Origin of the sequence: Pseudomonas sp. B19125 (genome assembly GCF_044218855.1) — a bacterium.
Classification (GTDB): domain Bacteria; phylum Pseudomonadota; class Gammaproteobacteria; order Pseudomonadales; family Pseudomonadaceae; genus Aquipseudomonas; species Aquipseudomonas edaphica.
Window position 1 is genome coordinate 5,547,888 of record NZ_CP162589.1, and the last position, 55,226, is coordinate 5,603,113.

The 55,226-nt window shown below is 58.7% G+C and carries 62 protein-coding genes (2 of these 62 cut by a window edge); 15 read left to right on the plus strand and 47 right to left on the minus strand.

The genetic code is table 11. The features are described 5' to 3' along the window. The 7 genes from AB4P96_RS25280 to AB4P96_RS25310 all read right to left on the minus strand — a co-directional run. Positions 1-929, minus strand: partial view of a chemotaxis response regulator protein-glutamate methylesterase gene (locus AB4P96_RS25280; RefSeq protein ID WP_017137098.1) — the 5' portion only. Its footprint begins 82 nt before the window's first position; the window shows 929 of its 1,011 coding nt (coding positions 1-929); the start codon lies at positions 927-929; its stop codon lies off the left edge, out of view. Further along, positions 926-3,214, minus strand: coding sequence for a hybrid sensor histidine kinase/response regulator (locus AB4P96_RS25285; protein ID WP_395600200.1), 2,289 nt, complete (start codon positions 3,212-3,214; stop codon positions 926-928). The genes AB4P96_RS25280 and AB4P96_RS25285 overlap by 4 nt, the downstream gene beginning before the upstream one ends. Further along, positions 3,211-3,912, minus strand: coding sequence for a chemotaxis protein CheW (locus AB4P96_RS25290; RefSeq protein ID WP_017137096.1), 702 nt, complete (start codon positions 3,910-3,912; stop codon positions 3,211-3,213). Before AB4P96_RS25290 ends, AB4P96_RS25285 begins: the two co-directional genes overlap by 4 nt. After that, a complete protein-coding gene (locus AB4P96_RS25295) occupies positions 3,909-5,162 on the minus strand; it encodes a protein-glutamate O-methyltransferase CheR (protein WP_017137095.1) in 1,254 nt (417 codons plus the stop codon). The genes AB4P96_RS25290 and AB4P96_RS25295 overlap by 4 nt, the downstream gene beginning before the upstream one ends. Continuing rightward, positions 5,159-5,671, minus strand: coding sequence for a chemotaxis protein CheW (locus AB4P96_RS25300; RefSeq protein ID WP_017137094.1), 513 nt, complete (start codon positions 5,669-5,671; stop codon positions 5,159-5,161). The genes AB4P96_RS25295 and AB4P96_RS25300 overlap by 4 nt, the downstream gene beginning before the upstream one ends. Next, entirely contained in the window at positions 5,671-7,293 is a 1,623-nt protein-coding gene (locus AB4P96_RS25305) for a methyl-accepting chemotaxis protein (RefSeq protein WP_099548538.1), read from the minus strand. Before AB4P96_RS25305 ends, AB4P96_RS25300 begins: the two co-directional genes overlap by 1 nt. Before the next feature lie 171 nt (positions 7,294-7,464). Next, a complete protein-coding gene (locus AB4P96_RS25310; protein WP_395600201.1) occupies positions 7,465-8,175 on the minus strand; it encodes a tellurite resistance TerB family protein in 711 nt (236 codons plus the stop codon). A gap of 304 nt (positions 8,176-8,479) precedes the next feature. Between AB4P96_RS25310 and AB4P96_RS25315 the strand changes: the two genes are divergently transcribed. Beyond that, entirely contained in the window at positions 8,480-10,105 is a 1,626-nt protein-coding gene (locus tag AB4P96_RS25315; RefSeq protein ID WP_236460197.1) for a glucan biosynthesis protein D, read from the plus strand. A gap of 152 nt (positions 10,106-10,257) precedes the next feature. Here the strand turns inward: AB4P96_RS25315 and AB4P96_RS25320 are convergent, their stop codons facing one another. The 3 genes from AB4P96_RS25320 to AB4P96_RS25330 form a co-directional block, all read right to left on the minus strand. Next, positions 10,258-10,443, minus strand: a complete 186-nt coding sequence (locus AB4P96_RS25320; RefSeq protein ID WP_017137090.1) for a hypothetical protein — start codon at positions 10,441-10,443, stop codon at positions 10,258-10,260. Positions 10,444-10,779: 336 nt separating this feature from the next. Beyond that, complete coding sequence (locus AB4P96_RS25325) at positions 10,780-11,886, minus strand: NADH:flavin oxidoreductase/NADH oxidase (RefSeq protein WP_017137089.1); 1,107 nt, start codon at positions 11,884-11,886, stop codon at positions 10,780-10,782. Positions 11,887-12,013: 127 nt separating this feature from the next. Continuing rightward, on the minus strand, positions 12,014-13,915 hold the full coding sequence (locus AB4P96_RS25330) for a potassium transporter Kup (RefSeq protein WP_099548536.1): 1,902 nt from the start codon (positions 13,913-13,915) through the stop codon (positions 12,014-12,016). A 289-nt stretch (positions 13,916-14,204) separates the two neighbouring features. Between AB4P96_RS25330 and rimO the strand changes: the two genes are divergently transcribed. The 5 genes from rimO to tsaA all read left to right on the plus strand — a co-directional run bounded on the left by rimO (position 14,205) and on the right by tsaA (position 18,333). Then, positions 14,205-15,545 (plus strand): 30S ribosomal protein S12 methylthiotransferase RimO, encoded by a 1,341-nt coding sequence (rimO, locus tag AB4P96_RS25335; RefSeq protein WP_017137087.1) that lies wholly within the window; start codon positions 14,205-14,207, stop codon positions 15,543-15,545. Between the two features lie 158 nt (positions 15,546-15,703). After that, a complete protein-coding gene (locus tag AB4P96_RS25340) occupies positions 15,704-16,171 on the plus strand; it encodes a GNAT family N-acetyltransferase (protein ID WP_177032737.1) in 468 nt (155 codons plus the stop codon). A 221-nt stretch (positions 16,172-16,392) separates the two neighbouring features. Next, positions 16,393-17,103, plus strand: a complete 711-nt coding sequence (locus AB4P96_RS25345; protein WP_058421638.1) for an rRNA pseudouridine synthase — start codon at positions 16,393-16,395, stop codon at positions 17,101-17,103. A 69-nt stretch (positions 17,104-17,172) separates the two neighbouring features. Continuing rightward, positions 17,173-17,634: a DUF1456 family protein gene (locus AB4P96_RS25350; RefSeq protein WP_003189058.1), complete on the plus strand. Its 462-nt coding sequence runs from the start codon at positions 17,173-17,175 to the stop codon at positions 17,632-17,634. Positions 17,635-17,637: 3 nt separating this feature from the next. Then, complete coding sequence (gene tsaA, locus AB4P96_RS25355) at positions 17,638-18,333, plus strand: tRNA (N6-threonylcarbamoyladenosine(37)-N6)-methyltransferase TrmO (RefSeq protein WP_099548535.1); 696 nt, start codon at positions 17,638-17,640, stop codon at positions 18,331-18,333. A gap of 65 nt (positions 18,334-18,398) precedes the next feature. Here the strand turns inward: tsaA and fpr are convergent, their stop codons facing one another. Further along, positions 18,399-19,178, minus strand: coding sequence for a ferredoxin-NADP reductase (gene fpr, locus AB4P96_RS25360; protein WP_003189055.1), 780 nt, complete (start codon positions 19,176-19,178; stop codon positions 18,399-18,401). Between the two features lie 124 nt (positions 19,179-19,302). Here fpr and AB4P96_RS25365 point away from each other — a divergent pair, with 124 nt between their 5' ends. After that, positions 19,303-20,229, plus strand: a complete 927-nt coding sequence (locus AB4P96_RS25365; RefSeq protein ID WP_026013711.1) for a LysR family transcriptional regulator — start codon at positions 19,303-19,305, stop codon at positions 20,227-20,229. Between the two features lie 3 nt (positions 20,230-20,232). Here AB4P96_RS25365 and AB4P96_RS25370 read toward each other — a convergent pair whose 3' ends face one another. The 3 genes from AB4P96_RS25370 to AB4P96_RS25380 form a co-directional block, all read right to left on the minus strand. Beyond that, positions 20,233-20,595 (minus strand): diacylglycerol kinase, encoded by a 363-nt coding sequence (locus AB4P96_RS25370; RefSeq protein WP_017137081.1) that lies wholly within the window; start codon positions 20,593-20,595, stop codon positions 20,233-20,235. A gap of 75 nt (positions 20,596-20,670) precedes the next feature. Next, positions 20,671-21,321 carry a response regulator transcription factor ErdR gene (gene erdR, locus AB4P96_RS25375; RefSeq protein ID WP_017137080.1) on the minus strand — a complete coding sequence of 217 codons (651 nt, stop codon included), beginning with the start codon at positions 21,319-21,321 and terminating at the stop codon, positions 20,671-20,673. A gap of 252 nt (positions 21,322-21,573) precedes the next feature. Continuing rightward, positions 21,574-22,293, minus strand: a complete 720-nt coding sequence (locus tag AB4P96_RS25380; protein ID WP_236460195.1) for a tRNA-uridine aminocarboxypropyltransferase — start codon at positions 22,291-22,293, stop codon at positions 21,574-21,576. A 179-nt stretch (positions 22,294-22,472) separates the two neighbouring features. Here AB4P96_RS25380 and AB4P96_RS25385 point away from each other — a divergent pair, with 179 nt between their 5' ends. Beyond that, positions 22,473-22,913 (plus strand): PA3611 family quorum-sensing-regulated virulence factor, encoded by a 441-nt coding sequence (locus AB4P96_RS25385; protein WP_017137078.1) that lies wholly within the window; start codon positions 22,473-22,475, stop codon positions 22,911-22,913. Between the two features lie 378 nt (positions 22,914-23,291). Further along, positions 23,292-24,404, plus strand: coding sequence for a TIGR00730 family Rossman fold protein (locus AB4P96_RS25390; protein ID WP_017137077.1), 1,113 nt, complete (start codon positions 23,292-23,294; stop codon positions 24,402-24,404). Between the two features lie 142 nt (positions 24,405-24,546). Here the strand turns inward: AB4P96_RS25390 and recX are convergent, their stop codons facing one another. From recX to AB4P96_RS25505, 23 genes are all read right to left on the minus strand, one after another. Then, on the minus strand, positions 24,547-25,014 hold the full coding sequence (recX, locus tag AB4P96_RS25395; RefSeq protein ID WP_017137076.1) for a recombination regulator RecX: 468 nt from the start codon (positions 25,012-25,014) through the stop codon (positions 24,547-24,549). 8 nt (positions 25,015-25,022) lie between these two features. Continuing rightward, positions 25,023-26,081, minus strand: coding sequence for a recombinase RecA (recA, locus tag AB4P96_RS25400; protein WP_017137075.1), 1,059 nt, complete (start codon positions 26,079-26,081; stop codon positions 25,023-25,025). Positions 26,082-26,164: 83 nt separating this feature from the next. Beyond that, the gene (locus AB4P96_RS25405; protein WP_017137074.1) at positions 26,165-26,665 is read right to left on the minus strand and encodes a CinA family protein; all 501 of its coding nucleotides are present in this window, start codon (positions 26,663-26,665) and stop codon (positions 26,165-26,167) included. Positions 26,666-26,773: 108 nt separating this feature from the next. Next, positions 26,774-27,331: a glycoside hydrolase family 19 protein gene (locus tag AB4P96_RS25410; protein ID WP_017137073.1), complete on the minus strand. Its 558-nt coding sequence runs from the start codon at positions 27,329-27,331 to the stop codon at positions 26,774-26,776. A gap of 22 nt (positions 27,332-27,353) precedes the next feature. Beyond that, positions 27,354-28,364 (minus strand): contractile injection system protein, VgrG/Pvc8 family, encoded by a 1,011-nt coding sequence (locus AB4P96_RS25415; RefSeq protein WP_099548532.1) that lies wholly within the window; start codon positions 28,362-28,364, stop codon positions 27,354-27,356. A 9-nt stretch (positions 28,365-28,373) separates the two neighbouring features. Continuing rightward, positions 28,374-28,586 carry a tail protein X gene (locus AB4P96_RS25420; protein ID WP_017137071.1) on the minus strand — a complete coding sequence of 71 codons (213 nt, stop codon included), beginning with the start codon at positions 28,584-28,586 and terminating at the stop codon, positions 28,374-28,376. Next, the gene (locus tag AB4P96_RS25425) at positions 28,579-28,962 is read right to left on the minus strand and encodes a phage tail protein (RefSeq protein ID WP_017137070.1); all 384 of its coding nucleotides are present in this window, start codon (positions 28,960-28,962) and stop codon (positions 28,579-28,581) included. Before AB4P96_RS25425 ends, AB4P96_RS25420 begins: the two co-directional genes overlap by 8 nt. Beyond that, positions 28,962-30,797 (minus strand): phage tail tape measure protein, encoded by a 1,836-nt coding sequence (locus tag AB4P96_RS25430; RefSeq protein WP_395600202.1) that lies wholly within the window; start codon positions 30,795-30,797, stop codon positions 28,962-28,964. The genes AB4P96_RS25425 and AB4P96_RS25430 overlap by 1 nt, the downstream gene beginning before the upstream one ends. 127 nt (positions 30,798-30,924) lie before the next feature. Beyond that, entirely contained in the window at positions 30,925-31,497 is a 573-nt protein-coding gene (locus tag AB4P96_RS25435) for a phage tail assembly protein (protein WP_017137068.1), read from the minus strand. Positions 31,498-31,650: 153 nt separating this feature from the next. Beyond that, the gene (locus AB4P96_RS25440; RefSeq protein WP_099548528.1) at positions 31,651-32,157 is read right to left on the minus strand and encodes a phage major tail tube protein; all 507 of its coding nucleotides are present in this window, start codon (positions 32,155-32,157) and stop codon (positions 31,651-31,653) included. Beyond that, positions 32,157-33,323, minus strand: a complete 1,167-nt coding sequence (locus tag AB4P96_RS25445) for a tail protein (RefSeq protein WP_017137066.1) — start codon at positions 33,321-33,323, stop codon at positions 32,157-32,159. Before AB4P96_RS25445 ends, AB4P96_RS25440 begins: the two co-directional genes overlap by 1 nt. Before the next feature lie 2 nt (positions 33,324-33,325). Further along, the gene (locus AB4P96_RS25450) at positions 33,326-33,499 is read right to left on the minus strand and encodes a hypothetical protein (RefSeq protein WP_163005422.1); all 174 of its coding nucleotides are present in this window, start codon (positions 33,497-33,499) and stop codon (positions 33,326-33,328) included. 84 nt (positions 33,500-33,583) lie between these two features. Next, positions 33,584-33,907 carry a tail fiber assembly protein gene (locus AB4P96_RS25455; RefSeq protein ID WP_244160690.1) on the minus strand — a complete coding sequence of 108 codons (324 nt, stop codon included), beginning with the start codon at positions 33,905-33,907 and terminating at the stop codon, positions 33,584-33,586. A gap of 11 nt (positions 33,908-33,918) precedes the next feature. Further along, complete coding sequence (locus tag AB4P96_RS25460; protein ID WP_177032752.1) at positions 33,919-34,761, minus strand: hypothetical protein; 843 nt, start codon at positions 34,759-34,761, stop codon at positions 33,919-33,921. A 23-nt stretch (positions 34,762-34,784) separates the two neighbouring features. Then, positions 34,785-35,315, minus strand: coding sequence for a hypothetical protein (locus AB4P96_RS25465; RefSeq protein WP_177032753.1), 531 nt, complete (start codon positions 35,313-35,315; stop codon positions 34,785-34,787). Continuing rightward, positions 35,312-35,950, minus strand: a complete 639-nt coding sequence (locus AB4P96_RS25470; protein ID WP_395600203.1) for a phage tail protein I — start codon at positions 35,948-35,950, stop codon at positions 35,312-35,314. The genes AB4P96_RS25465 and AB4P96_RS25470 overlap by 4 nt, the downstream gene beginning before the upstream one ends. Next, positions 35,947-36,942: a baseplate J/gp47 family protein gene (locus AB4P96_RS25475; protein ID WP_177032757.1), complete on the minus strand. Its 996-nt coding sequence runs from the start codon at positions 36,940-36,942 to the stop codon at positions 35,947-35,949. The genes AB4P96_RS25470 and AB4P96_RS25475 overlap by 4 nt, the downstream gene beginning before the upstream one ends. Next, on the minus strand, positions 36,939-37,271 hold the full coding sequence (locus AB4P96_RS25480; RefSeq protein ID WP_053254663.1) for a hypothetical protein: 333 nt from the start codon (positions 37,269-37,271) through the stop codon (positions 36,939-36,941). The genes AB4P96_RS25475 and AB4P96_RS25480 overlap by 4 nt, the downstream gene beginning before the upstream one ends. Positions 37,272-37,280: 9 nt before the next feature. Next, positions 37,281-37,892, minus strand: a complete 612-nt coding sequence (locus AB4P96_RS25485; RefSeq protein ID WP_177032759.1) for a phage baseplate assembly protein V — start codon at positions 37,890-37,892, stop codon at positions 37,281-37,283. Between the two features lie 3 nt (positions 37,893-37,895). Next, positions 37,896-38,411, minus strand: a complete 516-nt coding sequence (locus AB4P96_RS25490; protein WP_138451264.1) for a hypothetical protein — start codon at positions 38,409-38,411, stop codon at positions 37,896-37,898. Positions 38,412-38,434: 23 nt separating this feature from the next. Then, on the minus strand, positions 38,435-38,773 hold the full coding sequence (locus AB4P96_RS25495; protein WP_138451265.1) for a phage holin family protein: 339 nt from the start codon (positions 38,771-38,773) through the stop codon (positions 38,435-38,437). Positions 38,774-39,058: 285 nt separating this feature from the next. Beyond that, entirely contained in the window at positions 39,059-39,217 is a 159-nt protein-coding gene (locus AB4P96_RS25500; RefSeq protein WP_017137056.1) for a hypothetical protein, read from the minus strand. Between the two features lie 149 nt (positions 39,218-39,366). Then, positions 39,367-40,101, minus strand: a complete 735-nt coding sequence (locus AB4P96_RS25505) for an XRE family transcriptional regulator (RefSeq protein ID WP_017137055.1) — start codon at positions 40,099-40,101, stop codon at positions 39,367-39,369. Positions 40,102-40,397: 296 nt separating this feature from the next. On the opposite strand from AB4P96_RS25505, the gene AB4P96_RS25510 reads away from it, so the two are divergent. The 3 genes from AB4P96_RS25510 to AB4P96_RS25520 all read left to right on the plus strand — a co-directional run bounded on the left by AB4P96_RS25510 (position 40,398) and on the right by AB4P96_RS25520 (position 43,969). Continuing rightward, complete coding sequence (locus AB4P96_RS25510; protein ID WP_177032763.1) at positions 40,398-41,048, plus strand: SMI1/KNR4 family protein; 651 nt, start codon at positions 40,398-40,400, stop codon at positions 41,046-41,048. Between the two features lie 425 nt (positions 41,049-41,473). After that, positions 41,474-42,721: a hypothetical protein gene (locus tag AB4P96_RS25515; protein ID WP_395600204.1), complete on the plus strand. Its 1,248-nt coding sequence runs from the start codon at positions 41,474-41,476 to the stop codon at positions 42,719-42,721. Positions 42,722-43,687: 966 nt separating this feature from the next. After that, on the plus strand, positions 43,688-43,969 hold the full coding sequence (locus AB4P96_RS25520) for a DUF3077 domain-containing protein (protein ID WP_053254658.1): 282 nt from the start codon (positions 43,688-43,690) through the stop codon (positions 43,967-43,969). A 185-nt stretch (positions 43,970-44,154) separates the two neighbouring features. Here the strand turns inward: AB4P96_RS25520 and AB4P96_RS25525 are convergent, their stop codons facing one another. Continuing rightward, entirely contained in the window at positions 44,155-44,325 is a 171-nt protein-coding gene (locus AB4P96_RS25525) for a hypothetical protein (protein ID WP_177032534.1), read from the minus strand. A gap of 869 nt (positions 44,326-45,194) precedes the next feature. On the opposite strand from AB4P96_RS25525, the gene AB4P96_RS25530 reads away from it, so the two are divergent. Both AB4P96_RS25530 and AB4P96_RS25535 read left to right on the plus strand, forming a co-directional pair. Next, on the plus strand, positions 45,195-45,404 hold the full coding sequence (locus tag AB4P96_RS25530) for a hypothetical protein (RefSeq protein ID WP_099489483.1): 210 nt from the start codon (positions 45,195-45,197) through the stop codon (positions 45,402-45,404). Positions 45,405-45,483: 79 nt separating this feature from the next. Next, a complete protein-coding gene (locus AB4P96_RS25535) occupies positions 45,484-45,843 on the plus strand; it encodes a hypothetical protein (RefSeq protein ID WP_395600205.1) in 360 nt (119 codons plus the stop codon). Here AB4P96_RS25535 and AB4P96_RS25540 read toward each other — a convergent pair. From AB4P96_RS25540 to AB4P96_RS25565, 6 genes are all read right to left on the minus strand, one after another. Next, entirely contained in the window at positions 45,824-46,354 is a 531-nt protein-coding gene (locus tag AB4P96_RS25540; protein WP_395600206.1) for a lysis system i-spanin subunit Rz, read from the minus strand. The two genes, AB4P96_RS25535 and AB4P96_RS25540, sit on opposite strands and share 20 nt — an antisense overlap. Beyond that, positions 46,351-46,884: a glycoside hydrolase family 19 protein gene (locus AB4P96_RS25545; RefSeq protein ID WP_395600207.1), complete on the minus strand. Its 534-nt coding sequence runs from the start codon at positions 46,882-46,884 to the stop codon at positions 46,351-46,353. Before AB4P96_RS25545 ends, AB4P96_RS25540 begins: the two co-directional genes overlap by 4 nt. A gap of 378 nt (positions 46,885-47,262) precedes the next feature. Further along, on the minus strand, positions 47,263-47,517 hold the full coding sequence (locus AB4P96_RS25550; RefSeq protein WP_395600208.1) for a hypothetical protein: 255 nt from the start codon (positions 47,515-47,517) through the stop codon (positions 47,263-47,265). Continuing rightward, positions 47,514-47,804: a hypothetical protein gene (locus AB4P96_RS25555; protein ID WP_395600209.1), complete on the minus strand. Its 291-nt coding sequence runs from the start codon at positions 47,802-47,804 to the stop codon at positions 47,514-47,516. Before AB4P96_RS25555 ends, AB4P96_RS25550 begins: the two co-directional genes overlap by 4 nt. 593 nt (positions 47,805-48,397) lie before the next feature. Then, on the minus strand, positions 48,398-49,045 hold the full coding sequence (locus AB4P96_RS25560; protein WP_395600210.1) for a hypothetical protein: 648 nt from the start codon (positions 49,043-49,045) through the stop codon (positions 48,398-48,400). 325 nt (positions 49,046-49,370) lie between these two features. Beyond that, positions 49,371-53,159, minus strand: a complete 3,789-nt coding sequence (locus tag AB4P96_RS25565) for a phage tail protein (RefSeq protein ID WP_395600211.1) — start codon at positions 53,157-53,159, stop codon at positions 49,371-49,373. Between the two features lie 126 nt (positions 53,160-53,285). On the opposite strand from AB4P96_RS25565, the gene AB4P96_RS25570 reads away from it, so the two are divergent. Beyond that, positions 53,286-53,666: a hypothetical protein gene (locus AB4P96_RS25570; protein WP_395600212.1), complete on the plus strand. Its 381-nt coding sequence runs from the start codon at positions 53,286-53,288 to the stop codon at positions 53,664-53,666. A 1-nt stretch (position 53,667) separates the two neighbouring features. Here the strand turns inward: AB4P96_RS25570 and AB4P96_RS25575 are convergent, their stop codons facing one another. The 3 genes in view from AB4P96_RS25575 to AB4P96_RS25585 are tightly spaced (at most 2 nt apart) and all read right to left on the minus strand, a layout consistent with a single transcriptional unit that may run on beyond the window. Next, a complete protein-coding gene (locus AB4P96_RS25575; RefSeq protein ID WP_395600213.1) occupies positions 53,668-54,255 on the minus strand; it encodes a tail assembly protein in 588 nt (195 codons plus the stop codon). Next, positions 54,252-55,034 carry a C40 family peptidase gene (locus tag AB4P96_RS25580; protein WP_395600214.1) on the minus strand — a complete coding sequence of 261 codons (783 nt, stop codon included), beginning with the start codon at positions 55,032-55,034 and terminating at the stop codon, positions 54,252-54,254. The genes AB4P96_RS25575 and AB4P96_RS25580 overlap by 4 nt, the downstream gene beginning before the upstream one ends. 2 nt (positions 55,035-55,036) lie before the next feature. Beyond that, positions 55,037-55,226, minus strand: the final stretch of a protein-coding gene (locus AB4P96_RS25585; RefSeq protein WP_395600215.1) for a phage minor tail protein L. It continues 515 nt past the right edge of the window; only the last 190 of its 705 coding nucleotides appear in the window; the start codon falls outside the window, past its right edge — the gene reads right to left on this strand; it ends in the stop codon at positions 55,037-55,039.

Here is a 55,226-nt window from a genome sequence, read left to right on the forward strand (position 1 = left end):
GCTTTTGGCATGCCATACACCGCACAGCTCTGCTGATCCTGGGCGATGGTCAAATATCCTTGTTCACGCAGTATCTTGAGGCCCTGAGCCCCGTCGCGCCCCATGCCGGTCAGCAGTACGCCGACGGCATCACCATTCCAGTGGCTGGCGACGCTTTCGAAGAACACGTCGATGGAAGGCCGGTAAATCTCGTTCACAGGCTCCGCGGTATAGGCTAGCGTGCCATTTTTCAACAGGCGAATGTGGTGGTTGGTGCCAGCCAGCAGCACCACGCCGTTTTGAGGCGGTTCGCCCTCGCGTGCCAGGCGCACCGGCAGGCCGGAGGCGCTGCTCAGCCATTCGGCCATGCCGGCGGCAAACACCTGGTCCACATGCTGCACCAGCACAATGGCGGCGGGAAAGTCGCGGGGCAAACCCTTGAGCAGGATTTCCAGCGCGGCCGGGCCGCCCGCAGAGGAACCAATCGCCACCAGCCTCTGACGTTTGCCAGTGGTGCGCGCCGGCGCGGTTTCGGCGCGTACACGACTGCCACGCTGGCCGATCAGCCAGCCAATATTGAGGATTTTGCGCAGCAACGGCGCCGCCGCATCCTTGGGGTTGCCCACGCCCAGCGCCGGAGTGTCCACCACATCCAGGGCGCCATGGCCCATGGCTTCGAACACGCGACTCATATTCGCTTGGCGGTCGACGGTCACCAGCAGAATAGCGCACGGGGTCTCGGCCATGATCTGCCGCGTGGCCTCCACGCCGTCCATCACCGGCATGATCAAGTCCATCAGGATCAGGTCCGGGGTCAATTCGGCGCAGCGCTGCACAGCTTCCAGGCCATTGCTGGCCACCCACACAACCTCGTGGGCCGGCTCTAAACTCAACGCGCGGCGCAAGGCCTCTACCGCCAGGGGCATGTCATTGACGATCGCAATCCTCATGCCCGGGCGCCTCCAATCAGCTCCATCACGGCATCCAGCAACGCATCGTCATGGAAACTGGCCTTAGCTAGATAATAGTCGGCGCCGGCGTCCAGTCCACGGCGCCGGTCTTCTTCGCGATCCTTGTACGACACCACCATCACCGGCAACGATTGCAGGCGACTATCACGGCGCAAGAGTGTGACCAATTCGATCCCGTCCATACGAGGCATATCAATGTCAGTGATCAGCAGGTCGAAGTCTTCGGAGCGCAGCGCGTTCCAGCCATCCATGCCATCGACCGCGACCGCCACTTCATAACCACGATTAAGCAACAATTTGCGTTGCAGCTCACGCACGGTGAGCGAATCGTCCACCACCAGCACGCGTTTGCGCGGTGCTTCGGTCGCCTGCTGGCTGCGCCGTGCGATGCGTTCCAGGCGCCCGGTGTTGAGCAATTTATCCACCGAACGCAGCATGTCTTCGACGTCGACGATCAACACTACCGAGCCGTCGTCCAGCAAAGCACCGGCGGAAATATCCTGGACCTTGCCCAGGCGGTCATCCAACGGCAATACCACCAGGGTGCGCTCACCGATAAAACGCTCCACCGCAATGCCATACACCGCATCGCGCTCGCGGATGACCACCACCTTCAAGGTTTCGTCATTGCTCTGCCCCGGCGGGCGCTGCAGCAACTGGCTGGCGGCCACCAGACCGACATGCCGGCCTTCGTGCCAGAAATGCTGGCGCCCTTCCAGTTGCACAATGTCATTCGGCGCCAGGTCGCACATGCGTTCGATGTGCGCCAGCGGGAAGGCATAGGCTTCCTCGCCGACCTCCACCACCAGGCTGCGCACCACCGACAGGGTCAACGGCACTTCCAGGTGGAAGCGGCTGCCCTGCCCCGCCGTCTGCTCCAGCACCACGGCGCCACGCAGTTGGCGGACCATGTGCTGCACCGCATCCAGGCCGACGCCGCGCCCGGACACTTCGGTGACCTTGTCGCGCAGGCTGAAACCCGGCAGGAACAGGAAAGTCAGCAGCTCTTCTTCACTCAAGCGCAGCGCGGTTTCCAGCGGTGACAGGTGCCGGTCGACGATGGTGCCACGTAGACGCTCCAGGTCGACACCATTGCCGTCGTCGCTTAACTCCAGCACCAGCAAACCGGCTTGATGGGAGGCGCGCAGGCGGATCAAGCCTTCGGCGGGTTTGCCCGCCAACACCCGCTGCTCGGGCATTTCGATGCCGTGGTCGACGGCATTGCGCAATAAATGCGTGAGCGGCGCTTCGAGTTTTTCCAGTACGTCGCGGTCGACCTGGGTCTTTTCACCCTCGATCTCCAGGCGCACCTGCTTGCCGAGGCTGCGGCCAAGGTCACGCACCATGCGCACCTGGCCGGCGAGCACATCGGCAAACGGTCGCATGCGGCAGGCCAGCGCGGTGTCATAAAGCACCTGGGCACGCTGGCCGGCCTGCCAGCCGAACTCATCCAGTTCGGCGGTCTTATCCGCCAGCAACGCCTGGGCTTCACTCAACAGGCGGCGCGTGTCGGCCAGGGCTTCCTGGGCTTCCAGGCTCAGGTTAATGGCCTTGAGTTGGCCATCGAGCGTGTCCAAGGCGCGCGCGCTGTTGCTTTGAATGCGCTTGAGGCGCTGCAGGCTCACCAGGTAAGGCTTGAGCCGCTGGGTCTCCACCAAAGATTTACTCGACAGGTCGAGCAGGCTGTTCAAGCGCTCGGCGGTGACGCGCAGCACGCGCTCCCCGCCTTCGGTCAGGCGTTTGTTCGGGCGCGGCAGGTCAGTGCTGACCGGCGGCACAGGCTCAGGCTCAGGCTCAGGCTCCGGCGGCAACGCTTCAATCACCGGCGCAGGTTCGGGAGCGGCGGGGGCTGGTGTGGCGTTGACAATCGGCTGCGACGGATCCAGCAGGCGTTCCATCAGCGCAACATAGCCTTGAATGTCCGCTGGCCCGACATTATTGCCCGGCGTGGCGATGCGCATCAGCAGGTCGGTGCCCTGCAGCAAGGCGTCGATATGCTCAGGTTGCAGGTACAGGCGGTTTTCCTGGGCGCTGACCAGGCAGTCCTCCATCACATGGGCCACGCTGACCCCGGCGTCCACGCCGACAATCCGCGCCGCGCCCTTGAGCGAGTGCGCGGCGCGCATGCATGCCTCAAGCTGGTCAGCCTGGGTGGGGTTGCGTTCCAGGGCCAGCAGGCCCGCGCTCAACACCTGGGTTTGCGCATCGGCTTCCAGGCTGAACAGTTCCAGCAGCGAGGCATCGCGCATCTGGTCGGGGGTCATGTGAGGCTCCGGGTCACGGCAGACAACAATTGCGCCTCGTCCAGCCAACGCAGGCTGCGGCCTTTCCACTGCAACACGCCTTGGGTAAAGCGCGCGCTGGCCTGGGTGCCGGAAGCCGACGCGGCCTTCAAGGTGCGCTCATCGATGGCATGGATGCCGTCGACTTCATCCACCGGTACCACCACCGGGCCGTCCTGGGCAGCAATAATCAACATGCGCGGCATCACTCGCGCGCCGGTAGCGCCTGTGCTGGCCGGGTCCAGCCCCAGCAGTTCCACCAGTGACAGGCACGCCACCAGCGCACCGCGCACATTCGCAACGCCCAGTAATGCGCGGGAACGTTGGTGCGGCAGCGAGTGAATCGGCTGCAGTGGCGCCACCTCCACCAGGCATCGCGTGGCAATGCCCAGCCACTCTTCACCCAGACGAAACATCAGGATCGAACGGGTGACGATGTCTTCGTCAACTTCCGCGGCTGCATACGCCTGTCGGTCGTCCTGCTGCAACGCATAACGGTCAAGCAGGCGCGTGGCGGCGGCGGAATACACCGAGCAGTTGCGGCAGTGGATATGTTCGGCGAGCAACGGGCAGGACTTGTCGCCATGGATGCCGATGCGGTTCCAGCAGTCGTCGATGGCTTGGGTGTCGGCCAGGGTCAGGTCCAGACCTGCGGTGTCGAGCGCATCAAGGTTATTCATCGTTTGGACTCACTGTCTGCACGCTCGCTACGCGCGGCGCGCGCCTGCAAGCGACGCGCGCCCGCACTGTCACCCTGGGACTCGAGCAATGCGGCCAGGTGCATCAAGGCCTGCGGGTGCTGCGGTTCCAGGTACAAGGCTTTGCGGTAATAACCCTGGGCTTCCAGGGCGCTGCCGGCCACGTCGCTGAGCAGCCCCAGCCAGTAAAACACCTGAGCTGCCGGCGGGTGGTTACTCAAATACTGTTCGCACGCGGCACGGGCCTCAGCACTTTTGCCTTCGTTAGCCAGCGTAGCGATGCGGCTGAGCAAATCGCCCGCATCGCTGTGCGGCGCCTTGATCGGCACCACTTGGGCGCTCGCGGTGCTGAACGGGCGCGGCTTGGCAGGAATGGGTGCCGCGCTGCGCTGGGGGATGGGCAGGGGCACAAATACCGGTTCAGGCTTGACCGGCTCGGTATGCCGACTGAATGCAAAGGATTGCGGCACGCCAATCGAGCGCATGCCATGGCGCCCCAGCAGGCTGCCCTCGGCGGGGCCGATAAACAGCACGCCGTCCTCATGGGTCAGGCTCTTGAGCACATCGAACACTTGCTTCTGGGTGGGCTGGTCGAAGTAGATCAGCAGGTTGCGGCAGAACACAAAATCGTAGGTGGGCTCATTGGCCAGCAACGCCGGGTCGAGCAAATTGCCAACTTGCAGACGCACTTGTTCGCGCACCCGCTCGGCAATGTGGTAACCATCGGGCTGTTCGCTGAAGTGACGCTCGCGAAACTCGATATCGCCGCCGCGAAAGGAGTTCTTGCCATACACCCCACGCTTGGCGCGCTCCACCGACAATGGGCTGACGTCCAGCCCCAGCACTTTGAACTGGTGCGGCGCCAGCCCGGCATCGAGCAAGGCCATGGCAATCGAATAAGGCTCCTCGCCCGTGGAACACGGCAGGCTGAGAATGCGCAGGGCGCGCATCTGCTTGATCGCCGCCAGGCGCTCCCTGGCCAAACGCGCCAAGGTGGCAAAGGACTCGGGATAGCGGAAAAACCAGGTCTCGGGGACAATCACCGCCTCGATCAGCGCCTGCTGCTCATCCTGCGAACTCTGCAAATGCTGCCAGTAATCCTGCACGGTCTGCGCCTGCACGGCCTGGCTACGCTGGCGCACCGCTCGCTCGATGATCGCCTCGCCCACCGAAGCAACGTCCAGGCCAATACGGTCCTTCAAGAAGGCAAAAAAGCGTGGGTCGTTGCTCATAAGCTTAGCTCGCTGGCAAACAGCAAGGCGCGCACGTCGTCGGTGAGCAAGTCGGCCACGCCGATCCACTGCATCAAGCCCAACGCATCTTCACGCACCGGCCCCAGGTACGGCGCCTCGCGGTTATCCAGGCCATAAGGCTGGAACTCGGCCGGGTCGCAACGCAGGGTGTCGGTGGCCTGCTCCAGGACCAACCCCAGCCAGCGTGGCTCGATCCAAGGTTGCGGCTGGTAATTGACCAGCACCAGCCGTGTGCTGGTGCGGGCCTGGGCCGGTTTGCCGAAGGTCAACGCACACAGGTCGACAACCGGCACCAGCGCGCCACGATGGGCAAAGATCCCCGCCACCCACAGCGGCGCATGGGCGATGGGTTTGAGTGGCAGGCGCGGCAGCACCTCGGCCACCTCCGTGGCCTTGAGGGCATAACGTTCGCCGCCGATGTGGAACACCAGAAACAACGCCTTTTTCGCTGCCGGGACGACGCCGCGTTTAGCCGCAAGGTCGCTCATCAGACTTTGAAACGCGACACGCCGCTGCGCAGACCGACCGCAACCTGGCTCAGTTCATCAATGGCAAAACTGGCCTGGCGCAGGGATTCCACGGTCTGGCTGCTGGCATCGCCCAGTTGCACCAACGCATGGTTGATCTGTTCGGCACCGGTGGCCTGGGCCTGCATGCCTTCGTTGACCATCAATACCCGCGGCGCCAAGGCCTGTACCTGATGGATGATCTGTGAAAGCTGTTCGCCCACTTGCTGCACTTCGAACATGCCGCGACGCACTTCTTCGGAGAACTTGTCCATGCCCATCACGCCCGCTGACACTGCCGACTGGATCTCGCGCACCATCTGCTCGATGTCGTAGGTGGCCACGGCGGTCTGGTCGGCCAGACGGCGCACTTCGGTGGCCACCACGGCAAATCCGCGTCCGTACTCGCCAGCCTTCTCGGCTTCAATGGCGGCGTTGAGCGACAGCAGGTTGGTCTGGTCGGCCACCTTGACGATGGTCACCACCACTTGGTTGATGTTGCCGGCCTTCTCATTGAGGATCGCCAGCTTGGCGTTCACAAGGTCAGCGGCGCCCATCACCGAGTGCATGGTTTCTTCCATACGCGCCAGGCCTTGCTGGCCGGAGCCGGCAGCGACCGACGCCTGGTCGGCGGCGGTGGACACTTCGGTCATGGTGCGCACCAAGTCCTTGGACGTGGCGGCAATTTCCCGCGATGTCGCGCCGATCTCGGTGGTGGTGGCCGCCGTTTCGGTGGCCGTGGCCTGTTGTTGCTTGGACGTGGCGGCAATCTCGGTCACCGAGGTAGTCACCTGCACCGACGAACGCTGGGCCTGGGAAACCAGGGCGGTCAGCTCGGTCATCATGTCGTTGAAGCCGGTTTCGACAGCGCCGAATTCGTCCTTGCGCTCAAGGTTCAAGCGCTTGCTCAGGTCGCCCGTGCGCATGGTTTCGAGGATTTCGACGATGCGATTCATCGGCGCCATGATCGCGCGCATCAGCAGCAGGCCGCACAGGCCCGCTGCGAGAATGGCCACGACCAACGATACGAACATGCTGACTTTGGCGGCGGCCACCGCTTCATCGATGGCGGCGGTGGCGTTATCGGCGACCTGTTTGTTTTCATTGATAATGTCATTGAGCTTCATGCGGCCTGCGGTCCAGGCGGGCGTGAGTTGCTCGTCGAACAGCTTTTGCGCCTCAACGCCGTTGTTAGCCTGATGGGCGTCCAGTACCAGGGCAAGAATCTTGTTGTAGTTCTGGTGGAGCTTTTCGAAGGCGTCGAACTCAGTGCGATCCTGATCAATATTGATCGTGCTCGCGTAACTGGCCATGTGCTGTTCCAAACGTGCCTCAAACGACTTGTAGTCCTGTTTGTCGGCTTCCGAGATGCCCTGACTTCGGTGGGCACCGACCAATTCCTGGGTTTGCAGGTAGCTGTCGACCCAGGCGCTGCGGATCATCGAACTGAAAAACACCCCGGGTACGGCGTCATCCCGGACCGAGTTTTCGCTGACTTCAATCTTCAGCAGGCGCGAATACGAGACCACGACCATCAACAGCATGATCGCGATAATTACCGCAAAGCTCGCCAAAATCCTTTGGCGCAAGGTCCAGTTCTTCACAGTAATTCCTCGAAGGGCCGATCAAATGCCGAGGAGTATAGCTGAGCAGGTGCCCGCATTTATCAACAGGTTTTGATGTCGCGCTCACAGAACGCAAAAACACTGTGCAGTTGACGCGGAGCGTCACGGGCTGCGCTCCCACGCAGAGCGTGGGAGCGATCATTCAGGAGGTCAGGGCGTGGCTTGGCGTACCTGTTTTTCCAGCTCGGCCTTTAAGCCGGGTTCAAGTTTGAGCTGGCGCGCCAGCTCGTCCAGGTAAGCTTTTTCCATGAAGTTCTCTTCGTCCACCAGCATCACACTGGCGATGTACATCTCGGCGGCCATTTCCGGGGTGCTCGCTGCGCGCGCCACATCAGCGGGATCCAGAGGCTTGTTCAGCTCGGCGTGCAGCCAGCTTTGCAGTTCACGGTCGTTATCCAGCTTGGTGAATTCGCCTTCAATCAAAGCGCGCTCTCGCTCGTCTACATGCCCGTCGGCTTTGGCGGCGGCGACCAGCGCCTTGAGAATGCCCTGACTGTGTTGTTCGACCTGGGCCGACGGCAGGCGGTCGATGGTTTGCGGCTCGCCTTGGGGTGCGCCGGCCTGCTGCGCCTGCCAGTTGCCGTAAGCCTTGTAGGCGATCACTCCGAGTGCTGCCAGCCCGCCATAGGTGAGCGCCTTGCCACCGAACTTGCGCGCCTTCTTGTTACCCAGCAGCAGCCCCATCGCGCCCGCCGCCAGGGCACCGCCACCCGCACCGCCAAGCAAACTGCCGAGCCCACCGCCGCCGAGCAAGCCGCCGAGGGCGCTTTTGTCGTCCGATTTGCGTTGCCCGCCCGCCTTGTTTTGCAACATGTCCTGGCCGGATTTGAGCAACTGATCGAGCAATCCACGGGTATTCATGCGTAGCCTCCAGACACTTGGGTTCGTAGGACCAATAGGCTCCCAGCGTAAAACTAAGTGCCAAAAAGCCGCGATCTAGAGTGCTTCCAGATGTAACGCCGGCAGCGCGTATTTGAAACGTCTTGTTTCACATGCAACGCCATCATCCCGCCATCAATCAATTTTCCTTCTGCATCGAACCGCTTAAGCTATCCGGCGTCTGTTTATTGTCCGTTGCGTTTGGTCGAAGGCATGTCCGAACCGTTATTTATGATCCGTTACGTGCCAGGAACGGCGCGGGATTTGCTCACGACAGGTTGTCTCTATGCACCGCAGGAATTTGCTCAAAGCGTCCATGGCCATTGCGGCTTACACCGGCTTGTCGGCCAGTGGCCTGTTGGCCGCGCAGGCCTGGGCCGGGAACCGTGCCGCCGATGGCAAGGCCGTGGCGTTCGACTTCGAATCGCTCAAGGCCCAGGCCAGGCAGCTCGCCGCCAACGCGTATAAAGACACCAAACAGGTGCTGCCACCGACGCTGGCAACCATGACCCCGCAGAACTTCAATGCCATTGGCTACGACGGCAACCATTCGCTGTGGAAGGAGCTGAACGGCCAGCTCGACGTGCAGTTTTTCCACGTCGGCATGGGCTTCAAGACGCCAGTACGCATGCACAGCGTCGACCCCAAGACCCGCGAAGCCCGCGAGGTGCATTTCCGCCCGTCGCTGTTCAACTATGCCAAGACCACGGTGGACACCAAGCAGCTGACCGGCGACCTGGGTTTCTCCGGTTTCAAGCTGTTCAAGGCGCCGGAACTGGATCGCCATGACGTGCTGTCGTTTCTCGGCGCCAGCTACTTCCGTGCGGTAGACGCAACCGGCCAGTATGGCCTCTCCGCACGCGGCCTGGCGATTGATACCTACGCGAAAAAACGCGAGGAATTCCCCGACTTCACGCAATTCTGGTTCGAAACCCCGAGCAAGGACGCCACGCGTTTTGTGGTCTACGCCCTGCTCGACTCGCCAAGCGCCACCGGCGCCTATCGCTTTGACATCGACTGCCAGGCCAGCCAGGTGGTCATGGCCATCGACGCGCACATCAATGCGCGCACCGCCATCGAGCAACTGGGCATCGCGCCGATGACCAGCATGTTCAGCTGCGGTACCCATGAACGCCGGATGTGCGACACCATCCACCCGCAAATCCACGACTCGGACCGTTTGGCCATGTGGCGTGGCAACGGCGAGTGGATCTGCCGTCCACTGAACAACCCGGCCAAGCTGCAGTTCAACGCTTTTGCCGACACCGACCCGAAAGGTTTCGGCCTGGTACAGACCGACCATGAGTTCGCCAGCTACCAGGACACTGTGGACTGGTACAGCAAGCGCCCTAGCCTGTGGGTGGAACCCACCACCGCCTGGGGCGAAGGCTCGATCGACCTGCTGGAAATCCCCACCACCGGCGAAACCCTGGACAACATCGTGGCCTTCTGGACCCCAAAAAAGCCCGTGGCCGCAGGCGAATCACTCAACTATGGCTACAAGCTGTACTGGAGCGCGCTGCCGCCGGTGAGCACACCGCTGGCGCAAGTGGATGCCACCCGTTCCGGCATGGGCGGTTTTACCGAAGGCTGGGCACCGGGCGAGCATTACCCCGAAGTGTGGGCGCGCCGCTTTGCCGTGGATTTCAAGGGCGGTGGCCTGGATCGCCTGCCGGCCGGCACCGGGATCGAGCCGGTGGTGACCTGCTCCCACGGTGAAGTCAAAGACTTCAGTGTGCTGGTGCTGGACAACATCAAGGGCTATCGCATTCTGTTCGATTGGTACCCGACCAGCGACAGTGTGGAACCGGTTGAACTGCGGCTGTTTATCCGCACCCAGGACCGCACCTTGAGTGAAACCTGGCTGTATCAGTACTTCCCGCCGGCGCCGGACCAGCGTAAGTACAGCTGATAACACATAAGGGAGCGGGCTTGCTGTGGCGAGGGAGCTTGTCGAATCGTCCCGTTCGACAGCGCAGCTGGAGCCGGCTCTTTTTTGGGGGGTGCTTCGCCCCCCCAACGCAAGCAAGCTTGCTCGCCACAATTAACCCGCTACTGCATGGGTTAAAACCGCGACACGCTCTTCATTGCGCCAATCAAGTAGCGCATCGCCACCTGATCGTTTTCGGTCAGGGCGCGATACTGCGCCAGCAACTCCACCTCATCCGAACTCAACCTTCGCCCCCGCAAGGACATCCGGCGACTCCAAAAAGACGCCACCGCACCCGCTACGCCATAAGACTTGGTCATGGACCGTTACTCCTGATATCAGTCAATTACTCCTGGTGCCCATTCCCTACGCTCATGAAGCGCAATGGCTTCAAGGACAAACAGCCTGACTCCCTGGGCCAGAAATCACACTTACCCTAAGCGTAGAAACAATCTCGTCACGTGTGGGATTTTTTTAGAGTATTCACTTAAAAAATTACTTCGGTAACAAATACCTACAACCCTTTCTCACGCAGCGACCGGTAAAGGTGGATATCGGGAAGCGCTTGCGCATACAGCTGCGGATCAGGCAGGCGCTAAACGCGGGCAACAAAAAACCCACCGAGTCGGGTGGGTTTATTGCAGGCAGACGCGGGTTCAATCCCTCAGGTCAGACTCGTGAATCGGCTGATCACGGTGAGTCGCCCGCTGGTACTGCGCGGGCCAGATGGCTTTGCGCCCACCCAGGTCATCGTCGGCATGCAGCGGCCAGTAAGGGTCACGCAACAGCTCACGGGCGAGGAAGATGATGTCGGCCTGGCAGGTGCGCAGTATGTGTTCAGCCTGGGCCGGTTCGGTAATCATACCCACCGTGCCGGTGGCGATACCCGACTCTTTGCGCACGCGCTCGGCAAACCGCGTCTGGTAGCCCGGGCCGGTGGGAATCTCGGCGTTGGCGGCGGTGCCACCGGAGGACACGTCGATCAGGTCCACGCCGAGTTCTTTGAGGCGGCGCGCCAGCTCTACGGTTTCATCGGGGTTCCAGCCGTCTTCGACCCAATCGGTGGCCGACACCCGCACAAACAGCGGCAGCTCCTGTGGCCAGACGGCGCGCACGGCGGTGGTCACTTCGAGCACCAGGCGGATACGGTTTTCAAACGAGCCGCCGTAGTGGTCCTGGCGCTGGTTGCTGATCGGCGAGAGGAATTGATGCAACAGGTAACCGTGGGCAGCGTGGATCTCCACCACTTCGAAACCGGCGGTCAGCGCGCGTTTGGCGGCGGCGACAAAGTCGGCAATCACCTGCTGGATCTGCCCTTCATCCAGTGGCCTGGGTTGCGTGTGGTTCGGGTCAAAGGCAATCGGCGAAGGGCCCACCGGCACCCAGCCGCCCTCCTCCGGCTTGACGCTGCCGTGCTTGCCGATCCACGGCCGATGGGTGCTGGCCTTGCGCCCGGCATGTGCCAGCTGGATGCCCGCCACCGCGCCTTGAGCAGCAATAAAGCGGGTGATGCGCTGCAGCGGTTCGATCTGCGCGTCGTTCCACAGGCCCAGGTCCTGGGCGGTGATGCGGCCATCGGCGGTGACGGCGGTGGCTTCGGTAAAAATCAGCCCGGCACCACCGACGGCGCGGCTGCCCAGGTGCACCAGGTGCCAGTCATTGGCCAGGCCATCGTCGGACGAGTATTGGCACATCGGCGAGACGGCGATGCGGTTGAGCAAGGTCAATTGACGGAGGGTGTAGGGTTCGAGCAGCTGACTCATGGCGCACCTCTTCTGGGTTCTGTGGGCACTATTCAAACAGTGCTTAGAGCCTAGTCGACAACGGTGGATTGCACAGGGTTCAGAAAGGAAAGCGGGAGCCGAATGCCGGCTCCCGTGTTGCAAAAGATTACATCTCGACCTGGGTGCCCAGCTCGATCACCCGGTTTACCGGGAGTTTGAAGAAGCGCAGGTTGCCGTTTGCGTTTTTCAACATGAACGCAAACAAGCTCTCACGCCAACGGGCCATGCCCTTGATGCGCGAGGCGATCACCGTTTCACGGCTGAGGAAGTAGGTGGTGCGCATCGGGCTGAAATCCAGATCGTCCAGGTGGCACAGCTTCAGCGCTTCGGGCACGTCCGGCTCATCGGTAAAGCCAAAATGCAGGATCACCCGGAAGAAGCCTTCGCCGTAGGCGTCCACCTCAAAGCGCCGCGAGGCAGGCACACGCGGAATGTCTTCGTAGACCACCGTGAGCATCACCACTTGCTCATGCAACACCTGGTTATGCAGCAGGTTGTGCAACAGCGCGTGGGGCACGGCATCGGGCCGCGCGGTGAGGAACACCGCAGTGCCCTGCACGCGATGAGGCGGTTGCACGCGGATACTGCTGATAAAGATCGGCAACGGCAGCCCGCCTTCGTCGAGGCGGTCCATCAACAGTTCCTTGCCGCGCTTCCAAGTGGTCATCAGCACAAACAGCACAATCCCCGCCAACACCGGGAAGGCACCGCCCTGCACGATCTTTGGCACGTTGGCGGCGAAGAACAGGCCGTCCACCAACAGGAAGCCGATCAGCACCGGAATCGCCAGCACCGGCGGCCACTTCCAGAGCAGCAGCATCACCGCCGACACCAGGATGCTGGTAATCAACATGGTGCCGGTGACTGCCACGCCGTAGGCGGAGGCCAGGGCATTGGAGGATTCGAAGCCGAGCACCAGCAGGATCACGCCGACCATCAGCGACCAGTTCACCGCGCCGATGTAGATCTGGCCTTGCTCGGCGCTGGAGGTGTGCTGGATATGCATGCGCGGGATGTAACCCAACTGGATCGCCTGACGCGTCAGCGAGAACGCGCCGGAAATCACCGCCTGGGATGCAATCACGGTGGCCAGGGTCGACAGCGCGACCAATGGCACCAAGGCCCATTCCGGCGCGAGCAAGTAGAACGGGTTGCGCGCCGCTTCGGGGTTTTCCAGCAGCAACGCGCCCTGGCCGAAGTAGTTGAGCACCAGCGCCGGCAGCACCAGGGCGAACCAGGCACGGGCGATCGGCTTGCGGCCGAAGTGGCCCATGTCGGCGTACAGCGCTTCGGCACCGGTCAAGGCCAGCACCACGGCGCCAAGAATCGCGACGCCCATGCCCGGATGGGACACAAAGAAACGCACGCCCCACACGGGGTTCAGCGCATTGAGCACCTCGGGATGTTGCAGGATGCCGTGCACGCCAAGACCGCCCAGCACCAGGAACCACACCACCATCACCGGCCCGAACAGCTTGCCGATGCGGTCAGTGCCGTGTTTCTGGATCAGGAACAGCCCCACCAGCACCACCAGCGACAGCGGCACCACCCAACGTTCAATCCCGTCAAAGGCCAGTTCCAGGCCTTCAACCGCCGACAATACCGAGATCGCCGGGGTAATCATGCTGTCGCCGTAGAACAGCGCCGCACCGATCAAGCCGAGGATCACCAGCACCGAACGCAACTTGGGGTACGGCGACGCCGCCCGTCGCGCCAGCGCCGTCAGGGCCATGATGCCGCCTTCGCCCTGGTTGTCCGCGCGCAGGATAAACAGCACGTACTTGATCGACACGACCCACACCAGCGACCAGAAAATCAGCGCCAGAATGCCAAAGACCCCGTCGTGATTGACTTGAACCCCATAACCACCGGTAAACACTTCTTTAAGGGTATAGAGCGGGCTGGTACCGATATCGCCGTAAACCACCCCGACCGCCGCCACCAGCATGCCAATCGGCTTTGCATTGGAATGCTCGGCACCTGCTGCCTGACTATTTGCCTGACCCATCAACCACTCCTGCCCTTTGACCTGAGGTCTTTTATAAACAACGCGCCTAAGCTGACCCTAGCATGCGCTGTTTTACTTCTCGTAACAGACGTTTTATTGACCCCGGGGTTTCACCCGTGCGCAACGGCGCGAAGCATAGCGCAGCACTCGTCGCATTTCCCCGTATAAAGCTGGTCAAGCGCGCTGCCCGTCGATAGAATTGCGCACTTTTTGATCAGAGGCGCACCAAGCGCCCGTCTACCGCCATGTCGTGCCCGACTGGCGGCGTCATTCAATACCGAGGTTAGACATGTCCACCACCATCGCAAAAGCCAACCCAAAGGTCGGCTTTGTATCCCTGGGTTGCCCGAAGGCTCTCGTTGACTCCGAGCGCATCCTCACGCAACTGCGTATGGAAGGCTATGACGTCGTGTCCACTTATCAGGACGCCGACGTGGTGGTGGTCAACACCTGCGGCTTCATCGACTCGGCCAAGGCTGAATCGCTGGAAGTGATCGGCGAAGCCATCAAGGAAAACGGCAAGGTCATCGTCACCGGCTGCATGGGCGTGGAAGAAGGCAATATCCGCAACGTGCACCCAAGCGTGCTGGCGGTAACCGGCCCGCAGCAGTACGAGCAGGTGGTCAACGCCGTGCACGACGTGGTGCCGCCGCGTCAGGACCACAACCCGCTGATCGACCTGGTGCCGCCGCAAGGCATCAAGCTGACGCCGCGCCACTACGCGTACCTGAAGATTTCCGAAGGCTGCAACCACAGCTGCAGCTTCTGCATCATCCCGTCGATGCGCGGCAAGCTGGTCAGCCGCCCAGTGGGTGATGTATTGGACGAAGCCCAGCGCCTGGTCAAATCCGGTGTTAAAGAGCTGTTGGTGATCTCCCAGGACACCAGCGCCTACGGCGTCGACGTGAAGTACCGCACCGGCTTCTGGAACGGCGCGCCGGTGAAAACCCGCATGACCGAACTGTGCGAAGCCTTGAGCAGCCTGGGCGTGTGGGTGCGCCTGCACTACGTTTACCCGTACCCGCACGTGGACGAGCTGATCCCGTTGATGGCCGCCGGCAAGATCCTGCCGTACCTGGACATTCCGTTCCAGCACGCCAGCCCGAAAATCCTCAAGGCCATGAAACGCCCGGCCTTCGAAGACAAGACCCTGGCGCGCATCAAGAACTGGCGCGAGATCTGCCCGGAGCTGATCATCCGTTCGACCTTCATCGTCGGCTTCCCTGGCGAAACCGAAGAAGACTTCCAGTACCTGCTGGACTGGCTGACCGAAGCGCAGCTGGATCGCGTCGGTTGCTTCCAGTACTCGCCGGTCGAAGGTGCCCCGGCCAACCTGCTGGATGCGGCCATCGTGCCGGACGACGTCAAGCAGGACCGCTGGGAGCGCTTCATGGCGCATCAGCAGGCCATCAGCTCCGCACGCCTGCAACTGCGCATCGGCAAGGAAATCGAAGTACTGATCGACGAAGTCGACGAGCAAGGCGCAGTGGGCCGTTGCTTCTTCGATGCGCCGGAAATCGACGGTAACGTGTTTATCGACGATGCCAGCGGCTTGAAGCCGGGCGACAAGGTCTGGTGCACCGTGACGGATGCCGACGAGTACGACCTGTGGGCTGAAAAGCGCGACTAGCTCTGCGCACGCAAAGCGTCCGGCGAGGCATTCCCACGCAGAGCGTGGGAACGATCGGCGTGAAAAATTGAAAAAGCCTCGTGTCTGAGCAAGATGCGGGGCTTTTTTAGGTCTATCGTTTGCCCATCAGCGCCGATCATCGGCAAGGGGCAGCGGGCATGCGTCAGCATTCGGTTATCCACACACCTAAAACCAGCGACTACCAGCAATTGGCGCAGATCTGGGAAGACTCCGTGCGAGCGACCCATGACTTTTTGCCGAACAGCTACATCGTACTGCTCAAGGAGCTGGTGCTGACGCGCTACCTGGACGCGGTGATGCTGATCTGCACCAAGGACGCGCGCCAGCGCATCACCGGGTTTGCCGGGGTAGCGGCGGGCAAGGTCGAGATGCTGTTTATCGACCCGCAACACCGTGGCCAGGGCTTGGGCCAGCAATTGCTGAGTTATGCGATCGAGCACCTGAATGCCGATGCGCTGGACGTCAACGAGCAAAACCCGCAGGCCCTGGGGTTCTACTTCAAGCAGGGTTTCGAGGTGGTCGGACGTGCCGAGCATGATGGCCTTGGCCAGCCGTACCCGCTGCTGCATATGCGCTTGCGCCAACAGCAACGGCGCAGTGGCTGACACAACACAGCGCCAATGTGGGAGCGTGCTTGTGTGGGAGCTGGCTTGCCTGCGATGGCATCACCTCGATTCCAAATGCACGACCGAGGTGTCTGCATCGCGGGCAAGCCCGACTCCCACACAGGCCAGCGCCCACAAAAAGCCACTACGCTGAAATGGGTCCGGGATTAACCGCGCCCACACAGGTACAATAGCCGCCCCCTTTTGCTACGGCCCTTGTCATGACTGACCCCATACGCCTTTCCAAACGCCTTATCGAACTGGTCGGTTGCTCCCGTCGGGAGGCTGAGCTGTTTATCGAAGGCGGCTGGGTCTCGGTGGACGGTGAAGTGATCGACGAGCCGCAATTCAAGGTCACCACCCAGAAGGTCGAGCTGGACCCAGAGGCTAAAGCCACTGTGCCGGAACCGGTGACCATTCTGCTGCACGCCCCGGTGGGCGTGGATGTGGAAACAGCAATGGCCTCGATCAGCGCCGAGACGCTGTCCGAAGAGCACCGTTTCAGCAAGCGCCCGCTCAAGGGCCACTTCCTGCGCCTGACCGCCAGCGCCGATCTGCAGGCCAAGGCCAGCGGCCTGCTGGTGTTCACCCAGGACTGGAAGATTCTGCGCAAGTTGACCGCCGATGCCGCCAAGATCGAGCAGGAATACGTGGTTGAGGTCGAGGGTGACATGGTTGCCCATGGCCTAAACCGCCTGAACCACGGTTTGACCTACAAAGGCAAAGAGCTGCCGGCCGTCAAAGCCAGCTGGCAGAACGAAAACCGCCTGCGGTTTGCGCTGAAAAACCCGCAGCCGGGTGTAATTGCCCTGTTCTGTGAAGCGGTCGGCCTGAAAGTCATCGCCATCCGCCGCATCCGTATTGGCGGCGTGTCCATCGGCAAGGTGCCGGTCGGCCAATGGCGCTACCTGTCCGGCAAAGAGAAATTCTAAGCCGCTCCCCTTTTCCCGGCACCGGCAACTCTGCGCGGTGCCCTCAGTTGAATACCAGGATTGCCCACCATGATTCACAACGACGTATTGCGCAGCGTGCGCTACATGCTCGACATCAGCGACAACAAGATGGTCGAGATCATCAAGCTCGGCGGCATGGACGTCACCAAGGAAGACCTGCTGACCTACCTCAAGAAAGATGAGGAGGAAGGTTTTGTGTTCTGCCCGGACGACGTCATGGCGCACTTCCTTGATGGCCTGGTGATCTTCAAGCGTGGCAAGGACGAAAGCCGTCCGCCGCAGCCGATCGAAACCCCGGTGACCAACAACATCATCCTCAAGAAGCTGCGCGTGGCCTTCGAACTGAAGGAAGACGACATGCACGCCATCCTCAAGGCTGCTGAGTTCCCGGTGTCCAAGCCTGAGCTGAGCGCGCTGTTCCGCAAGTTCGGCCACACCAACTACCGCACCTGTGGCGACCAGTTGCTGCGCAATTTCCTTAAGGGCCTGACCCTGCGGGTTCGTGCGTAAGCCATGAGCTATTCGGTCTCGCCCGTCGGCTTCGTGCGCTCCTGCTTCAAGGAGAAGTTCGCCATCCCGCGCCAGCCGCAGCTGGCCCCGGCCGCACGCGGCGTGCTGGAGCTGGTGGCGCCGTTCGATCAGGGCGAGGCGGTGCAGGGCCTGGAGCAGGTCAGCCATGTGTGGCTGCTGTTTCTGTTCCACCAAGCCCTGGAAGACAAGCCGCGCCTCAAGGTGCGGCCGCCACGCCTGGGCGGCAATACCTCCATGGGCGTGTTCGCCACCCGCGCGACTCATCGCCCCAATGGCATTGGCCAGTCGGTGGTGAAGCTGGATAAGGTCGAGCCGGGCCGCTTGTGGGTTTCCGGGATCGATTTGCTCGATGGCACGCCGGTGCTGGATATCAAGCCGTACGTGCCGTACGCGGACATCATTGACACCGCCACCAATGATATTGCCAGCAGTGCGCCGCAGCTGATTCCCGTGCAGTGGCTGAAGACGGCCCTGCACCAGGCACAAGGCCATGCGCAGCGCCTTGATGAGCCGCTGGTGGCATTGATCGAGCAGTGTCTGGCCCAGGACCCACGGCCGGCGTATCAGACGCCAGGGCCTGAGCGTGAGTACGGCGCGCAGTTCTGGGATGTGGATGTGCGTTGGCACTATCCAGAGGCGGGTGTCATCTGTGTGCTGGAAGTGGTACCGGCCAAGTAAACGCCGAAACAACTGTGGGAGCCAGCTCCCACACAAGCCAGCTCCCACATTTTTTTGAGCAGTGTTTACTTCTCGACGAACGCGCGCTCGATCAGGTAATCACCCGGTTCACGCATACGTGGCGAAACTTTCAGGCCGAAGCTGTTCAGCACTTCGCTGGTCTCGTCCAACATGCTTGGGCTGCCGCACAGCATGGCGCGGTCGTCCTCGGGGTTGATCGGCGGCAGGCCGATGTCGCTGAACAGCTTGCCGCTGCGCATCAGGTCGGTCAGGCGGCCTTCGTTTTCGAACGGCTCGCGGGTCACCGTTGGGTAGTAGATCAACTTGTCACGCAGCGCCTCGCCGAAGAATTCGTTCTGCGGCAGGTGCTCGGTGATGAATTCGCGGTAGGCGACTTCATTGACGTAACGCACGCCGTGGCACAGGATCACTTTTTCGAAGCGCTCGTAGGTTTCCGGGTCCTGGATCACGCTCATGAACGGCGCCAGACCGGTACCGGTGCTGAGCAGGTACAGGTGTTTGCCCGGCTTCAAATCGTCAAGCACCAGGGTGCCAGTCGGTTTTTTGCTGATGATGATCTCGTCGCCTTCCTTCAAGTGCTGCAATTGGGAAGTCAGCGGGCCATCGGGCACCTTGATGCTGAAGAACTCCAGATGCTCTTCCCAGTTTGGGCTGGCAATGGAGTACGCGCGCATGAGTGGGCGGCCGTTGGGCTGTTGCAGGCCGATCATCACGAACTGACCATTCTCAAAGCGCAAGCCCGGATCGCGGGTGCACTTGAAGCTGAACAGCGTGTCGTTCCAGTGATGAACACTGAGGACACGTTCGTGGTTCATGTTGCTCATGTACGGGGAACTCCTGGAAATGGGTCTGCGCCAAAGATGAGATGCGCAATTGCACAGCATTCTAATGGCGGCGACAATATCTGTTAACTGGATTATTAAGATAAGGGTTATCGGTTATATCGATATGCGATTTACTCTACGTCAACTGCAAGTCTTCGTCGCCGTCGCCCAGCAGGAAAGCGTCTCACGCGCTGCTGGCCTTCTGGCCTTATCTCAATCCGCCGCCAGCACCTCAATCACCGAGCTGGAGCGTCAATCCAGCTGCCAATTATTCGACCGCGCAGGCAAGCGCTTGAGCCTCAATGCTCTCGGCCATCAGTTATTACCGCAGGCCGTTGCGCTGCTGGACCAGGCCAAGGAGATCGAAGACTTGCTCAACGGCAAGTCCGGCTTTGGTTCCCTGGCGGTCGGCGCCACCCTGACCATCGGCAATTACCTGGCGACCCTGCTGATCGGCAGCTTCATGCAGCAGCACCCCGAGAGCCAGGTGAAACTGCATGTGCAGAATACTGCCAATATCGTGCACCAAGTGGCGCATTACGAAATTGACCTGGGTCTAATCGAAGGCGACTGCAGCCACCCGGACATCGAGGTACAAACCTGGGTCGAGGATGAGTTGGTGGTGTTCTGTGCGCCGCAGCATCACTTGGCCAAGCGCGGTGTGGCGACGATGGAAGAGCTGACCCATGAAGCATGGATCCTGCGCGAACAGGGCTCGGGCACGCGCTTGACCTTTGACCAGGCCATGCGCCATCACCGTAGCGCGCTGAATATCCGCCTGGAGCTTGAACACACCGAGGCGATCAAGCGTGCAGTGGAGTCAGGGTTGGGGATTGGCTGTATTTCCCGACTGGCCCTGCGCGATGCGTTCCGCCGTGGCAGTTTGGTGCCGGTGGAAACCCCGGACCTGGACCTGGCCCGGCAGTTTTACTTCATCTGGCATAAACAGAAGTACCAGACCTCGGCGATGCGCGAGTTTCTGGAGCTGTGCCGCGCCTTCACCGCCGGGGTTCAGCGCAGCGACGAGATCGTGCTGCCAAACATTGCCTGAGGCTTAGATCAGGATCACGGCCCACACCAGGGTAATCATGGTCAGCGCTACGAATTGCGCGGCGCTGCCCATGTCCTTGGCGTTTTTCGACAGCGGGTGGCGGTCGAGGGAAATCCGGTCGATAGCCGCTTCCACTGCCGAGTTGAGCAACTCAACGATCAAGGCCAGGAGGCAGACCGCGATGAGCAAGGCGCGCTCGACCCGACTGACGTGCAGGAAGAAGCTCAGCGGGATCAGGATCACGTTCAGCAACACCAACTGACGGAATGCCGCCTCGCCGGTGAAAGCTGCGCGCAGGCCATCCAGGGAATAGCCCCCTGCGTTGAAGATACGTTTGATACCGGTTTGACCCTTGAAAGGCGACATAGATGTAGGCAACTGAACCAAAGAAGTGGGGAAACTAGATCACGCAAAGTCAAAAAAGCGTGAATCGGGTACAGCTTAATGCTGCGAAATTGACTCAAGTTGTTGCAAGAGCAGCGCCGCCTGAGTGCGGGTACGCACGCCGAGCTTGCGAAAGATCGCCGTCACGTGGGCCTTGATGGTCGCTTCCGACACACTCAACTCATACGCAATCTGCTTGTTCAACAAGCCTTCGCAAACCATGGTCAGCACCCGAAATTGCTGGGGCGTCAGGCTGGCAAGGCCATCACGGGCGGCTTTGGCTTCGTCGGACACGTTGATTTCTTCAAACGCTTGCGGCGGCCATGACACGTCGCCATCCAGCACGGTGCGCACGGCTTTCTGGATCGCTTCCATAGAGCTGGACTTGGGAATGAAACCGCTGGCACCAAACTCCTTGGAGCGCACCACCACGTCGGCTTCTTCCTGGGCTGAAACCATTACTACCGGGATCTGCGGGTATTGCCCGCGTAAGAGCACCAATCCCGAGAAGCCATAGGCACCCGGCATGTTCAGGTCGAGCAGCACCAGGTCCCAGTCGGATTTTTCGTTGAGGCGGGCTTCCAGTTCGGCAATGCTGGCCACTTCGACCAGGCTCACGTCAGGGCCAAGGCCCAAGGTAACGGCCTGATGCAGCGCACTGCGAAACAGCGGATGGTCATCGGCTATCAGGATTTCGTATGTGGCCATTGATTAAATGATCCTGTTTTTTATGGGAGCCCTGATGGGTTCAGGGTTCGCCAGTACACAAGGCAATGGCCAGGCAGCCATCGCCACAGGGCACACTCAGCATCAAAAACACCTGAAACGACACTGAAAAGTCACGGTTACGCCCCAATCGGCGCCCAGCATGCCCAGCGCAGCCTGGGGGGTCAAGCACTACGCCCGTGGGCATTTTAGCCGGTTGCGGGTTTACGGTGCCATCATGCAAACGTCGTCTGGTTATACCGTAGGGATATGGGGCGCGAGCCGCATGTGCACGCTGTCCGCCGGGTCCAGCGGCAATTGAAATTTAGCGGCCAGGTAATGCGCGCTGAACACATCGAGGTAGGCGTCCAGCACTTCGCTGGCCGCTGGGTCGTCGGCCAGCTCCAGGCACAGCGCCGCAACCTCGGCGGTACAGAAATGATCATCGCGCTTGGACCGGCGCAGCTTGTAGCGTGACAGCTGTTCGGGCGCCAGGCTCAACACCGGCAAGTGCGCAAGGTAAGGGCTTTTGCGGAACATCTTGCGCGCCTCGCTCCAGGTGCCGTCCAGCAGGATGAATAACGGGCGCTTGCCGTCTTGCACCCTCACCTCACTGCACACTCGCTCAGGCGCAACGAATTCGCCCGGAAACACGATATACGGTTGCCATTGCGGGTCGGCTAACAGGGTCAGCAACTCAGGGTCCACTTCTGTGCGCGACCAGGCGAACGCGGTGGTGTCATCGATCACATCGGCGATCAGCCAGCCGGTATTGCTGGGTTTCATCGGTTCCACGTCATGCATCAACAGGCACATGGCCGAGCGGGCCTGCACTGTTGGGCGCCAGGCGCACAGGCAGTACTCGGGAATCACCCGGCAACCGGGGCAACGTTCGGCGCGCGAACCACGGTTTAGAAACGGCCGGACGGCGCGCGCCAGGCGCTGGGTACGCAAGCGGGAGACGGCGTGGCTCATCGGGCGCACCGCGAGCAGAGGTCAATCGACACAGGCAAAACTCGAATCAGGCTTAAGTCGCCGCAGTTTACCAGCGATACGCCTGGCTGTAGTGGCAAGCGGTCCCCTATAATTGCGCGCCACTGAACGCACAGCGCAGTGGCTGGTCTATGCACCAGTAACCGAATCAGGAGAGTTTCATGCTGCGTTCCATGCTGCGCCTTGTTGCCCCATCCGTCGCCCTTGCGCTGGTTCTGCCCATGGGCGCCCACGCGGCGTCGCTGCTGGAGGCCCAAATGAACAGGAAACTGCAGAGCGTCGCGGCCGAGAGCAACAAGGACCTGCCCCGGGAAATCGATGCAAAGACCCTGGAAGTGGCCTACACCGTTGAAGGCATGCAACTGATTGATCACCTCAGTGTGCTACCTGACCGTGCCGAACAGATGCGCGCAAACCCCAAAGCTGTGTATTTCCAGCTGGGTCAAAGCGTATGCCTGAACAAAGGCTATCGCGAGCTGATGGCCAAGGGCGCCGTGATGCGTTATGAGATCACCGAGAACAAGACCAACCGCCCGGTAGCGTCGGTCAAGTTCGTGGAAGCCGATTGCCCGGCACCCGCTGCGGCGAAGAAGAAAAAGTAACCGTTGCTCGATCATCGCGCGCTGCTGTCCGGTGGCGCGCACCTCCCTCGCCTCATTGGCCAGCCGCCAACTAAACTGCTTGATGAGTGACCAATAAGCGGTTGCCAGCCAAGGGTTTTTCGGCTCATGATCAAGCCATCCCGGCAGCCCATCTACTGCGTTTCTCACGCCGTTCTGTAACATTTCCAGGGCAAAAGAGGGTTGCCCTCCTGCGACTTGCAGTGCAAAGGTTTCCAAATCACAAGGAACATACAGAGCCCGTTTTGCCGCCTGGCGAACACCGTGCAACGCTTAAGGCGTGCAGCGACACACGCAGTGTCGTGGCCGCGGACGAATCTCTCGCCGATGGCCCAGGTTCTGTGAAGAAGGAGAAGTTGAATGCCTTACGAACCGAATGACCGCCTGCTCCGTCATTTTGAAGCAAACGGCGCTGACCTCACCCAGCAGGTCGACGCACAACTCCAGCTGGTCGCTCCCAACAGCCCGAACATCCCCCTTTATCGCGATATGATCCTCACCGTGCTGCGTATGGCCAAGGATGACCGCAACCGTTGGAATGCAAAAATCACGCTGCAGGCGATCCGCGAGCTGGATAACGCCTTCCGCGTGCTGGAACAGTTCAAGGGCCGCCGCAAGGTCACGGTGTTTGGCTCGGCGCGCACGCCGGTCGAAAGCCCGCTGTACGCCTTGGCCAGGGAAGTCGGCACGCTGCTGGCGCAATCCGACCTGATGGTGATCACCGGCGGTGGCGGCGGCATCATGGCCGCTGCCCACGAGGGCGCAGGTCTGGAACACAGCCTGGGGTTCAACATCAACCTGCCGTTTGAACAGCACGCCAACCCGACCATTGATGGCACCGAGAACCTGCTGTCTTTCCACTTCTTCTTTACCCGCAAGCTGTTCTTCGTCAAGGAAGCCGACGCGTTGGTGCTGTGCCCGGGCGGTTTTGGCACGCTGGATGAAGCGCTGGAAGTGCTGACCCTGATCCAGACCGGCAAGAGCCCGCTGGTGCCGGTGGTGCTGCTGGATGCCCCAGGCGGTGGTTTCTGGCAAGGCGCACTGGACTTCATTCGCAGTCAGTTGGAAGCCAATCGCTATATCCTGCCCACCGACCTCAAGCTGATCCGCCTGGTCTACAGCGCTGAAGAGGCGGTGGCGGAGATCAACCAGTTCTATGCCAACTTCCACTCCACGCGTTGGTTGAAGCGTGAGTTTGTGGTGCGCATGAATCATCCGCTCAGTGATCGTGCACTGACCCACTTGCAGAGCGAGTTTGCCAGCTTGCGGCTAAGTGGAGAGTTCCAGCAGCTTGCTTACACAGGCGAGGAACATGATGAACCAAGGTTCAGCCATTTGACGCGGCTGGTGTTCAACTTCAACGGTCGTGATCAGGGCCGGTTGCGGGAGTTGGTGGATTACATCAACTTGCCGGAGAACTGGGTCCAGGCTCAGGGGAAGACACAGCAGCGGGCGGCGCCAGAGCCGGCGTGATTTTTAAGGCAAAAAAAAAAGGCCCACTACTGTCGTAGTGGGCCTTTTGTTTTACCGGGATTTGGCATCCCAGCAGCCAACACAATCCAATGTGGAAGCTGGCTGGCCTGCTCCCACATTTGGATTTAACCAACCTGAAGACTCAATCTTCCATGTCCCGACCGCTGAGTAACCGGCTGATCATGTCCATCGAAAACCCGCGATAGCTCAGGAAGCGCCCTTGCTTCGCACGCTCCCTGGCATCAATTGGTAGATGCCCGGCAAACTTGCGACGCCAGGTATCCTCCAACTGCGACTGCCAACTAATACCGCACTCACGCAGGGCAAGGTCGATATCGGCACGTTGCAGGCCACGTTGGCTCAGTTCTTCACGAATTCGCGCTGGGCCGTAGCCGGAGCGCGCACGGTAGGAGACAAAGCTTTCAAGGTAACGGGCTTCGGAAAGCAGCCCCTCTTCCGTCAAACGGTCCAGGGCTGTTTCGATCATCTCGGGCTCTGCACCGCGCTGACGCAGTTTACGCGTCAGCTCGACTCGACCATGCTCGCGGCGAGCGAGCAGGTCCATGGCAGTGCGCCGAACGGCGACGAGTGTATCCAGTACAACAGTCATCGTTTGCTTCAGATGTCAGTGTCGACTTCTTCTACTTCTTCAACCGGCTCGCGGTTGGCAGCAGCTTTCACGTCTGGTGCTGGGGTCAGCAGCTTGTCGCGAATCTGCTTCTCAAGCGTGGCGGCGATATCCGGGTTGTCCGCCAGGAACTTGGCCGAGTTGGCCTTGCCCTGACCGATCTTGCTGCCGTTGTAGGCATACCAGGCACCGGACTTCTCGACGAAACCGTGCAGTACGCCCAGGTCGATCATCTCGCCGTTCAGGTAGATACCCTTGCCGTAGAGGATCTGGAACTCAGCCTGACGGAATGGCGGAGCCACCTTGTTCTTCACGACTTTAACGCGGGTTTCGCTACCAACAACCTCGTCACCTTCCTTCACCGCGCCGGTACGGCGGATGTCCAGACGGACCGAAGCGTAGAACTTCAGCGCGTTACCACCGGTGGTGGTTTCCGGGCTGCCGAACATTACGCCGATCTTCATACGGATCTGGTTGATGAAGATCACCAGGCAGTTGGCGTTCTTGATGTTACCGGTGATTTTACGCAGCGCCTGGGACATCAGGCGGGCTTGCAGGCCCACGTGCATGTCACCCATCTCGCCTTCGATTTCAGCTTTCGGCACCAGGGCAGCCACGGAGTCGACCACGATCACGTCGATGGCGTTGGAGCGCACCAGCATGTCGGTGATTTCCAGGGCTTGCTCACCGGTATCCGGCTGGGAAACCAGCAGGTCGTCAACGTTGACGCCCAGCTTGCCGGCATATTCCGGGTCCAGGGCGTGCTCGGCGTCGACGAACGCACAGGTGGCGCCCATTTTTTGCGCCTGGGCAATCACCGACAGGGTCAGGGTGGTTTTACCGGAAGATTCAGGGCCGTAGATTTCAACGATACGGCCTTTTGGCAGGCCGCCAATGCCGAGTGCGATGTCCAGACCCAGAGAGCCAGTGGAAATAGCCGGGATCGCCTGACGGTCGTGATCGCCCATACGCATTACGGCACCCTTGCCGAATTGACGTTCGATCTGACCCAGGGCCGCAGCCAAGGCTTTCTTCTTGTTGTCGTCCATTAAAGTCCTCACGTAATCAATAAGGCCTGACGGCCAACACCTGTATAAGTAGACAGTATTGTTCCACAAAGATCCGGGATCGCCTACCCCTGATTTTCGATTTCTGCTGCAGCTCGTCGCAACAAGCCCTCAAGCGCGGCTTTTACCGTTTGTCGGCGGACCTCGTCGCGGTTGCCGGGGAAGTGCGCCAGCTCGGCCGTTACCTCATCGCCCACGCCGAACGCCAGCCATACGGTGCCCACCGGTTTGTCCGGCGAACCGCCGTCCGGCCCCGCCACACCGCTGACCGCCACGGCAAAGCGCGACAGGCTTTTTTCCTGCGCACCGCGCACCATCGCCTCCACCACTTCCTGGCTGACGGCGCCGACCTTGGGGAACAGCGTCTCAGGCACACCCAACTGGCGGGTCTTCTGCCGATTGGAGTAAGTGACATACCCGGCCTCGAACCACGCCGAACTGCCCGGAATACGCGTAATGGCTTCGGCGATACCGCCACCGGTGCAAGACTCGGCAGTGGTGACGTGGGCATTGAGCACCTGCAAACGGCGACCCAGTTCAGCGGCCAGTTGAGTGATTTCCTTCACGGTCGTCTCCAGGAATGGGCGGGGGTTTGCCTACCCTACAGGAGCCTATCGGCCATGCAAGTTGCAGAGTGCATCAAGACGCTAACGGCCGACGACGCGCATCCTGCCTCAGGAAACGCCCAATATCGCCTTCGCCCGCGCCCAGAGCTGCAAACGATCGTCCAGGCCATTCAGGCCACCATTGATGCGCCGGGTGATAGTGGTGAACTGGTCTTTGTCAGCAAGTTCGTTCAAACCATTGCTCTGCCAGAACCATGCGGCGGACTCACACGCCCATTGCGGCTGCTCCAGCAGTTGCGGTTGCTGCAACAGGCGGTCGTCGCCGAACAACGCCTGGCTGCACGCCAGGTAATTGCGTCGCCCCGTGATCTGAATAAGCCCCCTGCCTCGGTACTTCTGGCCATCGCCGTCGGCCTCGGGGGTGTTGCCCAAACGCGCGGCCAGGGTGCCAGTGTCGTATTTGCTCAGGTATTTATCGCTGCCCAGTTCTCGTAAATAGAGCAACTGGCCGGATTCGTGGCCGATTTGGGCGAGGAACGCGGCACTACGCTTTGGCGTGCCAATGTCGTAGCGAACCAGCACCGCATTTAACGCAGATAAAAAAAAGCCCGCTCTAAGGCGGGCTCCAGGCATCACTTGAAGCAGTTGAGCAAGCGTTATCGCCATGGGGCTTTCCCTTTGAAAATGGCTATGCCGACAACCCATTCGCCGTGATCGAACTGCGATACCCCGTCGCCGGATCGCCAACATGCACCACCTGTTTCATCGACCACTGGCCCTGCATATACGAAGGCCAGGTTTCATCCAGCAACAACACGCCTTCGGCAGCCAACAAAGGGTTGCCAGGGCAATCAATCAGCAGTTTCAAACCTTCGCGTCCCACACGTCGCAGTTCGCCTTCAGCCACGGCACGTGCCTCGGCTTGGTTCTGGCAGCGCTGGCGCAAGGTTTTGAACGGGGCCACCCCAACCTCGACTACCTGCTGTTTGCCACCTGCGGCATCCCACCAGGTCACGCGGCTGCCCATGTATTTGGAGCGAGACGTTTCGTCGAGCTTGGCAGTGATGAAGGCCTGGTCACCGGGACGGTTGTCCTGGGTCACGGACAGCTTCACCTGCGGTAATAGTTGCCCGGTAAGTGATTTGACCTGCCCCGCCTCGGCCAGCACGTACAGCTCGTTGATTGGTTTGGTGACCGCGCTGTAGCGCTTGGCAAGGCGGGTGATGAACGCCATGTCGCTTTCATTGGACTGGTCGATATGGGCAATCGCAATGCCTTCCAGCGCAGGGGCCACACGCGGTGAAAACCCGTGGCGACTGACCAGTTGGCGAAACAGTGCGCCCAACGTGGTTGGCCCGTAACTGGCCGACCGTCGCTGGCGATAACCGCTGGCGTCGAGCATGCTGAAAGGTGCGGCTGTCGCCACGATCATCAAGCGCATGGGAAACAGCACGGGCGTGCGCTGCGTGATCACGAACTCGCCTTTCTCCACCAGCGCGGACTCCTGATAACCCACGCGCAAACCGATCTTGCCGCTCAGGCTGGGCAAACCTTCCAGCCCCTCGATATTGAGGGTCAACTCCAGCCGGTCAGACTCGATACCTGCGGCGTCGGTATGGCTCCAATGCATCAGGCGTTGATTGAGCAGCGCGGCATTAGCGCCATAAAACTCCACGATCGGCGTAAATCCCTGTGCCATGTCGCCTCCTTAATCCCACGCCAGAACAGGCCGCACAGCAGCCGGCCGCGCTTGCATTTCCGGAACGATGACCCAAACACCGGCGGGCAGTACCGGCCCGTACTCGGCAAGCTCGGGGTTCAGACGCCAAAGGGTTTCTTCCGCCGCGTCATCGCAACGGCCCAATTCGCGGTAGAGCAACAGGTTGACCGAATCACCGGCGATACTTCGCACTCTACGCATTGACGAATTCCTCCAGTTCCATAGTCCAGGCCATGACCATGGCAGTGCCGTCATCGATCACGTTGCTCTGGGTTTCCATCACCGAATTGATCCGCCACAGGCCCCAGTTACGGCCGATGCCATCGACCAGCGGTAAGGGCGCACGCGCATTTTGCAGGGCGCGCAACTCGTCCAGGCGCTGCATGCCGATGGCATACATCGCTGTGCCGGTGAACGTGAGCTTCTCCAGCTTCTGGCCGCTTTGCCGCGACTGGGGTTTGCTGGCAATAATCGCCAGGTCACTCCAGCCGCCATCAGTGGTACGCACCAGCCCGGAATAGGCAAAGCCACGGGACAGGCCAAAAATAAAGTCGCCGAGGACCATTTGTTGTTGCATCAATCACCTCCTGGTGGATCGGCCAGCGCCGCGTTGCGCCGAATGCCAAGGGTGTCGGTGACCATCGGCATGCACTGAAATTGCAGGGCCTGGATCACCTGGTTGACGACTTGCTGGGCATCGGCGGGGTTCACGCCGGTAATCTGAATGCTCGGCGCGAGGGTGACTTGCACATTGTCGGTACGCGCGGCGTTGAGCTCTTTGCTCACTGCACCGGGTGCAGGCAGTCGGTCGGTTGAGCCGAACAATTTGTCACCCAGCCAGGTGCCCGCTTCACTGCCAAGCAAACCACCAATGGCACCGCCGACCGCGGTGCCGACACCGGGAAAAATCAGCGTGCCAATGGCCGCGCCGGCGGAGGCTCCTGCCCAGGCGCCACCTGCAGTGGTGAGGCCTGCACCGACGGCTTTGGCGTCGCCGTTGCGGATACCCTCGGCCACATCCATGGCAGTGTCGACATACCTCATCGGGCCGAGGCGGCGGGCGGCGGAGGACTCCAGCTTGCTCACCGCGCCTGACAGGCCGGAGGCCGGCAGCTTCGGCGCGTGAGGCAGCGCCTCAGTTGAGCGCTCATGGCTGAAGGCCTGTGTGTTTGGCAGAGCAGTCATACGCCCATCAGAAGGCAGGGGGACAAGCCCTCGCTCCAAGGCCTCCATCAGCCCCGGCCCTCTGCCAGCAGCCGGTTGACGGTAATCAGCGCCCTGCTTTCGACTATTTGCCTGGACCTCGCGCAGTTGCATCCCCTGAGTAGGGCCACCGGCGTGAAAACCATTCGACTGCGCAGGGAAAAAGGACTTGGCAAAGCGCTCAGACACACCGCGCAGCGTCGCCATCACGCCGCCGCTTTTTGTGGATGCAAGCCTGGTAGCAGCTGGCTTGGCCACGGAAGCCTGTTTCTTCTGCGAACCTTGCTTGTTCTGCGCGCGCTGCGTCTTCTTATTCTGCGATTTTGGCGGTTGGGTATTCTTCTTCCTGGCAGAAGAACTTCTACGGCTGACGCGGCGGCTACTGGGTGAGGCTTGAACAGCAGCAGCACAGCAGCAGGACTTATCCTTTTTAAAGCCATCACTCTTGAATAGCTTGCCGGCGACTCCAGGCAACTTGCCAAGCGTTACATCAACCAAGTTACCCGTTACCCGGGTTTTGATCGTCTCTCCCAAGCCCGAAAAAAAGCCAGTAATGACGGGTGAAATAACCGGCAAAACGACCACCTCAGCCATTTTTACAGCGGTGACAGCTGTGGGCGACTCACCCGCTATGGTGTTGGCGCGGTCCATCACATGGGTCTTGGCTTGCAGCCACCAGTCCTCCCCGAGCACCGGCGCGAGCTTCAGCGTGGTGGAGAGCCGCTCCTCACTCTTTGACGACTCCTCTCGCAATTGAGTGGTAGTTTTTTCCGCAACGGCGGGTGCAGCAAACGATTGCTGGAAGGCTGCGACCGGATCGAGGCTCTTTACATCGCGCAACGTCATGGCGTCACGGACCAAGCTCCGATCTTGCGATGCGCTCGACTTAACCTCGGTGGTCGTCTTCTGCTCACTACGCTGATCGATTTTAGACGGTTCAACGTCCACCGCCTTCAGCCGCGACAAGGCGTCTTCCAGCGCGTCCACGCTGTTGCGCACTAACCCCAGGGACAGCGAGAGGCCATTGAGTTGCAAGCCTGCATTGGTCAGCGCCAGACTCATCGAGGACAACGACGGCGCTTCTGCGAGAGCACCAGAGACCAAAGGGCCTGGGCTGACAATCTCGCCCCCCTTTGCGTTGTCTGCGTTGCTAAAAATACCTTGGCCATCCTTGGCCATGGCATACGCGAGCGAATACTTGTTTTGCATCCCGCTTACTCCTGTTTAACGCCAAGGCGAGTGATCGCGATGTCGTAGCGGCGCAATGCTTTGCCGGCGTCCCAGTCGAGGATCTCTGCCTCATTGACCGAGTAAATCAGCGGCACCACATCGAGGATTACTTCGATGTCGCGCTGCGAAAGAAGTCCGCCGGTTGATTTAAAAAATCGTCGATGCGCTCCTGCAGTTCCGTCCAGTCGGGTACGGTCAGGCCAGCGAGATCGGGGATCATCAGGCCGGTGCAATGAGCGGTGATGAACTCGGCGCGTTCTTTGTTGGTGGCGAGTTTTTTCATCACCTTGGTGGCGCGCAGGGCGGGCATTTCCAGGGGCAGTTCGGTCAGGCTGCGACCGGCCGCGTCAAGGGCCAGCAACAGCTGGACAGGCTGATCGTGGTTCGCTTCTTCAGGCTGATCCAGGAAGAACGAAGTAGGGCGTGTCGACATGTCATGTACGTACTGAGCGATGCTCACGTAGTCCGGGCGCTTGAGCTGGTCGAGTTCTTTTTCCGACAGGCCGGTGGCGAGTTTCGCCAGTTCAAAAAACTGGTCGTCCTCGTCATCACCGGCCCGGGCCAGCGCGTCTTTTTGCGCGGCGTAAAACAACGGCTTGAGTTGAATCTGCTGGATCGTCGCGCCAGTGTCGGCGGTGATCGGGGACAGCAGAATGTGCAGCGGTGGCATCCAGGCCATGGGGCAATTCCTTGTTAAGCATTTTTGAGGTTAAACAAAGTCAATGTGGGAGCCGGGCTTGCCCGCGATGCAGGCGACTCGGTATGTCTGGTGCACCGAGGTGATGCCATCGCAGGCAAGCCAGCTCCCACATTGTCCGTGCCCGCTTCGCCTTTAAGGCATCAGCACCGCGCGGCGTGCATCGCCGAGAATGTCGACGCCGTTGAGCACGAACTTCTGGGTGCGCACGTCGATGTCGATCACCGAAATGCCGTTTTCCAGACGGTTGTAGGTACGGCAGGACAGTTCCAAAGTGGTGGTGACCTTGTCGCCCATCTTCAGCTTCGCCTCCTCCAGGGATTTGAGTTTGCCGCCGACCGTGTGGTAGGTGAAGTAGGTTTTGCCATCCTGATCCTGACCGGCTTCTCGCACGTTCAGCAGAATGTCGTCACCCAAGCGCACGCCCAGGGCCAGCATGATTTCCGGCCCGGCACCTTGCAGAACCAACTTGGCATTGAGCACCTTGCCGCTCTTGGCCATTTCTTCGGCGATGAAGCGCCCACCGGACATGGACTCCATGTCGAACTCAATCTTCGGCGGGGTGAACTCCTCTACTGTCGCGGACAACGGCAGGCCTTGAAGGGTGGCCGCAATGGCCTGTCTTACACGGTTGGTAAACATTAGAGAACGTCCTCCAGGAACTGCTCGATGATTTCATCGCGGGCATTGAGTTGATAAATCATGTGTTCGTTCGGCGCGTAACGGCCGTAGTCGATGACGATGAACCAGGTGCCGTTCTTGTACTTCTCGACACTGTTCAGCTCCGGGTGCAGGTACACGCTGCCGCCGGGGATGGTTTCATCGGCCACCAGGGTTTGCAGCCAGTCGTTGATGCGCTTGACCTCCTGGTCCATGAACGACTTGGTGAGGTTCTTGGCCATGGCTTTCTGGCCGGCCTTGACCAGCTTGCGGCTGATGGCATCTTCCAGGCCGACGTAGCTGATGAACTTGCCGGTGAGGGAGCGGTTACCCAGCAGCGAAAAGCCGCCAAGGACAGTGCGCGCGTAGTAGCTCACGCCGTAACGGTTGAGCAGGTCGCCTTCGGTGGAGGTGTCGAGGATGTTGTACTCGACCACACGGGAAACGTCCTCGGCGAAGGTCACCTGGTTACCTGGGCTTTCCCATTGCTTGACCTTGGCCAGTGCGGCGATGGCCAGCGAGGATGGCGACAGGAACACGTTTTTCTTCGCCGCCTTGGAATACACCGACGGCATATTGTGCACCAGCAGGCAGCGGTCGAAGCCGAGGTCGGCACCGCCCAGCTCGCCGCTGTAGGTCACTTGGTCAGCGACGGACGCGTCCTTGCCGTCCAGCACCACACGGGCCTTGATGCGCTTGCCGAAGGAGGCGAACTCACCGGCCACAGCCTTGGTGCCGGTGAAGCCTGGGGCACCGATGATGGTCAGGTCTTCAGGGACACTGGCCAGTGCAGCCAGGCCCAGCTTGCGGCCGGTGGTCGGCTCGTTGCCGCCGATCACGTTATTGAGGGTGTCGGCCGGGGTCGCGCCCTCCTCCACGATCACCACATAAACCGGCACTTTCACCACTTTGAGGATCTGGTACACCGCCTGAAACAACGTGCCCGACTCGGTGCCGGTAGGGTCCAGCAGCGCCTGGGTGGTAAAGCTGTTGATGCGAAACGGCGCGTTTTTCGGAATCGACGCGTGGGCATTCGGCGCGGTGCCGACCAGGCCGATAACGTTGTCGCCCAGGCCACCCATGGCCTCGGGGGATTCAGTGGCATTCACGGTGATGCCGTTGTGCTCGAAGTTCAAAACCTCAGCCATGATTAGTCAGCCTTCTTGGGGGTGGAGTTAAGGACGCTGGTCAGTTCCAGGCGGCCGGCGGTGCGCAGGGCGGATGCTTCGACGTCCAGCAGTTCAAGCTCCTCGCCGGCGGTGGACCAGTGGCCACCTCCGGTGGGGAATGGGATGAGGACGGTGTAGGTTTGGCGGTTGGCCATGGGTAAGTTTCTCCAGACGCAAAAATGCCTTCTGAATAGGAAAATTCAGTGGGCGAAAAAAAACCGCTTTCGCGGTCGTGTCAGTCACTGGATTGGCGCTATAGGCCAATCGATTGAGGATGGGAAACCTGCCTGCTTGTCGAGGCGGTTCAGTTCGACTCGATACAGCCTCCAGGCTTGCAGCCGTGCCAACTCGTCATCGGTTGCCTTCCCCAACTCTTGTGCATCCAACAGCGGTGCGATGCGTATCGCCGCGACTTGCAGTAGCTCGTCTCGACGTTGCAGCGTTTCACTGCTAACCAGCAGTGCCATAACCTCAGCCGCATCGTCAGACGACAAACCGATATGCTGAAGACTCTCTGCGTCTGGATTGACGTAGATCGAGCCCTTGTAAGTAACTGTTCTCACTTAAAAACTCCTTATGCAGAAATAGTTGTATAGACCTGCCTGGCGGTGTAGGAACCTGGCGCCAAAGTAAGCAGATTATCCAGCGTTGCCCCAGCGCCGAAACCAACAATAGACACGCTACTGATATCAACCATTTTAGGCACACCGACATTCACGATTGTGCTCTGTGTCCCACCTTTACTGATTGTCGTCTGCGCAAGGCTAAGTTGAATAAACCCGTAATACGTGCTGAACAGCGGCACGTCTTGAACAACGACTTCACACTTATGAAAGAAGAGTTTAAAACTCACACTCTCACCAAAACCACCGTCGCGAGTAAACAAACCTCCGTAATCGGGACCGTATTGCGTCACTCCATTAGCCAGCCCAGTTTCGATTCGGCAGTCCGTAAACTTGATAGACATCTCGGTGAAGGCAGAGAACCCACCACACACATAAGTATTGGAATCAGAAAAGCGCACCAATGCCCCGCGCACAATTGGTTTAGAGGCTTCCGTACCGTAGGGCACAAATAGAATCGACATATTATCAACGTTGGTGCCGCCCAGGCCCCGACCGACTTCATAAACCTTACCGCGTCGCAAAAAAATAGTCGCGGAGCCGCACAACATAACTCTGCTCACCGCCGCCGCAATAGTTTTAAGCGGCTTATCGGGAGTCAAACCACTATTAGTGTCCACACCGCTGGAAGAGTCGACATATAACGCCTTGTTAACCTCTGCTCGAACAGCAGCTGGAACCTGTTCAGTTGCCGCAGCGACGCGTTGATCTATCAATGAAATCTTTTTGTTGACCGTATCCGTCAACGCATTGCATGCCGACACCAAGCCGGCGATTACCGTTTCCAAACTCATCGTTTAAACTCCCTGTAAAATATCTATTTGGTTTCCATACTCATGACGCGAAACAAAATCCCCACATGCCTCGCCATGTTGTCAACGCTGGCTGCCGCCAGTTGAGCGAATTCTTCGGTCAATAAGACATTGAGGTTTTCACTGCCCACTACCACCGTCACACTGTCTGTTGGCAACGGCGAAATATCCAGCGTAAACTTTTGCAGCACCCGTGCCGCCGACGCTTTATAGGTCAGCAACTTCCCCGCCACGGAATACACCGCCAGCAGGGTCCCACTGGCGAGGTAAAAACCGAACTCGCCAATCTCATATTCACCGTCGCCATCAAACAGCGCGGCCATCCTGAGTTGGCGCTCGCCCAAGTCCTCGTAATCCACAATGGCGACACGCTGGCGCTCGTCGCGCAAGGCCACTTCGGTGCCGTCCGGGTTATAGCGGCCAGTACCGGCGCCGATGTGGGTGATTTCGCCTTTCAAGCCCTGGTTCTTTGCCTGCAGCACTTCATCCAAACCCTTGGAGGTGAAGCGCACCAGGCGCGTAATGTCATCTGTCATGGCTGCGCCCTGAGGTCGTAGTCGTTAATGGTGTAGTGCTGGGCAACCCCAGCGCTGTTAAGCCGGGCAACCAGCACAACGTCCGGCAGCGCTCCGTCCAGATACAACTCGCCGTCACTTAACGGCGCATGGAGGACTTGAGTGAGCGCAAGTCGCCCTTGGGTTTCATGCACGATGGTGATGGTCGCCTGGTCCCGCTCGCTCTTGGCCGCGTTGATACGGCGAATCAAACGATTGTGATCACCGCTGGACCAACTGCGCCCGATGATGGCCTGCACGTCGAAGGTGTAGGGCATATCCCTTGGCCGCTGCTGATACCAGGCGCTGATGTTGGGGGTGAACCCCAGCGATTCCACCGCATAACTCAACGCCTTGGGCGTGCCGGCCTGACGCTGGATCTGCCAGGACAAGGCCACGGTCAGGCGCTTTTCGGTTTCGCTGGCGTCGGCGTCCCATTCACTGACGCCGCGGTCGGCGGCCAGGTAAGGCAGGAATTCGCCAGGGGTTTGCAGTGGATTCATCAACGCAGGAAACGGCGGCATGACCCGGTCGAGCAATTGCCCGAATCCCACGTCCAGAGCCTTTTCCAACGGTGAGCTGTTGGCTGGCAACAAACTCGCTTTGTGCTCACTCATAGCGTGCGCACCTCCACCTCGACACCCGTGCAATAAGGGGCCTGGAAGGCGTTACTGATAATGGGTTCGAGCGGTTCAACGATCTGTAACTGCGCGGCACCGGCGCTGTGAATCGCGTAATCAATCCAACTGGGATCCACCCGCCCTTCGAGGCGATGACAGGACTCTGCGTAGTCCAGCAGCAGTTTCTGCGCCGCAACTTGAGTGAGCCCCGAATCCGGCCCGGCATTGATCTTGGCCACGACCCGGATCTTGTAACGCAGGATCTGCGCACCTTGCACGCTGACCAGATCGGTCTCCGGCCGTACATCCGGCCGTGCGAAATGGCGACGAACCCCGTCAAGCAAATCGGCGGACGGCGTGCCGTCGCTCTCACGAGCAAGCACAGTCACCATCACTTCACCGGGCGCTGTTCGACGAGCGTTACCGTCCTTGACCTGCGCGGCATAACCGTCGGGATCAAAGGTGTAGCTGACCGTCACCACGCCCGGCGTCGCGCTTTGCACCTTCACCGACGGCCGTTCACCCAGGGTAAAAACCTCTCGCCGATACTGCATCCGCGAGCCGGCTGCCGGTGCATGCGGCGCCAGGTAATAACGCAAGCGAGCGTCGTCGTCACTCTCCAACGTCGGCGGCACCGGCGGAAACGCCGCCGGGTCGCCTGGATCGAGCACTTGGCGTTCCAGGCCCATGTCCGCCAGGCGCGCATCCAGGTTGCTGCCGGTGGCCCACCACGCCAGCATCTGCTTGATACGGGCATTGTATTTGCGTTCGTGGGTTTGCAGCCTTACACAGAAGGCTTCCAGGGCCAGGGTCAGCAACTCGCTTTCGTTGTCGAGGCTGACCTTGAGTTTGGCCGCGCTTTGCGGTGCTCGGGTGGCGACGTAATCGACCACAAACGCCTTGAATTCGGCCAGCAGCGGCTCGAACTCATCCACCGCAATGATGGCCGGTTCTGCCAGTTGGTTCTGGCCGGGGATCAGCATGCTCATGTCACGACCTCGAAGGTTTGTTGGCGGTTTTTCCAGGTGCCGGCGAAGCGCAACAGCAGGCCGGCGCCTTGGCGGGTGGCGACGATGACCTGGGGTTGAAAATCGCCGATGCCGTTGTGGCTGTTGTAGAACGCCTGCGCGGCGTGGCTTTGGGCGAGTATCAGCAGGTCGTCGCCGAGGTTTTGGCCGAGCAGTTGCGGGATCAGCGAGCCATATAGCGGGCGTTTCTGCCGAGTGCCCACGGGGGTGGTCAGCGCTCGGGTGGCGCGCTGCACGAACTGCAGCCAGTCATCGACGGCTGCCCCGGTGTTTCGATCGATGCCGAGCATGGGATGTCCTTATCGAGGGCTGATGACGCGGCCTTGATGGTCCACCAGCGGGCCGCTGAAGTGCGCGCCGCCAGCGTCCAGTACCAGGCTGGTGCCGCCGATTTGCAGGGTGATGTTCTGGGCGCTCATGACCAAGCTGGCGGCGCCGACTTTGACGTCTACCTGTTCGCGCGAACCGCTGAACGTGGTGGGGCCGTTGACCCAATTGAAAATGTGGCTGGCATCGTCATAGTCGCTTTGGGTGCCGTCCTGATGGCGTCGTCGGGTCAATGTGGCAACACTGGAGACGGGCGGAAACTGACTACTGTTGAGGCCGAACAAGGCCACAGACTGCCCACCGCCTTCGCCGCCGCCGTAGTTGAGCAACAGGCATTGTTCACCCACGGACGGGATACGCGTTTCGGTTTGTGCGCCTGCGCTGGGGTTGAAAAAGCGGATCGCCGGGGTGAGCAAATCACCGTGGCTGACCTTGCAGGTATTGCTGGCGGCATCGACCGACTGACACGTGCCGATCCGACAAAAACTCTCGGCGCGTCGATACAGGTCTTCAAGTTGGGTTTCCATCTCTGCCAGGCGTTCGACAATCGGCCCTAGTTGCATGCGTAACAGCGCGTCGAACATGGGCTACTCCGCCAATGGTTTGTATTGGTCGGGATCGTCGATGTTCGACACTTCCCAGGTGCGGGCAAACAGCGGCTGGCCGGTAGGATCTGTGAGTAATACCGGCCCGATGTAGACGGTCTGGGTGAAGGAGACAGTCCAAGTGTCGTAGTCCGTTTCTGCTGTTGTTGCAGCAACCGGAGCGGCGACGATATTTATCGGCAAATCACACTGGGCCAACGGTAGGCCCCAACGGTTATCCAGCACCTGGTCCATAAGCTGACTGGCCAGGTCGCAGGCATCAAACGGCAGCGCACCCGGCGCCACCATGGCCCGGAGCGAAATCGTCAGGGCGTGAGCCTTGCGCCCTTCGCGAGAGCGAATGCCTGGGCCATTGCCTTCGACCGTGATCAACACGCCGGTTTTATCCAAGGCGCCCTGAAAATCCTGATGATTGCCGACCTTCAAGTCCGGGAAGGCCGCGTGCAGCGCCGCGCCGATGGCGAGGGGCAGTTGGGAGGGCTTTTCGATAAGGGTCATATTAAATAGCGTCCTTGCAACGGTTACTGCGGGTCTTGACCGGAGCCTTGGTTGACCCCGATGCGCTTGGCCGCCCAGCGTTCATAAAGGCCGATGGCGACATCGGCACCGGCCATGGCGGTGAGGCAGCCAATGGCGCCGGCGGTCCAAATCGACATGCCGGCGGCATAGCACAGCATCAAGGCTGAAACGCCGCAGACCATGCACGCGCCGGAGCGCAGGGCCAGGCGGCGCATCAGCGACCAACCACGTGCGCCCTCCTTATCGGCGCGCCACATTTCGCCGGATACACCGCCGATCACTGCCAATACGATGACCAGCCAGATAGGCATTTCCGCTAACGCTTGCTGTTCATTTGTCATGTCACGCCTCCTGGCTGAGCACTCAATAGTCCATTTTTCATTTACACATGCTTCGATAGGTCGGCATTCCAAAAAGCCCGGTTGCCCGGGCTTTTCAGTAATGATGTCCTCGAACGTTCGGCGCTACTGGCGCGGTACGGTTCTTTCCTCAATGTTTTTCCGACCACGATCCCTGTCTGCCGGATAACTGCTTCTGGTGCTTTACGCTGCACACCCGGGTCAGTTGCCAACCCTCTGAACCGTTAAGGCCGGTTCATCGCTGCCTGTTATTTTAAAGCGGTGTAACTAAAGAGCGTCGGCATCCTTGCCGGTGTTGCCTGGCATCCCTGCCATCGCTTCGATGGCGTCCTTGCCGATGTTGCGTGCCTTCCTTGTCACTTTCCTTGGCAGCATCCTTGCCGCCTCCACCACCTTGTTGGCTGGCTTGAGATGGAGAATATGCATGTATGCATATACAGTCAATGCGCAAATGCATTTATTTTTGCTATCGGAATGCACCAGCGCATTTCGAACCTTATGGGCCAGGGGTTTACCGGTTTTCTACGGTCGAAAAAAAGCCCGCACATGGGCGGGCTTTGTCTTACGCAAGGAGGTTAACGGGCGTACATGCCCCACCAGAACACATGGCCGAGGATGCTGATTTGCTCATCCTGGATATCCTGGAAGCTGTAGTCCTCGTCCGGGTGCTCATCGCGATTGAAACTGCGCAGGCGAATCCCGGAAGGCAGGCGGTAGAGCTGTTTCACCCGCAATTGGCCATTGTGATTGATGGCATACAAGTCGCCATCGACGATGTCGCCAATGCCGCTCTTGCCCGCATTCACCCCAACCGTCGCGCCGTCGCGCAGCACCGGCAACATACTGTTGCCACGCACTGTCACGCATTTGGCCTGGTCGAACTGCACACCGTTGTGGCGAAGGCTGCGCTTGCCGAACCGCAGGCTGGCCTTCTCGCTTTCCTCGATGACGAATCTTCCTGATCCAGCAGCCAATTCAACCTCGCGCAAAAAGGGGATCGACACCTCGTCATCATTAACGGGCGTGTCGTCGTCCCACAGGCTTATGTCCTTGAGTTCCGAATGCATCGGGTCGCGCCCATCATCGCGCCCAGCACCCATCGCCGCGCGCCCGCGCAGGTGGTCGGTGCTGACGCGGAAGTACTCGGCGATGCGCGAGATGTGCTTGTCCGACGGATCAACGATCTTGCCGCTGAGGATCCGCGAGAGTGTGGATTGAGGCACGCCGGTACGCCGGTGAAGCTCCGTGGGGGAGATCCGGTCGCGGTCCAGCAGCTCTCGTAAGACGGTTGAAACGTTGCGTTTTTGCATAACGGCGATAGTGCCGGGAGTTTTGGGGGTTGGCAAATGCTAAATTGCATATTTTATGCATTATCAGAAAATGTTAGTCGACGCGTCAGTAAGCAATAGGGGCCTGGGCATTCGTCAATTTCAAAGTCCGAGAGGCTGCTATCGGCCAGGAGCGGACCGTCGGTTTGAGCCATTCTCAAGGCATGGCAACCAGAGTTCACGGTGAAGGTCAGATTGCATTAGCGCAGGCTCCAGCCTGCCTTTCACAAAACCTCAATCTAAGTTAGCGTGCACTTTTACATGATTGGAAACGCTTAATGAAGACAGTGATTGAACGGCTGGAAAAATGGTTAGAGGCCCATCTTCCTGAAGTACGTCGGGATCTGGCCCCGGGCTGTTCGGATGCTGCAATCGAAGAGTTCGAAAGCCTTGTTGGCCGACCTTTTCCAGAAAGCTTGAAGCAGCTCTACAGGTTGCACGACGGGCAACACGGTGCTGCGAATTCAGGGCCCTTTTATGGACTTAGTTTTCTGTCGCTGGCAGCGGCCAAGACACATTGGGAGTCTTGGAAAGATATCATCGATGAGTGGTCGCCCGAAGAAATGACCGAGGCGAGTGCATTCTGCACTTCGGGAAACTCCGGCGCTATCCAGGCTCTATACGCCAACAGATACTGGATACCCTTCGCCTTCGACTACGGTGGCAATCATCTCGGGGTTGATTTGGATCCAGGGGAGCGCGGAACCTTGGGACAAGTCATTAATTTTGGCAGTGACGAAGAAGATAAATACGTTGTGGGCAGGTCCGTTGATGAGTTTATGGAGTGGCTGGTCGATCAACTCGAAAGTGGTAACTTCGCAATCAGGGAGGAGGATGACGGTTGGCGAAGCTTGAACACCAAGGAGCCTGAAATGCTCCATTTTCTGGACGCGGTTCCCATTCTGTTTGGGGCACAATCTGTCAGGTGAACCGGCAAGATCGCCAATTGGGTTTACGCAAGTAGAGAGCTAAAGGGGGCGAATGTATTTTCCAGAAATCCCCCCTTTTTTGTCCCTATCCTCTTTCTTCTCGGTGCCATCGCCGTTCTGGACGAATGACTGCTTTTGGCCGGTCGCTCCCTTTCGCAAACGACAGCAATAGGTTCATTTCAGCGATCAATCGTACTGGATAGGAATTCGAACCCTTTTTAAGATGGTTTCAGACCGCTTCAGGCCTTAGAGTACGGGCATTTACACTCGGCATTTTGGTTCTCTGCGGTCTATGGCCGCCTCTGATTTGCCCTGAATATGTCTTAACTCACTTTCAACGTTTACGCGCTCCCTCGAACCACCAAGGACTGTTTTCGGCCAGAAATAGCTACCGCAGGAAGACCGCCTTCAGTCGGAAACGGGCGATGACAAATAAATTTGTCCCTTTTCAGTCCCTTTCGGTCGTCATTTCGCGGTGGAGCTTCACAGATGATAGGATGGTGGCTTATGGCCGGCATCGTGATTGGCCACTGATGAATTTTGGAATGGACATGTCTCAACAAACGGAAGTAACAGACACTGAGTCTTCTAAGGGGTATTTTAAGGATGACGAGATGCATCGTCTCCTTCACGAGACTGAGAGTCGGTACAAAAGCGCAATAAATACTGACGGGATGGACGCTAGTGATATCAATTTTTTTATAATTAGATCACTAGCCGCGATGCGAAATAATTATATTGCTTTCGAACGCGACTGCCTATTTAACATTGAAATGATCGGTCGTGTTTTTAAAGAAAAATTGGAGACTATAGATCCTCAAAACTCCAAAGATTCTGAACTGTTGGCTGCTTATATATTTCGCTTTGTGCAGGAGTATGAAGTATCGAACCCCAACGATATTTCTGACGAGTTGAGATATGGACTTAGGGTGATGCCGGACCTAAACCTAGATCACCGCGCAGCAAGTGAAATAAAGTACGGTCAGCACTCAATGCTGATTGGAGTTTTGAAAAAGTATCTTCATCATGAGGATATTGTTGCTATAAAAAAACTTCCAGGAACTATTGAACGCGCGGTGAGAATTAATGCTGACAGTGAGCGCACCCTCAACGAAGGGCAGCAAAAAGTAGCACACCTGGCGGAAGGTCTAAAAAAGCTTAAAATTGGTTCGGATTTTGTAGAGCTGGCATCAGGGTTTTCAAAAATGAGAACTCGCAAGGCAATCGAAAAGCATTTCAATTTTGCGTGTTTACTGCTTTTGGCAGCGATGATGATCTCCCCAGCAGCACTGAAAATATATGTCTATTATGCTGAGCTAAAAATCCCGGAGATTGATGTCTATACAGCCGTATCGATTGCTGCTTTGGAATTGGTGTTCGTATACTTTTTTCGCGTGGCGCTTCACAACTTTAGAGGCGTGAAAGCGCAGATACTTCAACTTGACCTTCGTATAGCACTACTTCAGTTCATTCAAAGCTATGTGAAATTTTCAGGCGACGCTAGAAAGATAGTATCCAAATCCAATGGTGAAATCTCTTCTAAGGAGCTGACTTTAGATCGATTTGAACAAGTAATTTTCAGCGGATTGGTAGTTGGTGAAAATGAGTTACCCTCGACTTTTGACGGTCTGGACGGATTGGCAAAAATCATCGAAAAGGTGAAGGGTAAGTGAGCCTAAGATAAAATATATTTCAAGTTAAAGATAACGACCCTGGAAACACGTACGATTTAGCCAATGTTGCGCAAAACTTTTTCTATCTGAACAAAGGGGCTGATTTATTTTTCAGAAATAGATCCGCCCCTTTGTTTCACTCTTTAGTTTACTGATGCCACCTGCATTTCCTCTGCGCCCTAGGTGCGATGCACTCCGAAGGGAATATCAAGTCAACCTGTGTCCTAGATACCCTTCCATCGGAATTCCAGGCGTGATTATGCCTGCCGCCACCTTCATAAGTGATCCAGATACTGGATCTTTGCAGGGGGAACAGATCGAGAATGATACAGATGCGTACTCATTGCTATTCAAGAGTACGTCGCTCCATTTCATACCAGCGAATGCACCACAGCGGGCAATTGAAGCACTCCTTTTCATAGCCGGGTGTACCATCGACTTTACTCATTTTACGAATCCATCATCCTGCTGTTTTGGCATGGCAATGCCCATTCCCAGCGTCCAGCATCACTGGTTTATGAGAGTCCGCTTCTGGCCGAAAGCGGCCTTCACCTTAAGCCATTGACCAAGCGATCAAGCCTGCCCTCACATCTTTAGGTGATAATTTCCGGGGCGTACCCCCCGCATGGGTCCGCTGGCAACTGGCGAAGCAAAGTAAAGCCAAGAGATGCCCCCTTTTTCCCAGTTGCACCCACCCCACCACCACGCTACTCTCCCCTCCGTCGCTGCCAATTCAGCGACCGGGCCTGATAACCCGGCAAGATGCAGGCGCACCTAGCGCCCCCAAAACCCGATTTGCTGGCGTTTTTTTTTTCGCCCACCATTTCGTGCAATGGCGGCTGTGCGTGGGAGACCTTCGGGTCTGCCGGGTTCCTGTATCTCCGGTTTATCAGCCTGCGCACAGCTGCCACCCAATTCGCCTGATAACGAATGTGGTAGCTCTCAATTGATATGGGAGTTTTACCGATGACCGCTACAGATCCGTCTGCGTTAACCACCCTCGGCGTCACCCCCTTCTCCTTCCACTCCGACCAACCGCTATTTCGCGTCAACAGCGGTGTCTCCCTGCACGAAGCCTTGCACCACGCCTCCGACCTCCTCCACGTCGCCAAGCAACTCGCCGAAGATGCGGCGATGACCAAGGAAACGGACCGTTACGCCTGGGCGTCGCATTACTTGCAGGAGATGGTCAAGGCGGTGGTTGATGACGTGGTGAAGGTGTTGGATTCGCCCGGTAACCTTCAGTAAGGGGCGAATGAAAAACCGATGCGGCGCCTGATGCCGATCACTCAAGAGATAGCACAGGCACCGCTAACCCGTGGCGAGGGAGCTTGCTCCCGCTGGGCTGCGAAGCGGCCCTGCTCTTTGCTTCAAGAGCATGGGACTGCTACGCAGTCCAACGGGAGCAAGCTCCCTCGCCACGGGTTCGGTGTTCATTCTTGAGAGTGACGGCCATTGGGCGCTGCGCCATTTTTGGGTTTTACCTCAACAAAGGGGACTGATTTATTTTCCGAATAATTAAATAGATCTGTCCCCTTTTTGTTCCCGGCTTGACGGCCGGCGTTCGGCAGGATCTGCAGCAACTGCTGCTCGGTGATCGGCATGCTTTTCTCCAAGCGATAAAAAGCCCGCGACTTGGCGGGCGATACACGTTCGATATACTGCGGTGAATTATCGGAGCGAACAGGAATGGACCCCATGAAATACGGAATACTTCTCTTAACCGTCTTTACGCTTGGCGGCTGTGAAACGTACAAAGGCGGACAAGACGGCCCTGACGTTAAGGCTGGCGGACTTCAGATCAGTTGCAATGCAACCCCAGCCAATCAGCCCGGCTGCTACACCCCGCCACCCTCTTGGTGGACCAAGCTTCCTGGCCATTTTTTCATTCGTGGTAGCGGCTTTTAACGCTTGCGGCGGTGCGAGTCCTTTCTATAGGCGAATGAAAAACCGGTGCGGCGCCTGATTCCGATCACTTAAGAGATAGCACAAGCACCACTAACCTGTGGTTCGGTGTTCCTTATTGGGTGTTCATTCTTAATAGTGGGGCCATTGGGCGCTGCGCCATTTTTGGGTTTTACCTGGCTGTTTGTGACCTGCGAACCCTCGACCTCGCGTGTTAACCTTGCCGCCATCGCAAAATTAGCAGGGCCAAGCGCCCCATCTTTGCCCCACTCCTTTTAACGAATTTGCTAACTATCTGATGAGTAAAAACACCTCCGATCTGTCCTCCCACACCCCAATGATGCAGCAGTATGGGCTTGATCGGGTCTTGGGCCTTATGATCCGGGGCTTTCCGCCTTGGTCTGTCTAAAACCCTATCGTCATTTTGGAAGCCTTGAGCCCAATGAAACCGACTTAGCTCCAGTTAGTATTAGACAGAGAAACACCCTCCCCGGCGTCCTGCCGATCGAACACAAACTCCCCAAATATCACTGGCTGCTAAGCTGTTCACTCCACCAGAGGAACGCCAATGCCAAACTCCGACCTACTCCCTTCACTGCTCTCCAAACTTTACGAAAACCAGTTGGCCCTTGAAGCTTCCATCGTGGAAATAGCTAACTGGGTGGAGCAGCGCGGCTCTGCCGACGTGGCTGAGAATGTGCGCGGCGCCTTGCACACCATCGATGAGAACGAAGAGTTCATAAAGCTGACCCTGGCCGTTCTAATGGCGCCAGACTAACTGCCTCTCGTCGCCTCGAATCGCGCCCCGGTAGCACCTCGATTACTGTATGCACATACAGCATTCGGATTGACCCACCATGAAACTAGACAAAGACACCTGCGAGTGGCTTGGATGCCCTACGCCCCTGGAAATGTACCAGCACCAGTGTGCGCTGCTCGAGGACGAGCTGACCGCGACCCAGAAGCGTCTCATCGAGGCGCGCCGGAACATCGCCGGGCTGGTGCAGATGTGCGACCTGCTTTCCACCGGCAAGGCCACGGCCGAGGCTGAGCTGAAGAAGGCGATCGACAACATCGCGCGACTGAATCATGAAACGTGGGAATTGGACGGCAAGGTCCGGGCGCTCGAGTCAGTTGCCGACCAGCGGGATGACCTGTTCAGGGAGAATCAGCGCCTGCTGCTGGAACTGAGCGTACTCAGGGGGCCACAGCCCTGACATAAGCCTGGCACGCACGCAGCGCGATCACGGCATTATCCCCGTCGTCGGTGATGGCGATAATTCGTTGCGCATGCGCTGGGTCAAGTTGGGCTCGACGGGCTGCATGAACCACGCCGACGGCCCCGGGGGCGGTAGGCACTTCGCAGTCACTGGCTGAATCCGTGGCGTCGAGAAGGACTGACAACCGCACATCAGCAGTAGCAAGGCGGTCACGTAGCAGAGCCTGGTTGCGCTGGGCATCGGATAATTCCTTTGTGTGTTGTTGGTCGGCTGCGCTCGCTCTCTGCTCGGCGGCCAGGCGCTTGTCCTGCTCGGCCCGCTGCTGACTCCAGGCCTCGCCCGTGATCGCGTCCAGTTCTTTCTGGTGACTGGCGGATTGCTCTGACAGCTGCTCGGCGAGCTTCTTGCCCATGCGCCAGTCCTGCACCTGCCAGGCAACTCCGGCGGCGCCCGCCATCAGCACCAGGACCAACACCGCCAGACTTGCCAGCTTCTGCACAGGCGTCATGCCAGCACCTTCAGCGCCCTGTCGTACAGCGCTTGGCGGTCGGCCTGGCCGGTGAGCCCGCCATTGATGCGCCGAGTGATCTTCACGAAGTCCTCCTGGTCTGCCAGGGTGTTCAGGCCACGCGTCGACCAGAACCACGCGGCAGACATCGCGGCGTACTGCGGCTGCTCGAGCAGCTCCGGTTGATTGATCAGGTCCAGGCCCAAGGCTTCGCCGCACGTCGCATAATTCGCCCGACCGGTAATCTGGATCAGTCCACGACCACGGAATTTGGAACCATCACCCTTCACGGTGTTGCCCAGGTCGGCCCGACCCTCATAGCCCAGTTGCTGCGCGGTTGGCCCCCAAATCTCGCGCACGTAGCGCAACTGGCCAGACTCATGCCCGACCTGGGCGATGAACGCAGACACACGCAGGTTGCCGACAACGCCGTAACGGCCCATGGCTGTATTCAGCACAGGAACAAAAACGCCGGCATTGCGGCCGGCGTTCGGGAGGATCTGCAGCAGTTGCTGCTCGGTGATCGGCATACTTTTCTCCAGGCGAAAAAAAGCCCGCGACTTGGCGGGCGATACGCTTTCTATATACTGCGGTGAATTATCGGAGCGAACAGGAATGGATCCCTTGAAATACGGAATACTTCTCTTAACCGTCTTTACTCTTGGCGGCTGTGAAACGTACAACGGCGGACAAGACGGCCCCGACATTAAGGCAGGAGGACTCCAGATCAGTTGCAATGCAACCCCTGCCAATCAGCCCGGCTGTTATACCCCGCCACCTTCTTGGTGGACCAAGCTTCCTGGCCATTTTTTCATTCGTGGTAGCAGCCTTTAACACTTGCAGCGTTCCGAATCCTTTCTACAGGCGAAAAAAAACCGCTCGAGGCGGCCGTGGTGTTCGGTTGGTGATCAGGATTCGGTGGTGTCATCGCCAGCGGGTAGCGGGAAGCGCGCCTTAATGGCTGCAACTGACGCAAACCACTTCGCATAGTCCGGCTCAAGGCCCTGGCTCATCGCGTCGTAGTCGGCCTCAAGCCGAAGCGGATCAGACTCAGACACGTACGCAGCCTTCCGAGCCTTAAGTAGGGAATCGAGCTCAGCCTGCTTAGCTTCGATGAGTAGCTGCTCGGCGGTTTTCATCTTGCCAAAATCGATGTTACTCATACTGGAAGCCTCAAGTTGCCGTCAGGTGGATTAACGATGTCCTCTGGGAACCTGGCGGCGTAACTCGCTTCTGGTCCCACTGGCAGTATCAGCGTCAACACCAACTCTCCGGCAATCCTGGTCACATCGCCCACCACGAAATCGCACTCCACGGCCGAGGCAGGAAGTACCGCCCCTTCTGGGATGCCGCGAAAATCGAAGCGCTCACCGTTGATTGTCAGTACGTCGCTGCGCTTGCTGACTGAAAGCTCGTCATCCCTGCGCTGCGGTGAAAGCTTGATAATCATCAGTACCACCTCCCGATAGCCAAGTAATTCATGATGCCTTGATAAAATGTTGAGCCCGTGTTGTATGGCCCCTGGCACAGAGCTGGCGGCCAGCTTGGCGCGTTGCCATCGCCGCTAATCGCACAAACAGAGACAGCCAACGCGCAGCTCGCAGTAATGAGAATTTTCGGAGGCGACGCAAAAGTCGCTGGGAACGACCTTGCGGGAACCGGTGGCGACTGGAAAATGCTGCCCGCTCCTACAGTGGTGCCAGCGGAGAAGCCCACTGCGTCCCAACAGATCAGCGTCCCGTCAGCGTATTTTGTGAATTGCCCGTTGGCATTGCTTCCCCGCTCTATGATTGCCCCCGTGGACACGCCACCGGACTGCGCCACAGTTCCAACCAGGGCCGCGTTCGATGCGCTTCCCAGCTTAGCTAGGCGATCATAAATCTCCTGCGTCATTGCATTTATCTTGACGCCTGTACTGCGCGTAGTATCACCACCGACCCCTGTTGGAGCTGCGCCTAAGTTAATATCCTGCCTTGCCATACTTTTCTCCAGGCAATAAAAAACCGCTCAGCGCGGCGTAAAAAACAAATCACATGATTGGTATCAAACTGAAATCTTTCCAAAAACAGCCTGTAGCATCATGTATATCGGGTTACTGACAGTAGTAACACTAAACCTGATTACCCCTGCAGCAAAGTCATATCTAAGACCAGTACCTCGAGATTCGTTATTCCCCCCCATCATTGGCATGCGTGCGTTATTGATCATCAGATAATCGCCAAGAGCATAATTCATCGGTATTGAGTACCAATTTGTTATTAGCCCTTGGGAACCCTGATCCGAATGAGTATAGCTCCAGTTAGCAATAGCTCGAGTAAATACAGCGGCTTGCGTTCCAGAATCAAAGATTTGCTTTCCATCGGCGCCCCACACCCTTAGCCCATAGGGGGCCGAGGGTGCCGATGAGAACGCACCCACGAATATATCGCCGGAATGCCCCTGATTAGATACCACCGTCGCCCCCGTCCAAGCGCCGGCGGACCCAGCAAGCAATACGCCGAGCTGAATGAACGAACCATTATTTTGAGGCCGGATGAAAACAAGCGGAGGCTCTTGAGTAGCTACTATCTTTTGGAAAGATATCGCAACGTTTGCTGCATAAGAGCCTTTATGAAACACGCAAAGTCTTGCATATTCCGAGTCAAGAGATACTGAACCCAGATCATTTACAACGCTTAGACCATAGCTCATTAAATCCACCTTGCTACAATTAGCCGCATAGATGCCGTAGAAAACGAATCGCTTGGCCTGGTTGCCAGATAGTTACGGACATATGCGACTTCCTGTCCCATTTCGCACTCAAGCTGTCGATTAGCAGCAACCTGGGCAGTATCATTATTGAGCGGTAAAAGAAAGCAAATAGAGTTACTCGGCGTACACCCAGGCACGGAAAAAGTCCTTTGCCTCTCTCCACCGGCCGCATATGAAACCAATACAGAAAGTACAATTCTGTATGTGGAAATGCTCGTATCAAACTCAAGAGCACCGTTCGCTGACCACAGCCGCAATCCAGAACTCATTCAGTTTGATCTCCAAGCTGTACGCGCTTAACTCCGTTTACATCCCAGAATCTCAACGAGCGGTTTGTCATAACAGAACGCCCCTGACCGGCGACGATGCCGTTAATTTCAAAAGTACCGTCGAAGTTAAGCCTCCAACCAATAAGGCCAGGGTCGTAGTTGTTGGACTGGATAAAGCTACCGATCTTGGCGTTCGTAATGCTGGCGTCCTGAATGAACGCCGATTTTATGAAGGTCTGTCCTCCCTGGACCGCGAACGGCACAGTTCCGGCCTGTCCAATAGCGAACCGGTCGGCGTCGATAATGAACTGCGACTGTAGGCCGCCCGGTCCGTTCTCCAGACCCAGCCCGATTCCGGCGTACTTATAGAGCCCTGTCCCGGTGTCGTACTGCATCCGCACCGACCAGCTACCCGTTACCTTGCCGTCGACCGTTTGAATGGCGGTAGCGTTGGTTTGGATTGCGAGCGTGTGGGTGCCAACGGTGGTTTTGACGGTGTCAATTTGAGTGGACAGCGCCCCATCGGCATCGATACGGGCTTTCTGCTCGGAAACAACTGATGCCGCATTTGCCGCTGTTTTTACCTCAACAGCGTCCGTGCGCTGCCCCTGGACAATGTCACCTTCGATCAGGGCTGACTGAGTAGACCATACGCCCACATAGGCCGCCTCCGACCCCATCAGCGCACTGTCATCACCCTGGAGTGGCGGGTTGACCTGCAGATAAATGCCATCTACCCGCTGCGCCGTGGTGGTGACCTTGTCGTCGAGCGTGGTCACCGAAGTCTTGAGCGTGCTCAAACCGCTGGCCGTAGCGTTCACGCCAGTGACTGGATCGTTAACTGTCACCTTCACTGCATTCAACTGCTGGGCCTGGGCAGTGATGTCCTGGCCGTGCTGGTTGATCGTCGCCGAGTTCTGCTGAACCTGAGTGACCAGAGCGTTGACCGTCTGCGTTACCGTGCCGATATCGGTCCAGTAAGTTGCGTTTGGCGGCGGATTGTTCGCCGGCACCGGGCCGTTTGCCTGATACAGGTGCTGGCCCTGACGAACAATATCGTTCAGCACATACGCCTTCGACGGAACGTACTCCAAGGCGTCGACAATTTGATCGATCAACCCCTCGAGCTCTTCCTTGGCGGCGTCAATGCGACCGTTTACCGATCCAGGACCATTGCCATCGATGAGATCGATCCGAGCATTCAAAGTCTGTCCGAGGTGAGTCTTTTCGATCTGCCCTTTGATCTGCGTCAGAATCGGCCCAGCATCCGAACTCGCCTGCCCCATAACGCCATTCACGACAGGGTAGAACGGCCCAATGTTGCCGGTGCGGTCCACCAAGCGCGCCCAGAAAAACAGCGTTGCGCCCGCCAGCAGTTGCTGCATGCGGTAATCCGCCTGCGGATAAGCCAGGTCAGCCAGCTTGGTTGCAGCTGGCAGACTGTTCGCCGGGCCATACCAAAGCTCAGTGCGCTGGGTATCCTCTGCACCAGCGGGGAAGCCCCACTTGATGCTGATGCCGAACAGCTCGCTGGTGGTGGTCAGGAACGACACCGCCGGCGGCAAGCCTACCTTCCCTTCCAGGTTGGTCAGCACCGACGTGGTAGGTATCGAGGAAACGTTAAGCGCGCTCACCGCGCGAACTCTGGCCATGTACTGGCCGGAGTAGATCCCGCGCACGTCGACCATTTGCTCTGCGGTGCGCGGTACCGTGATCCATTCGCGCGCGCCCCACTTCCACTCGACGTCATAAGCCACGGCCCCAGGCGCCGCATCCCACGCGATCGACATGACCGTCACGGCAATGCCCTGCTCAATCACGACGTTCTGGCTGAGCATGACGCGTGCGGGTGCGTCCTGGCTTCCCACTGGAATGCCTGTGATCGGCCGAGTATCCACCACCGCGCCGCCGTCGATAGCGGGGAACTTGCTCGGGTCGTGCTGGATCACCTCGAGCTGGAACTGGTGCCACTCTGGACGCGTGACGTTGCGGACGTAAAACTGCATCAGTTTCAGGTCCTCATAGTCGAGGATCCAGCCGCACTCTGCCTGGGGTTGCTCGCTGTAATCGGCCATCAGCGTGACGTTGCGGCCGACAACTGACTTCACCACCCGCCCCTCGGACTTGCCGCTGGGAAGGTTGACCATCAGCCGAGCGCCGACCGGCACAACGGTGTCGCGATCAAGCGTAACGACTCGACCCGCGGCTGCCGCGATCCGGCCACCATTGTTCCGGCCAACCAGCATAGGATCGGCCACAGCAATGACCTGGCCAGGCTTCGGGATGTCACCATCCAGGCCCACGCGAAAAACTCCGCCCTGTGTCTGCAGCTTCTCAGTGAGTGCCGCCCACTGCCCGGCGCGCTGCGCCTGACCGAGAGAGGTACAGCCGATCGCGCCAACGGTGGTATCGCGGACGATGCCACCCAACTCGACCATGGCCTCATCATCAAAAACCGGCTCCTTGTCGGTCTCGAAGCCCTGGTCCGGGTTATCCCAAGACACCATGTAAAGGGTGTGGCGATCACGCGCGCGGGTGCCTTCGTACTTGATGGCGCCGTTATTCAGGATCTGTGTTTGGTTGTAGGTGTAGACCGGATCACCGGGCATATCGGCATTGACGACGATCTGACTCCCGTCCCAATAGGCCAGGCCGTGAAAAATCGAAGCCAGGTCTTGAAGAACGGCATATGCCTCGGCCTGCTTCTGAAAGTACAGGTTGCAGGTGAAGCGCGGCTCCTGGCCGCCCTTCCCGTCCGGCACCATCTGGTCGCAGTACTGTGCAATGCGATACAGCGACCAGCGATCAACCATAGTGGCATCGATACGGTCGCCGAGCCCGTAATACGGGTGCAGTACCAGGTCGTAGAAGATCCACGCTGGGTTATTGGTGTAGGCCTCTTTGAAGGTGCCATCCCAGATACCGTTGCTTGTGCCGGTACCCGATGTTGCGTAGGTGCGCGTGGCTGGGTCGTAGTTGGTCGGTACGCGAATGATGCGTCCACGCATCAACACAGCGATCTTGGCGATATCACCGCCGAACGTCTGCGCGTCATATTCGAGGCAACTTACAGCTGTGAGTGGGTATTCCTGATCGCTATCGACTACCTCGGCGATTGCCTTAACGATCATCTGGTCAACGACCAAGTCGGAGTTGGCATTCGGGGTAAGGCGACGCACACGAATTGTCCACCGGTTGCCAGCAGGCAACTCAAGGCGGTGCGCGCGCTCATACTCCGTGATGTTCTTGCGATCAACCGTTGATAGCAGCACCTCTACGTAAGGTCCGTTGTCGGTGGAGATGTCCACGGCGTAATCGATGCGCACGCCATTGATGTTGCCGGAGGCGTCCTGGCTGCGAAGCGCTGGCCAGCTCAGGCGGATGCGCACAGCATCGATCATCGAGTTGGTGATGGTGTGCAGCCACGGCGTGCCGAAGACCAACTCTTTCTTAACGTCGATCTCGTTGCTTGATTCCTGTATGCCCTCCAGGCGCTCCTGATTCAATTCGCCATTGCGGAACTGCCACTTGGCGCTGGGGTAATTGATCGTGCCGTCCGGTGCCTGGACTGCAGTACCGTTCAGCTTGACCGAACGCAAACCATCAACCGGGCCAACGATGGGACCCCAACTCCACAGATAGGTGATTCGCGCAGTAGAGACCGACGGCACGCTGTTGGACGCGATGCTGGGCTGCTTCTGTTTCGCCTCGCCACCCTTGCTGCCGATAACTGGCCTACGCTTGCGAGGTGCTTCGCCGAGCGCCTTCTTTGCTAATGCGCTCATGCGCCCTCCAGAATGCAAAAACCCGCCGACGCGGGTTAAGAAATATCTAAATGTGGTTCTTGATTTCGTTTTGCTATAAGCCAATGCTTTTGATATACAAACAGATCACTGACAAGGAGCGCCGATATGACTGATTTATTCCATATAGAAGAACTAGATCTTGCTGATCAGCCCGTGGGCACGCCGAAAGTTTGGTATATAAAAGAGGGCGACTTTGTTCACTGCACTTGTTTAAGTGAAGAGGCGGCGAACCTTTCCGTCCAACACTTCAAAGACTTGCATGAAACGGATAAAAATCTAAGAAAAATTAAAATTGCGCAGGAGACTCTGAACGTTCAGAAACATGTGTTTATAGTTGAGACAGAGCTTGCTGCTCAAGCAATTAGAAGATTTGAAGCCCTCTTAGACCTAGAGCATATAATGCAAGAAAAAAACGATCCGGCTGCCAAACAAAACGATCCGAAGACGAATCTTTCAAGCACAAGCAAAAACGGCTTAAAGAGCTGAATCAGACGTTATCTTGGGTGTAGATCCCTCCAGACTCGACGGCGCCGCCGACCTCACGTTCGCCATATAGCAATGGGTAGGGATTGCCCTGGGCAATGGTCGTGACCGCGCCGCCGAAGCCGTAACTCGGGTTGTTACCGTCGTCGTTCTTCCCCTCGGCGCTGGCCTTGGTGGTCGGTGACAGCATTTGCACCACGCCGCCCAAGCCTACAGCAGCGCCGGCGGCGAGAAGGCCCATGCCCAACGTGGAGGTGGTGCCGCCGGTGAACAAGCCAGCCACGATCAACACCACGCCGAGAAGCGTCTGGAACATGCCCGCCTGTTTGCTGCCCTGAATGATTGGCTGAATGCGGATATCGCCTTCGCACCGGCCCGCCAGGTCAAGCTCCTGCTCGCCAAGATTCCGCTCATCAACGAACACAGCGAATACAAGGCCGCGCTCTTCGGCGGTGCGCAGGTACTTCTCGAAGCCTGGCTTCATCATGCACAGCGCGGCCATGGCATCGCGAAAGCTGTACACGTCCAGGGTGTACTGTTTGCCGAACTTCTTACCCAGCACGCCGCCGAGCTTGATGGTGCGCATAGTCATGGGTGGTAGTCCTTGTGCCGAAGGATCAGCTTCACGCGATTGGCCATCGACCAGCCGTATATTTCACGGGCCGCCAAGCGTCCGGGCATGTGGTGGTAAATGAACGGGCCAGACCCTCCAAGCTTCGGCGCCGGTTCGCTGGTAAGCGCCGGCTCATCGCCCAAATAGATCACGGCATGATTCGGGAAATAGCACTCCCGGCCTGGCGTCGGGATCTGCAACACCAGCATGTCGCCACGCTTCGCCTCGTTGACCTGGTAGAAACCAGTGGCCGCGAAGTTTTCTTCGTAGAGGCTCAGACCGTCTTTCTGCTCCCACCAGAGGTCGGTGCGCTCGAAGTTCGGCAACTGCAACCCCGCCTCGCGGTCGTACCAGTCGCGGCAAGCCGCCCAGCAGTCCAGCAGGCCATGGGAGAATTCGCGGCCCAGCAGCGGCGCCTGGAAGCCCGAAGGCTTGAACCACTCGAAGTCACCGCCGGGCCAGCCGACAATCCCCCAGGGCAATTCGTGCAACTCGCAACTGACCCGGTCGGCCATGCTTGGCGCGGGCGCCTTGTCGGGATGGCTGTGGATGATCGCCAGCACCTCGCCCCGATCTTCCGCCTGGGCCATGTCCTTGTGATCGATCTGGAAGTGTTCACGCGGCGTGGTGGCCAGGTTGCCGCAGGGCACGTACTCACGGCCGGAGTCGGATTTGATCACCACCCCGCAGGCCTCCGCCGGATAGGCACGTTCGGCGTGAGCGCGGATCTCGTCCTGCAGTTTTTGATTGATGCGCATCGTTACCTCGAACTTGCTATCAGGCTCGCGCCCATGGACCCACCGAACCGTCGGGTGTTTCCCCGAAGCTTGCAGCTGCTCCACCAGCCGCCGCAGCGGTCCAGCGCGGGGTTGTCGGTGGGCTGATTCTTTTTGTCGAACATCGCCGTGCCGGTGTAGGCGCAGGCTTCTTGGCGGTACCCGCCACGGCAT

Coding starts and splice junctions, on each gene's coding strand:
- AB4P96_RS25545 (WP_395600207.1), bottom strand. CDS start 46,884: ATGCCGATCACCGAGCAGCAACTGCTGCAGATCCTCCCGAACGCCGGC.
- AB4P96_RS25370 (WP_017137081.1), bottom strand. CDS start 20,595: ATGTCGCCTTTCAAGGGTCAAACCGGTATCAAACGTATCTTCAACGCA.
- rimO (WP_017137087.1), top strand. CDS start 14,205: ATGTCCACCACCATCGCAAAAGCCAACCCAAAGGTCGGCTTTGTATCC.
- recA (WP_017137075.1), bottom strand. CDS start 26,081: ATGGACGACAACAAGAAGAAAGCCTTGGCTGCGGCCCTGGGTCAGATC.
- AB4P96_RS25430 (WP_395600202.1), bottom strand. CDS start 30,797: ATGCAAAACAAGTATTCGCTCGCGTATGCCATGGCCAAGGATGGCCAA.
- AB4P96_RS25425 (WP_017137070.1), bottom strand. CDS start 28,962: ATGCAACAACAAATGGTCCTCGGCGACTTTATTTTTGGCCTGTCCCGT.
- AB4P96_RS25465 (WP_177032753.1), bottom strand. CDS start 35,315: ATGACAGATGACATTACGCGCCTGGTGCGCTTCACCTCCAAGGGTTTG.
- AB4P96_RS25440 (WP_099548528.1), bottom strand. CDS start 32,157: ATGTTTACCAACCGTGTAAGACAGGCCATTGCGGCCACCCTTCAAGGC.
- AB4P96_RS25415 (WP_099548532.1), bottom strand. CDS start 28,364: ATGGCACAGGGATTTACGCCGATCGTGGAGTTTTATGGCGCTAATGCC.
- AB4P96_RS25290 (WP_017137096.1), bottom strand. CDS start 3,912: ATGAATAACCTTGATGCGCTCGACACCGCAGGTCTGGACCTGACCCTG.
- AB4P96_RS25515 (WP_395600204.1), top strand. CDS start 41,474: ATGACAAATAAATTTGTCCCTTTTCAGTCCCTTTCGGTCGTCATTTCG.
- erdR (WP_017137080.1), bottom strand. CDS start 21,321: ATGGCCACATACGAAATCCTGATAGCCGATGACCATCCGCTGTTTCGC.
- AB4P96_RS25410 (WP_017137073.1), bottom strand. CDS start 27,331: ATGGCGATAACGCTTGCTCAACTGCTTCAAGTGATGCCTGGAGCCCGC.
- fpr (WP_003189055.1), bottom strand. CDS start 19,178: ATGAGCAACATGAACCACGAACGTGTCCTCAGTGTTCATCACTGGAAC.
- AB4P96_RS25550 (WP_395600208.1), bottom strand. CDS start 47,517: ATGAGTAACATCGATTTTGGCAAGATGAAAACCGCCGAGCAGCTACTC.
- tsaA (WP_099548535.1), top strand. CDS start 17,638: ATGAGCTATTCGGTCTCGCCCGTCGGCTTCGTGCGCTCCTGCTTCAAG.
- AB4P96_RS25390 (WP_017137077.1), top strand. CDS start 23,292: ATGCCTTACGAACCGAATGACCGCCTGCTCCGTCATTTTGAAGCAAAC.
- AB4P96_RS25495 (WP_138451265.1), bottom strand. CDS start 38,773: ATGACAAATGAACAGCAAGCGTTAGCGGAAATGCCTATCTGGCTGGTC.
- AB4P96_RS25345 (WP_058421638.1), top strand. CDS start 16,393: ATGACTGACCCCATACGCCTTTCCAAACGCCTTATCGAACTGGTCGGT.
- AB4P96_RS25365 (WP_026013711.1), top strand. CDS start 19,303: ATGCGATTTACTCTACGTCAACTGCAAGTCTTCGTCGCCGTCGCCCAG.
- AB4P96_RS25580 (WP_395600214.1), bottom strand. CDS start 55,034: ATGCGCATCAATCAAAAACTGCAGGACGAGATCCGCGCTCACGCCGAA.
- AB4P96_RS25445 (WP_017137066.1), bottom strand. CDS start 33,323: ATGGCTGAGGTTTTGAACTTCGAGCACAACGGCATCACCGTGAATGCC.
- AB4P96_RS25535 (WP_395600205.1), top strand. CDS start 45,484: ATGAAACTAGACAAAGACACCTGCGAGTGGCTTGGATGCCCTACGCCC.
- AB4P96_RS25330 (WP_099548536.1), bottom strand. CDS start 13,915: ATGGGTCAGGCAAATAGTCAGGCAGCAGGTGCCGAGCATTCCAATGCA.
- AB4P96_RS25315 (WP_236460197.1), top strand. CDS start 8,480: ATGCACCGCAGGAATTTGCTCAAAGCGTCCATGGCCATTGCGGCTTAC.
- AB4P96_RS25555 (WP_395600209.1), bottom strand. CDS start 47,804: ATGATTATCAAGCTTTCACCGCAGCGCAGGGATGACGAGCTTTCAGTC.
- AB4P96_RS25320 (WP_017137090.1), bottom strand. CDS start 10,443: ATGACCAAGTCTTATGGCGTAGCGGGTGCGGTGGCGTCTTTTTGGAGT.
- AB4P96_RS25530 (WP_099489483.1), top strand. CDS start 45,195: ATGCCAAACTCCGACCTACTCCCTTCACTGCTCTCCAAACTTTACGAA.
- AB4P96_RS25565 (WP_395600211.1), bottom strand. CDS start 53,159: ATGAGCGCATTAGCAAAGAAGGCGCTCGGCGAAGCACCTCGCAAGCGT.
- AB4P96_RS25480 (WP_053254663.1), bottom strand. CDS start 37,271: ATGCTCGGCATCGATCGAAACACCGGGGCAGCCGTCGATGACTGGCTG.
- AB4P96_RS25560 (WP_395600210.1), bottom strand. CDS start 49,045: ATGAGCTATGGTCTAAGCGTTGTAAATGATCTGGGTTCAGTATCTCTT.
- AB4P96_RS25325 (WP_017137089.1), bottom strand. CDS start 11,886: ATGAGTCAGCTGCTCGAACCCTACACCCTCCGTCAATTGACCTTGCTC.
- AB4P96_RS25505 (WP_017137055.1), bottom strand. CDS start 40,101: ATGCAAAAACGCAACGTTTCAACCGTCTTACGAGAGCTGCTGGACCGC.
- AB4P96_RS25575 (WP_395600213.1), bottom strand. CDS start 54,255: ATGACTATGCGCACCATCAAGCTCGGCGGCGTGCTGGGTAAGAAGTTC.
- AB4P96_RS25460 (WP_177032752.1), bottom strand. CDS start 34,761: ATGAGTTTGGAAACGGTAATCGCCGGCTTGGTGTCGGCATGCAATGCG.
- AB4P96_RS25350 (WP_003189058.1), top strand. CDS start 17,173: ATGATTCACAACGACGTATTGCGCAGCGTGCGCTACATGCTCGACATC.
- AB4P96_RS25475 (WP_177032757.1), bottom strand. CDS start 36,942: ATGAGCATGCTGATCCCCGGCCAGAACCAACTGGCAGAACCGGCCATC.
- AB4P96_RS25340 (WP_177032737.1), top strand. CDS start 15,704: ATGCGTCAGCATTCGGTTATCCACACACCTAAAACCAGCGACTACCAG.
- AB4P96_RS25485 (WP_177032759.1), bottom strand. CDS start 37,892: ATGTTCGACGCGCTGTTACGCATGCAACTAGGGCCGATTGTCGAACGC.
- AB4P96_RS25525 (WP_177032534.1), bottom strand. CDS start 44,325: ATGCCGATCACCGAGCAGCAGTTGCTGCAGATCCTGCCGAACGCCGGC.
- AB4P96_RS25310 (WP_395600201.1), bottom strand. CDS start 8,175: ATGAATACCCGTGGATTGCTCGATCAGTTGCTCAAATCCGGCCAGGAC.
- AB4P96_RS25520 (WP_053254658.1), top strand. CDS start 43,688: ATGACCGCTACAGATCCGTCTGCGTTAACCACCCTCGGCGTCACCCCC.
- recX (WP_017137076.1), bottom strand. CDS start 25,014: ATGACTGTTGTACTGGATACACTCGTCGCCGTTCGGCGCACTGCCATG.
- AB4P96_RS25450 (WP_163005422.1), bottom strand. CDS start 33,499: ATGGCCAACCGCCAAACCTACACCGTCCTCATCCCATTCCCCACCGGA.
- AB4P96_RS25420 (WP_017137071.1), bottom strand. CDS start 28,586: ATGCGTAGAGTGCGAAGTATCGCCGGTGATTCGGTCAACCTGTTGCTC.
- AB4P96_RS25300 (WP_017137094.1), bottom strand. CDS start 5,671: ATGAGCGACCTTGCGGCTAAACGCGGCGTCGTCCCGGCAGCGAAAAAG.
- AB4P96_RS25295 (WP_017137095.1), bottom strand. CDS start 5,162: ATGAGCAACGACCCACGCTTTTTTGCCTTCTTGAAGGACCGTATTGGC.
- AB4P96_RS25510 (WP_177032763.1), top strand. CDS start 40,398: ATGAAGACAGTGATTGAACGGCTGGAAAAATGGTTAGAGGCCCATCTT.
- AB4P96_RS25490 (WP_138451264.1), bottom strand. CDS start 38,411: ATGACCCTTATCGAAAAGCCCTCCCAACTGCCCCTCGCCATCGGCGCG.
- AB4P96_RS25470 (WP_395600203.1), bottom strand. CDS start 35,950: ATGAGTGAGCACAAAGCGAGTTTGTTGCCAGCCAACAGCTCACCGTTG.
- AB4P96_RS25570 (WP_395600212.1), top strand. CDS start 53,286: ATGACTGATTTATTCCATATAGAAGAACTAGATCTTGCTGATCAGCCC.
- AB4P96_RS25435 (WP_017137068.1), bottom strand. CDS start 31,497: ATGGCCTGGATGCCACCGCTGCACATTCTGCTGTCCCCGATCACCGCC.
- AB4P96_RS25540 (WP_395600206.1), bottom strand. CDS start 46,354: ATGACGCCTGTGCAGAAGCTGGCAAGTCTGGCGGTGTTGGTCCTGGTG.
- AB4P96_RS25500 (WP_017137056.1), bottom strand. CDS start 39,217: ATGCATATTCTCCATCTCAAGCCAGCCAACAAGGTGGTGGAGGCGGCA.
- AB4P96_RS25380 (WP_236460195.1), bottom strand. CDS start 22,293: ATGAGCCACGCCGTCTCCCGCTTGCGTACCCAGCGCCTGGCGCGCGCC.
- AB4P96_RS25385 (WP_017137078.1), top strand. CDS start 22,473: ATGCTGCGTTCCATGCTGCGCCTTGTTGCCCCATCCGTCGCCCTTGCG.
- AB4P96_RS25285 (WP_395600200.1), bottom strand. CDS start 3,214: ATGACCCCCGACCAGATGCGCGATGCCTCGCTGCTGGAACTGTTCAGC.